The 57,671-nt window shown below is 72.9% G+C and carries 44 protein-coding genes, 1 tRNA gene and 1 pseudogene (1 of these 46 running past the window's edge); 14 read left to right on the top strand and 32 right to left on the bottom strand.

Features of this window, described 5'->3' with window-relative positions; translation table 11 throughout:
* The 13 genes from ACFVX9_RS06935 to ACFVX9_RS06875 form a co-directional block, all read right to left on the bottom strand.
* Positions 1-299, bottom strand: partial view of a protein-tyrosine-phosphatase gene (locus ACFVX9_RS06935; RefSeq protein WP_063351136.1) — the 5' portion only. The gene continues 343 nt to the left of window position 1, outside the view; the window shows 299 of its 642 coding nt (coding positions 1-299); the start codon lies at positions 297-299; the stop codon falls past the left edge of the window.
* 32 nt (positions 300-331) lie between these two features.
* Positions 332-979 carry an L-threonylcarbamoyladenylate synthase gene (locus ACFVX9_RS06930; RefSeq protein ID WP_063347809.1) on the bottom strand — a complete coding sequence of 216 codons (648 nt, stop codon included), beginning with the start codon at positions 977-979 and terminating at the stop codon, positions 332-334.
* A 94-nt stretch (positions 980-1,073) separates the two neighbouring features.
* Positions 1,074-1,940, bottom strand: coding sequence for a peptide chain release factor N(5)-glutamine methyltransferase (gene prmC, locus ACFVX9_RS06925; RefSeq protein WP_063347810.1), 867 nt, complete (start codon positions 1,938-1,940; stop codon positions 1,074-1,076).
* Between the two features lie 63 nt (positions 1,941-2,003).
* Positions 2,004-3,080: a peptide chain release factor 1 gene (gene prfA / locus ACFVX9_RS06920; protein WP_380336750.1), complete on the bottom strand. Its 1,077-nt coding sequence runs from the start codon at positions 3,078-3,080 to the stop codon at positions 2,004-2,006.
* Between the two features lie 157 nt (positions 3,081-3,237).
* On the bottom strand, positions 3,238-3,459 hold the full coding sequence (rpmE, locus tag ACFVX9_RS06915) for a 50S ribosomal protein L31 (RefSeq protein ID WP_063347812.1): 222 nt from the start codon (positions 3,457-3,459) through the stop codon (positions 3,238-3,240).
* 137 nt (positions 3,460-3,596) lie between these two features.
* Positions 3,597-4,697 (bottom strand): LCP family protein, encoded by a 1,101-nt coding sequence (locus tag ACFVX9_RS06910; protein ID WP_387980801.1) that lies wholly within the window; start codon positions 4,695-4,697, stop codon positions 3,597-3,599.
* A gap of 138 nt (positions 4,698-4,835) precedes the next feature.
* On the bottom strand, positions 4,836-6,950 hold the full coding sequence (rho, locus tag ACFVX9_RS06905) for a transcription termination factor Rho (RefSeq protein ID WP_380423240.1): 2,115 nt from the start codon (positions 6,948-6,950) through the stop codon (positions 4,836-4,838).
* Between the two features lie 597 nt (positions 6,951-7,547).
* Positions 7,548-8,486, bottom strand: a complete 939-nt coding sequence (gene thrB, locus ACFVX9_RS06900; RefSeq protein ID WP_063347815.1) for a homoserine kinase — start codon at positions 8,484-8,486, stop codon at positions 7,548-7,550.
* Between the two features lie 361 nt (positions 8,487-8,847).
* A complete protein-coding gene (gene thrC, locus ACFVX9_RS06895; protein WP_063347816.1) occupies positions 8,848-9,945 on the bottom strand; it encodes a threonine synthase in 1,098 nt (365 codons plus the stop codon).
* Positions 9,946-9,954: 9 nt separating this feature from the next.
* Positions 9,955-11,247 (bottom strand): homoserine dehydrogenase, encoded by a 1,293-nt coding sequence (locus ACFVX9_RS06890; protein ID WP_363371883.1) that lies wholly within the window; start codon positions 11,245-11,247, stop codon positions 9,955-9,957.
* A 138-nt stretch (positions 11,248-11,385) separates the two neighbouring features.
* On the bottom strand, positions 11,386-12,777 hold the full coding sequence (gene lysA / locus ACFVX9_RS06885; protein ID WP_380423241.1) for a diaminopimelate decarboxylase: 1,392 nt from the start codon (positions 12,775-12,777) through the stop codon (positions 11,386-11,388).
* Between the two features lie 85 nt (positions 12,778-12,862).
* A complete protein-coding gene (gene argS / locus ACFVX9_RS06880; protein WP_380372626.1) occupies positions 12,863-14,524 on the bottom strand; it encodes an arginine--tRNA ligase in 1,662 nt (553 codons plus the stop codon).
* 84 nt (positions 14,525-14,608) lie between these two features.
* Positions 14,609-15,028: a PleD family two-component system response regulator gene (locus ACFVX9_RS06875; RefSeq protein WP_063347820.1), complete on the bottom strand. Its 420-nt coding sequence runs from the start codon at positions 15,026-15,028 to the stop codon at positions 14,609-14,611.
* Positions 15,029-15,225: 197 nt separating this feature from the next.
* On the opposite strand from ACFVX9_RS06875, the gene ACFVX9_RS06870 reads away from it, so the two are divergent.
* Positions 15,226-15,297 (top strand) — tRNA-Arg (locus tag ACFVX9_RS06870).
* Between the two features lie 109 nt (positions 15,298-15,406).
* On the opposite strand, the gene ACFVX9_RS06865 is transcribed toward ACFVX9_RS06870, so the two are convergent.
* The 4 genes from ACFVX9_RS06865 to ACFVX9_RS06850 form a co-directional block, all read right to left on the bottom strand.
* Positions 15,407-16,459, bottom strand: a complete 1,053-nt coding sequence (locus ACFVX9_RS06865) for a trypsin-like serine protease (protein WP_387980798.1) — start codon at positions 16,457-16,459, stop codon at positions 15,407-15,409.
* Positions 16,460-16,575: 116 nt separating this feature from the next.
* Positions 16,576-17,493, bottom strand: coding sequence for a carbohydrate kinase family protein (locus tag ACFVX9_RS06860; protein WP_380336769.1), 918 nt, complete (start codon positions 17,491-17,493; stop codon positions 16,576-16,578).
* A gap of 81 nt (positions 17,494-17,574) precedes the next feature.
* Positions 17,575-19,101 (bottom strand): MFS transporter, encoded by a 1,527-nt coding sequence (locus tag ACFVX9_RS06855; protein ID WP_380372619.1) that lies wholly within the window; start codon positions 19,099-19,101, stop codon positions 17,575-17,577.
* A 179-nt stretch (positions 19,102-19,280) separates the two neighbouring features.
* Complete coding sequence (locus tag ACFVX9_RS06850) at positions 19,281-20,987, bottom strand: DUF885 domain-containing protein (protein WP_387980795.1); 1,707 nt, start codon at positions 20,985-20,987, stop codon at positions 19,281-19,283.
* A 162-nt stretch (positions 20,988-21,149) separates the two neighbouring features.
* On the opposite strand from ACFVX9_RS06850, the gene ACFVX9_RS06845 reads away from it, so the two are divergent.
* Complete coding sequence (locus ACFVX9_RS06845) at positions 21,150-21,905, top strand: TetR/AcrR family transcriptional regulator (protein WP_387980793.1); 756 nt, start codon at positions 21,150-21,152, stop codon at positions 21,903-21,905.
* 73 nt (positions 21,906-21,978) lie between these two features.
* On the opposite strand, the gene ACFVX9_RS06840 is transcribed toward ACFVX9_RS06845, so the two are convergent.
* The 8 genes from ACFVX9_RS06840 to ACFVX9_RS06805 form a co-directional block, all read right to left on the bottom strand.
* A complete protein-coding gene (locus ACFVX9_RS06840; RefSeq protein ID WP_363371865.1) occupies positions 21,979-22,830 on the bottom strand; it encodes a fumarylacetoacetate hydrolase family protein in 852 nt (283 codons plus the stop codon).
* 207 nt (positions 22,831-23,037) lie between these two features.
* Complete coding sequence (locus tag ACFVX9_RS06835) at positions 23,038-24,246, bottom strand: serine/threonine-protein kinase (RefSeq protein ID WP_363371862.1); 1,209 nt, start codon at positions 24,244-24,246, stop codon at positions 23,038-23,040.
* 98 nt (positions 24,247-24,344) lie between these two features.
* Positions 24,345-25,328: an ABC transporter substrate-binding protein gene (locus tag ACFVX9_RS06830; RefSeq protein WP_387980790.1), complete on the bottom strand. Its 984-nt coding sequence runs from the start codon at positions 25,326-25,328 to the stop codon at positions 24,345-24,347.
* A 137-nt stretch (positions 25,329-25,465) separates the two neighbouring features.
* On the bottom strand, positions 25,466-26,257 hold the full coding sequence (locus tag ACFVX9_RS06825; protein ID WP_350879624.1) for an amino acid ABC transporter ATP-binding protein: 792 nt from the start codon (positions 26,255-26,257) through the stop codon (positions 25,466-25,468).
* On the bottom strand, positions 26,254-27,366 hold the full coding sequence (locus tag ACFVX9_RS06820; protein WP_387980788.1) for an amino acid ABC transporter permease: 1,113 nt from the start codon (positions 27,364-27,366) through the stop codon (positions 26,254-26,256). The genes ACFVX9_RS06825 and ACFVX9_RS06820 overlap by 4 nt, the downstream gene beginning before the upstream one ends.
* 28 nt (positions 27,367-27,394) lie before the next feature.
* Complete coding sequence (locus ACFVX9_RS06815; protein WP_387980786.1) at positions 27,395-28,345, bottom strand: ABC transporter substrate-binding protein; 951 nt, start codon at positions 28,343-28,345, stop codon at positions 27,395-27,397.
* Between the two features lie 10 nt (positions 28,346-28,355).
* Positions 28,356-28,868, bottom strand: coding sequence for a GNAT family N-acetyltransferase (locus ACFVX9_RS06810; RefSeq protein WP_387980784.1), 513 nt, complete (start codon positions 28,866-28,868; stop codon positions 28,356-28,358).
* A complete protein-coding gene (locus tag ACFVX9_RS06805; protein ID WP_387980782.1) occupies positions 28,865-30,025 on the bottom strand; it encodes an LLM class flavin-dependent oxidoreductase in 1,161 nt (386 codons plus the stop codon). Before ACFVX9_RS06805 ends, ACFVX9_RS06810 begins: the two co-directional genes overlap by 4 nt.
* 664 nt (positions 30,026-30,689) lie before the next feature.
* Between ACFVX9_RS06805 and ACFVX9_RS06800 the strand changes: the two genes are divergently transcribed.
* The 3 genes from ACFVX9_RS06800 (at position 30,690) to ACFVX9_RS06790 (ending at position 36,194) form a co-directional block, all read left to right on the top strand.
* Positions 30,690-31,673: an amino acid ABC transporter permease gene (locus ACFVX9_RS06800; RefSeq protein ID WP_380424402.1), complete on the top strand. Its 984-nt coding sequence runs from the start codon at positions 30,690-30,692 to the stop codon at positions 31,671-31,673.
* The gene (locus ACFVX9_RS06795) at positions 31,670-33,721 is read left to right on the top strand and encodes an FAD/NAD(P)-binding protein (RefSeq protein ID WP_387980779.1); all 2,052 of its coding nucleotides are present in this window, start codon (positions 31,670-31,672) and stop codon (positions 33,719-33,721) included. Before ACFVX9_RS06800 ends, ACFVX9_RS06795 begins: the two co-directional genes overlap by 4 nt.
* A 187-nt stretch (positions 33,722-33,908) precedes the next feature.
* Positions 33,909-36,194, top strand: a complete 2,286-nt coding sequence (locus tag ACFVX9_RS06790; protein ID WP_380372586.1) for an FdhF/YdeP family oxidoreductase — start codon at positions 33,909-33,911, stop codon at positions 36,192-36,194.
* Between the two features lie 77 nt (positions 36,195-36,271).
* Here the strand turns inward: ACFVX9_RS06790 and ACFVX9_RS06785 are convergent, their stop codons facing one another.
* Positions 36,272-37,921, bottom strand: coding sequence for an NlpC/P60 family protein (locus ACFVX9_RS06785; RefSeq protein ID WP_387980777.1), 1,650 nt, complete (start codon positions 37,919-37,921; stop codon positions 36,272-36,274).
* 333 nt (positions 37,922-38,254) lie between these two features.
* On the opposite strand from ACFVX9_RS06785, the gene ACFVX9_RS06780 reads away from it, so the two are divergent.
* Positions 38,255-39,439, top strand: a complete 1,185-nt coding sequence (locus ACFVX9_RS06780) for an anion permease (RefSeq protein ID WP_380372581.1) — start codon at positions 38,255-38,257, stop codon at positions 39,437-39,439.
* A 26-nt stretch (positions 39,440-39,465) separates the two neighbouring features.
* On the top strand, positions 39,466-39,714 hold the full coding sequence (locus ACFVX9_RS06775) for a hypothetical protein (RefSeq protein ID WP_063347835.1): 249 nt from the start codon (positions 39,466-39,468) through the stop codon (positions 39,712-39,714).
* 130 nt (positions 39,715-39,844) lie between these two features.
* On the opposite strand, the gene ACFVX9_RS06770 is transcribed toward ACFVX9_RS06775, so the two are convergent.
* Together ACFVX9_RS06770 and ACFVX9_RS06765 are read right to left on the bottom strand one after the other, a co-directional pair.
* Positions 39,845-41,392, bottom strand: a complete 1,548-nt coding sequence (locus ACFVX9_RS06770; RefSeq protein ID WP_063347836.1) for an MDR family MFS transporter — start codon at positions 41,390-41,392, stop codon at positions 39,845-39,847.
* A gap of 169 nt (positions 41,393-41,561) precedes the next feature.
* Positions 41,562-42,011, bottom strand: a complete 450-nt coding sequence (locus ACFVX9_RS06765; protein ID WP_371517154.1) for a MarR family winged helix-turn-helix transcriptional regulator — start codon at positions 42,009-42,011, stop codon at positions 41,562-41,564.
* Between the two features lie 112 nt (positions 42,012-42,123).
* Between ACFVX9_RS06765 and ACFVX9_RS06760 the strand changes: the two genes are divergently transcribed.
* Positions 42,124-43,176 (top strand): ABC transporter permease, encoded by a 1,053-nt coding sequence (locus tag ACFVX9_RS06760; protein ID WP_380336811.1) that lies wholly within the window; start codon positions 42,124-42,126, stop codon positions 43,174-43,176.
* Between the two features lie 70 nt (positions 43,177-43,246).
* On the opposite strand, the gene ACFVX9_RS06755 is transcribed toward ACFVX9_RS06760, so the two are convergent.
* The 4 genes and pseudogenes from ACFVX9_RS06755 to ACFVX9_RS06740 form a co-directional block, all read right to left on the bottom strand.
* Positions 43,247-44,467 carry an ROK family transcriptional regulator gene (locus ACFVX9_RS06755; RefSeq protein WP_063347838.1) on the bottom strand — a complete coding sequence of 407 codons (1,221 nt, stop codon included), beginning with the start codon at positions 44,465-44,467 and terminating at the stop codon, positions 43,247-43,249.
* 18 nt (positions 44,468-44,485) lie between these two features.
* Positions 44,486-45,028 carry a GtrA family protein gene (locus ACFVX9_RS06750; RefSeq protein WP_387980773.1) on the bottom strand — a complete coding sequence of 181 codons (543 nt, stop codon included), beginning with the start codon at positions 45,026-45,028 and terminating at the stop codon, positions 44,486-44,488.
* A 67-nt stretch (positions 45,029-45,095) separates the two neighbouring features.
* A pseudogene (lon, locus tag ACFVX9_RS06745) lies at positions 45,096-47,492 on the bottom strand (endopeptidase La).
* A 168-nt stretch (positions 47,493-47,660) separates the two neighbouring features.
* On the bottom strand, positions 47,661-48,458 hold the full coding sequence (locus ACFVX9_RS06740; protein WP_380372567.1) for a rhomboid-like protein: 798 nt from the start codon (positions 48,456-48,458) through the stop codon (positions 47,661-47,663).
* A 562-nt stretch (positions 48,459-49,020) separates the two neighbouring features.
* Here ACFVX9_RS06740 and ACFVX9_RS06735 point away from each other — a divergent pair.
* The 6 genes from ACFVX9_RS06735 to ACFVX9_RS06710 all read left to right on the top strand — a co-directional run bounded on the left by ACFVX9_RS06735 (position 49,021) and on the right by ACFVX9_RS06710 (position 57,513).
* A complete protein-coding gene (locus ACFVX9_RS06735; RefSeq protein WP_063351140.1) occupies positions 49,021-49,758 on the top strand; it encodes a response regulator transcription factor in 738 nt (245 codons plus the stop codon).
* Between the two features lie 92 nt (positions 49,759-49,850).
* Positions 49,851-50,981 (top strand): cell wall metabolism sensor histidine kinase WalK, encoded by a 1,131-nt coding sequence (locus ACFVX9_RS06730; RefSeq protein ID WP_063347842.1) that lies wholly within the window; start codon positions 49,851-49,853, stop codon positions 50,979-50,981.
* 282 nt (positions 50,982-51,263) lie between these two features.
* Entirely contained in the window at positions 51,264-55,040 is a 3,777-nt protein-coding gene (locus ACFVX9_RS06725; RefSeq protein WP_063347843.1) for a multifunctional oxoglutarate decarboxylase/oxoglutarate dehydrogenase thiamine pyrophosphate-binding subunit/dihydrolipoyllysine-residue succinyltransferase subunit, read from the top strand.
* Between the two features lie 126 nt (positions 55,041-55,166).
* On the top strand, positions 55,167-55,346 hold the full coding sequence (locus ACFVX9_RS06720; protein ID WP_063347844.1) for a DUF6104 family protein: 180 nt from the start codon (positions 55,167-55,169) through the stop codon (positions 55,344-55,346).
* 225 nt (positions 55,347-55,571) lie between these two features.
* On the top strand, positions 55,572-56,480 hold the full coding sequence (locus tag ACFVX9_RS06715) for a DUF4097 domain-containing protein (protein ID WP_380486934.1): 909 nt from the start codon (positions 55,572-55,574) through the stop codon (positions 56,478-56,480).
* Position 56,481: 1 nt separating this feature from the next.
* A complete protein-coding gene (locus tag ACFVX9_RS06710) occupies positions 56,482-57,513 on the top strand; it encodes a PadR family transcriptional regulator (protein WP_380486936.1) in 1,032 nt (343 codons plus the stop codon).
* Positions 57,514-57,671: the final 158 nt, after the last annotated feature.

Genomic DNA, 57,671 nt, shown 5'->3' with positions numbered 1-57,671 from the left:
ACCAGGTCGGCCTCGACCACGTGCTCGTCCAGCAGCTCGCGGCCGGTGAAGCCGCCGCTGTCCGCGCCGTACTCGTCCAGGACGGTCACGGCGTGGTCCTCCATCGGCGCGCCCACGTGGCCCCAGGTGCCGGCGCTCTCCACCAGGATCCGGCCGGCCACCCGGGGGCTGAGCCGGGTGTCCAGCTCACGCCGGGTGAGCCGCTCGGCGATCGGCGAGCGGCAGATGTTGCCGGTACAGACGAACAGGATCCGGAAGTGGTCCAGCGGCCTGGGGCCCACACTCAGGTACGGCGCTATGCCGGGCCCGGCATGGAGCGAGGCGATGGGCGTCAACTGCCGGCCTCCAGGTCGGGGACGACCTCCCTCAGCTGCTCGACGCTGATCGCGCCCGCCCGCAGCAGGACCGGGACCTTGCCCGTGACGTCGACGATGGACGAGGCGGTCGCGTGGTCCGCCTGTCCGCCGTCCAGGTAGACCGAGATGGCGTCGCCGAGCTGCGCCTGCGCCTCGTCGCAGGTGGCCGGGGACGGGCCGCCGGTCTTGTTGGCGCTGGAGACGGCCAGCGGGCCGGTGGCGTTCAGCAGCTCGATGGCGACCGGGTGCAGCGGCATCCGGACGGCGACGGTGCCGCGGGTCTCGCCGAGGTCCCAGCGCAGCGAGGGCTGGTGCTTGGCGACCAGGGTGAGCCCGCCCGGCCAGAACGCGTCGACCAGCTCCCAGGCCTGCTCGGAGAAGTCGGTGACCAGGCCGTGCAGGGTGGTCGGCGAGCCGACCAGCACGGGCGAGGGCATGTTGCGGCCGCGGCCCTTGGCGGCCAGCAGGTCGCCGACGGCCTCCGGCGAGAAGGCGTCCGCGCCGACCCCGTACAGGGTGTCGGTGGGCAGCACGACGAGTTCGCCCCGGCGAATGGCCGAGGCGGCCTCGCGCAGGCCGGTGGCGCGGTCCCCGGCGTCGGCACAGTCGTAACGGCGGCTCATCGGTGCGGTCCCCTTCCGGAATGGCTCATCACAGCGTTCACAGCACGGTCTTCACGGCGCGGCCGGGCGAGCGGCGCGGCCGCGGCCCGGCTGGTCACAACGACGCCCTGCGGGCTGTCGTGAAGCGCGGTCGGTTGTTCAGGTCGCGGTGGTCGGCGGTGTCCGTCCAGCCGCGTTCCTCGTTGAAGATCCACGGGACCTGCCCGCCCTGCTGGTCGGCGTGCTCGATCACCACCGCGCCGCCGGGGCGCAGCAGCCGGGCGGCCACCCGCTCGATGCCGCGGATGGTGTCCAGGCCGTCCTCGCCGGAGAACAGCGACATCTGCGGGTCGTGGTCGCGGGCCTCCGGGGCGACGTACTCCCACTCGGTGAGCGGGATGTACGGCGGGTTGGAGATCACCAGGTCGAAGCGGCCGTCCCAGGAGCGGTCGTCGGCGAAGGCCCGGGTGGCGTCACCGGCGTGCAGGGTGACCCGGGCGCGGTCGGGGCTGGCCTCGATGTTGCGCCGGGTGTACTGCAGCGCGCCCTCGTCGAGTTCGAAGGCGTGCACGGTCGAGCGCGGCAGCTCCTGGGCCAGGGCGAGCGCGATGGCGCCGGAGCCGGAGCACAGGTCGACGACCAGCGGCTCGGCCACGTCCATGTCGCGGACGGCGTCTATGGCCCACTCGACGACCGTCTCGGTCTCCGGCCGGGGCACGAACACCCCGGGGCCGACCTCCAGTTCGAGGTAGCGGAAGAACGCCCGCCCGGTGATGTGCTGGAGCGGTTCGCGCGCCTCGCGGCGGGAGACGGCCTCCCAGTAGCGGGCGTCGAAGTCGGCGTCCTTCACCGAGTGCAGCTGGCTGCGCTTGACGTTGTGGACGTAGGCGGCGAGTTCCTCCGCGTCGAAGCGCGGCGACGGCACGCCGGCCGCGGCCAACCGCTGGGTGGCCTGGGCCACCTCGGCGAGCAGCAGGTTCATCCGTACGACCTCTTGTTTCTGCGCTCCGGCTCGCGCCGTCGCTCGGGCTGGGGCGCGCCGGTCTCAGTTCTGTTGGGCCGAGGCGAGCTTGGCCGCCGCGTCCGCGTCGACGCAGGACTGGATCACCGCGTTCAGTTCGCCGTCCAGGACCTGGTCCAGGTTGTACGACTTGAACCCCGTGCGGTGGTCCGAGATGCGGTTCTCCGGGTAGTTGTACGTCCGGATCCGCTCGGAGCGGTCCACCGTACGGACCTGGCTGCGACGCGCGTCCGAGGCCTCGCGCTCGGCCTCCTCCTGCGCGGCGGCCAACAGGCGCGACCGCAGGATGCGCATCGCCTGCTCCTTGTTCTGCAGCTGGCTCTTCTCGTTCTGGCAGGACGCCACGATACCGGTCGGCAGGTGGGTGATCCGGACCGCGGAGTCGGTGGTGTTGACCGACTGGCCGCCGGGGCCGGACGAACGGTAGACGTCGATCCGCAGGTCGTTGGCGACGATCTCGACCTCGACCTCCTCCGCCTCGGGGGTGACCAGCACGCCCGCCGCGGAGGTGTGGATGCGGCCCTGGGACTCGGTGGCGGGGACGCGCTGCACGCGGTGCACGCCGCCCTCGTACTTCAGCCGGGCCCAGACGCCCTGCCCGGGCTCGGCGTTGCCCTTGGTCTTCACGGCCACCGAGACGTCCTTGTAGCCGCCGAGGTCGGACTCGTTGGCGTCGATGATCTCGGTCTTCCAGCCGATCCGCTCGGCGAAGCGCAGGTACATCCGGAGCAGGTCGCCGGCGAACAGCGCGGACTCCTCGCCGCCCTCACCCGCCTTGATCTCCAAGATGACGTCCTTGTCGTCGCTCGGGTCGCGCGGCACGAGCAGCATCCGCAGCTCCTCGGTCAGCCCCTCGCGGCGCTGCTCGCCCTCCTTCACCTCGGCGAGGAACTCCGGTTCCTCGGCGGCGAGTTCGCGCGCGGCCTCGATGTCCTCGCCGGCCTGTCGCCACTGCCGGTAGACCCGGGTGATCGGGGTCAGCTCGGCGTACCGCTTGGCCAGCTTGCGAGCGTTGGCCTGGTCGGCGTGGACGGACGGGTCGGCCAGCCTCTTCTCGAGGTCGGCGTGCTCGACGAGGAGCTCTTCGACTGCCTCGAACATGGAGTGGGCCTTCTTCCCGTGAGAACCGTTGGGAGCCGGTGAGGACCGGCCGGTCGTGCGAACCGCTGGAGGGGGTGCTGGGGGGATGCGAACGGCGCCGGCCCCCAGCGCCCCCGGAACGAGTACGGGGGCACCGGGAACCGGCGCCGTGGGAGCGCTAGGCCTTCGCGCTGTGCTGCTTGCCGAAGCGGGCCTCGAAGCGGGCCACGCGGCCACCGGTGTCGAGGATCTTCTGCTTGCCGGTGTAGAACGGGTGGCACTGCGAGCAGACCTCGGCGCGGATCTCGCCACTGGCCTCGGTCGAGCGGGTCGTGAACTCGGCACCGCAGGTGCAGGTCACACGGGTGACCACGTACTGGGGGTGAACGTTGGGCTTCAAGGGGTTCTCCTAGGTTCGGGAGGGCACCGGGTCGGCGGCGGGAGCGCCGCACGTGAACCGGGACCGACGGACCAGTCTGCCAGGACCGGCCGCATCTTCCCAAACCGGGTCGTGTTCCGGGATATTCCGGGCGCAGCTCAGCGCCGGGCGGGAGCCTTCGCCGGGGCCGTGGGGGCGGCCGTGGGGGCGGCCCGGGCGGGGTTCTCGGGCTGCGCCGAGACGATCGCCTGCGGGACCGGCTGGTCGGCCTTGAGGGCCGCCCAGAGCTGGTCCGCCTGCGGCTGCTGCTCGACCACCCGGTTGGGGTCGCTGGGCGCGGTCACCACCGGCAGGGTCACCATGCCGAGCTGGTCCGGCCCGATCCCCTTGAGCTCCTGGACGAGCCCCACCAGGGCGTTCACCGAGCCCAGCGCGGAGTCGGTGGTGATGCTGCGGGTCATGGTGTCGCCGATCGACCAGAGCTTGACCGGGTTGGAGTAGAGCCCGATCCCGCCGGCCTGCTGGAGCAGCGACTTCACCATCTGCTTCTGGAGTTCGATCCGGCCGAGGTCGCTGCCGTCGCCGACGCCGTGCCGGGTGCGGACGAAGGCCAGCGACTGCTGTCCGTCGAGGTGGTGCTCGCCCGGTGCCAGGTCGAGCCCGCTGTCCTTGTCGTGGATGGCCACCGTGGTGCTCACGGTGGCCCCGCCTATCGCGTCCACGACGCGGGCGAAGCCGGCGAAGTCGATCTGCACGTAGTGGTCCATCCGCAGCCCGGTGAGCTGCTCGGTGGTCTTGACCGCGCAGGCCGCGCCGCCGGCCTCGAAGGCGCTGTTGTACATCGCGCGCTTGGCGCCGGCCACCGCCTTGCCGCCGGCGTCGGTGCAGTCGGGCCGGGTGACCAGGGTGTCGCGCGGGATCGAGACGACCTCGGCGTGCGAGTGGTCCTGGTTGACGTGCAGCACCATCGCGGTGTCCGAGCGGGCGGTGTCGCCGGTGTCGCCGCCGGCCAGGTCGCCGTTCTCGCCGTTGCGCGAGTCGGAGCCCAGCACCAGGACGTTGAACGAGCCGTCGGTGGCGGCCGGCGGGCGGGCGTCGCCGAGGCGGGCGTTGATGTCGACGCTCTTGATGTTGCCGTTGAGTTTGACGTACGCGTAGCCGGCCGCTCCGGCGCCGAGGACGACGAGCGCGGCGAACGCGCAGGCGGCCGCCCGCAGGATCTTGCGGCGGCGGGTCAGGACCCTCTTGTGCTCGGCCATACGGTCCAGAGTAAAACGGACAAGATGATCAAAAAGCCTCATGATGTCCCAACTCTGGAACAAAGCCGGGTGGACGCACCGAACCCCGGACCGCTCGCGCGATCCGGGGTTCGGTGGGCGACAACCGTCCGGCTACGGTCAGTCGTTGGAGCCGGGGGTGGTCTTGGCGATCTGCATCAGGAACTCGGCGTTGCTCTTGGTCTGCTTCATCTTGTCCAGGAGCAGCTCGATCGCCTGCTGCGAGTCGAGCGCGTGCAGCACCCGGCGCAGCTTCCAGACGATGGCCAACTCCTCGCTGCCGAGCAGGATCTCCTCCTTGCGGGTGCTGGAGGCGTCCACGTCGACGGCCGGGAAGATGCGCTTGTCCGAGAGCTTGCGGTCGAGCTTGAGCTCCATGTTGCCGGTGCCCTTGAACTCCTCGAAGATCACCTCGTCCATGCGCGAGCCGGTCTCGACCAGCGCGGTGGCCAGGATGGTCAGCGAGCCGCCGTTCTCGATGTTGCGCGCGGCGCCGAAGAACTTCTTCGGCGGGTACAGCGCGGTCGAGTCGACACCACCGGACAGGATGCGGCCGGAGGCCGGCGCCGCCAGGTTGTAGGCGCGGCCGAGGCGGGTGATCGAGTCCAGCAGGATGACCACGTCGTGGCCCAGCTCCACCAGGCGCTTGGCGCGCTCGATGGCCAGCTCGGCGACGGTGGTGTGGTCCTCGGCCGGGCGGTCGAAGGTCGAGGAGATGACCTCGCCCTTCACCGACCGCTGCATGTCGGTGACCTCTTCCGGACGCTCGTCGACCAGGACGACCATCAGGTGGCACTCGGGGTTGTTGTGGGTGATCGCGTTGGCGACCGCCTGCAGCACCATCGTCTTGCCGGTCTTCGGCGGCGCGACGATCAGACCGCGCTGGCCCTTGCCGATCGGCGACACCAGGTCGATGATCCGGGTGGTCAGGATGCCCGCCTCGGTCTCCAGGCGCAGCCGGTCCTGCGGGTAGAGCGGGGTGAGCTTGTTGAACTCGGGGCGGCCGCGGCCGCTCTCCGGGTCCATGCCGTTGACGGAGTCCAGCCGCACCATGGCGTTGAACTTCTCGCGGCGCTCGCCGTCCTTGGGCTGGCGCACCGCGCCGGTGATGGCATCGCCCTTGCGCAGGCCGTTCTTGCGGACCTGGGCGAGCGAGACGTAGACGTCGTTCTGGCCCGGCAGGTAGCCGGAGGTGCGCACGAACGCGTAGTTGTCGAGGATGTCGAGGATGCCCGCGACCGGGATCAGGACGTCGTCCTCGCCGACCTGCGGCTCGGCGGGGCCGGCCTCGAAGCCCTCGCGGCGGGCGCCACGGCCCCGGCGGTCGCGGTAGCGGCCACGGCGGCCGCGGCGGCCGTCACCGAACTCGTCGTCGTCGTAGCCGCCCTGCTGGACCTGCGGCTGCTGGGTCTGCTGGCCGCCCTGGCGGGCCTGCTGGCCGTCGCCCTGAGCGGCCTGCTGCTGGCCGCCGCCCTGCTGGGGCTGGCGGTCGGTGCGCTCGCGGCGGTTGCGGCGGTCGCGGCGCGACTCGCGGGAGTCGCCGTCCTGGGCCTCGCCGCCGTCCTGGCGCTCGGCGCGCTCGGGGCGCTCCGCCCGCTCCGGGCGGTCGCTGCGGTCCCGGCGGTCCCGGCGGTCGCGACGGGTCTCGGTGCGGCCCTCCTCGCGGCCCTCGAAGGCGCGGGTCTCGGCCTGGCGGGTCTCGGCCTGCTTGGGCTCGGCCACGACGACGGCGGCGTCGGCCGTGACGTCGGCGGTCGGGGCGCCGGCGGCCGAGGTGGCGCGGCGGCGGGTGCGCTCGGCACGGGCGGGCGCGGCGGTCTCGGCGGCGGCCTGGACCGGGATCTCGATCTGGGCCTGCGACTCGGCGGCGGCCGGGGCCGCGGCGGCCGCAGCGGCGGCGGCCTTGGTGCGGCGGGCCGGCTTCTCGGCCGGCGCCTCGGCGGCGTCCGCCTTGGCGGCGGTGCGCTTGGTGGCGGCGGCCGGAGCACCACCGGCGGCGAGCAGCGGGTCTCCGCCGCTCTTCTCCTTGATGGTCTCGATCAGCTGGCTCTTGCGCATGCGTCCGGTACCGGTGATGCCCAGGTCCCCGGCGAGCTTCTGCAGCTCGGCCAGGACCATGCCGTCCAGGCCAGCGGCGGCGGTACGGCGGCGCCGCGCCGGGGTCGCGGGGGCGGCGGCTGCGTCCGACGCCTCGGCGTCCTGGCGCGCGCCCATCAGATCGGTGGAGTCGCTCACTAAGGGTCCTTCCCTGGAGCGGACGTCGGCCTGTCTGGCTCGGCGACCGGTTGTGCTGTCCTGACCGACGCTCGACTGCGTCGGTCCGAGGCGGTGATCCCCCGAAAGGCGGAAGCCGGTCGAGGGAGAGCTGCGAGGTGCGGTGCGTGAAGCACGGTGGTACTGAGTGGCGCGGCGGGCCGGTCGGTCGTGTGCCGACCGGGCGTACCCCCACGCTTGCCTGCGAATCCCGGGCCCCCGTCGCGTGACGGTGGACCGCGCTCCGCCCGTCCTGGCCTCAAGGTGGGAGGCCGCGAGTGGGAGTCAGGTGCCGTCACGGCTTCGGGATGCGGCCGCGTGTCGCGCAGGCAGGCTGCGTACGCGCTGCGGTGGGCTCCCGGAGAATCGTCGCCCCGTGCATCGCCGCGACTCCACGGCAGTGGAGTGCTGGGATCGGGACGCGGCGCACCGAGCCCCGGAGGGCACCTGGTGCAGCAATGAGGTTAACACTACCGACCCCCTCAGACATTCCCCAGCCTTGCGCTTGCCAATCGTGTCCGGACGGCCCGGCTCGGCAGGTGGCCGGGCCGGGCCGGACGAGCAGCCCGGACGGGCCGTTCAGCCGTCCAGCGGGAGCACGGTGGCCCCGATCCGGTCGAGCTCCAGGCGGTGCGCGGCGAACGCCGGGTCGCCGCCGTGGCCGTGGTGCCCGGCGAAGGAGAGCACCTTGTCGGCGCCCGCCTCGTCGGTGAGCGCGAGGACGGTCGGGCCGGCCCCGGAGATCACCGCGGGGACGCCCTCCGCGCGCAGCGCGCCCACCAGGGCGGCGCTGTCGGGCATGGCGGAGGAGCGGTAGTCCTGGTGCAGGCGGTCCTCGGTGGCGGCGAGCAGCAGCTCGGGCCGCCTGGTCAGCGCCTCGACCAGCAGCGCGGCGCGGCCGGCGTTGACGGCGGCGTCGGTCAGCGGGACGGTCTTCGGCAGCAGGCCGCGGGCGGTCTCGGTGAGCACCTCGTCGGCGGGGACGAACACCACCGGGACGACCTGGTCGGAGGGCTCCAGGCTGACCGCCTTGGCCGACTCCTCGTCCGTCCAGGCGATGGTGAAGTTGCCGCGCAGGCAGGCCGCGACGTTGTCGGGGTGGCCCTCCAGCTCGGAGGCGAGGGCCAGCAGCGCGTCGTCGTCCAGCGCGGACGGGCCGCCGATGGTGACCGCGCGGGCGGCCACGATGCCGGCGCAGATCGCGGCCGAGGAGGAGCCGAGGCCACGGCCGTGCGGTATCCGGTTGGCACAGACCACTTCGAGGCCGCGCGGCTGGCCGCCGAGGCGGTCGAAGGCGGCGCGCATCGAGCGGACCAGCAGGTGGCGCTCGTCGCGGGGCAGCGTCTCGGCGCCCTCGCCGGCGATGTCGATGGAGAGCCCGGAGTCGGCGACCCGGACGACCACGTCGTCGTACAGGCCCAGCGCGAGGCCGAAGGCGTCGAAGCCCGGGCCGAGGTTGGCGCTGGTCGCGGGAACCCGGACCCGGACGGCGGCGGCACGGAACGCGGGACCGGCCATGCGGTGGACTCTCCTGGGGAAATCGGGCGGCGCGGATCGCGTCGTCGGTGCGAAGGCGGGGAATGGACCGCAGGCCCCGGCGGGGCGGGCGGTCACGGTCGTTGGCGCGGCCTGGAGAAGGCCGGACCCGGGGCATGTGCCACACGGCCGAACCCAGAGTATCGAAGAGAGGTTCCCCAGTGGTACACCCCGTGGTCCTCCGATCTGGTGTGTTGCCGCTTCTGGCCGGAATGCGTACCGGAATCGGATCGGAATGCGCGGCGTAATTGACACAAAAGTGTCACCGGAGAACATCGACGGGCCGACCCCCGAAAGGGTCGGCCCGTCGAGGCGTCGGGCGCCCGCGGGGCCCGACGGCAGGTCAGTCCAGCAGGCCCAGGCGCTGCGCCGCCGCCTCCGGGTCGATCGGGACGATCTGCGGCTGCGGTGCGCCGGCCACCGCCCAGTCCGGGTCCTTGAGGCCGTTGCCGGTCACGGTGCAGACGATGCGCTGGCCCGGGTCGACCAGGCCGGCCTCCGCCTTGGCCAGCAGGCCGGCCACCGAGGCGGCCGAGGCGGGCTCCACGAAGACGCCCTCCTGCGCGGCCAACAGCCGGTAGGCGGACAGGATCTGACGATCCGTCACCTTGTCGATGAGGCCGCCCGACTCGTCCCGCGCGGCGAGCGCGAAGTCCCAGGAGGCGGGGTTGCCGATCCGGATCGCGGTGGCGATGGTCTGCGGCTTGAGCACCGGCGCGCCGTCCACGATCGGGGCCGAGCCGGAGGCCTGGAAGCCCCACATCCGCGGGGTGCGCGTGGCCAGGCCGTCGGCGGAGTACTCGCGGTAGCCCTTCCAGTACGCGGTGATGTTGCCCGCGTTGCCGACCGGCAGGACGTGGATGTCCGGGGCGTCGCCGAGCATGTCGACGATCTCGAAGGCCGCGGTCTTCTGACCCTCGATCCGCACCGGGTTCACCGAGTTGACCAGCGCCACCGGGTACTTCTCGGACAGTTCACGCGCGAGGGTGAGGCAGTCGTCGAAGTTCCCGTCCACCTGGAGGATCTTGGCGCCGTGCACCAGCGCCTGGCCCATCTTGCCGAGGGCGATCTTGCCCTGCGGGACGAGCACCGCGCAGACCATCCCGGCCCGCACCGCGTACGCGGCGGCGGAGGCCGAGGTGTTGCCGGTGGAGGCGCAGATGACGGCCTGCGCCCCCTCCTCCTTGGCCTTGGAGATGGCCATCGTCATCCCGCGGTCCTTGAAGGAGCCCGTCGGGTTGGCGCCCTCGACCTTGAGGTAGACCTCGCAGCCGGTGCGCTCGGACAGCACCTGGGCGGGGACCAGCGGCGTGCCGCCCTCCAGCAGGGTGACCACCGGGGTGGCCGCGGTGACCGGCAGGCGGTCCCGGTACTCCTCGATCAGGCCGCGCCACTGGTGGGTGTGCGCGCCTCGGACGACGTTCTCGGCAACGGCGTTCATGGCTGTTCCTTACTCCCCTTCGACCCGCATGATGCTGGCCACGTCCCGCACGCTGTCCAGCGCGCGGAGCTTGTCGACCGTCGCCGACAGCGCGGCGTCGGTGGCACGGTGAGTGACCACGACGAGCGAGGCGTCGCCGTCGCGGCCCTGCTGGCGCACGGTGTCGATGGAGACGCCGTGCTCCGCGAAGACGGACGCGACCTGGGCGAGGACGCCCGCACGGTCGTCCACGTCCAGGCTGACGTGGTAGCGGGTGACCACCTCGTCCATCGGCTTGGCGGGCAGCTGCGTGTACACCGAGTCACCGGGACCGGTGGCGCCGGCCAGCTTGTTGCGACAGACCGCGACCAGGTCGCCGAGCACCGCGGAGGCGGTCGGCGAGCCGCCCGCGCCCGGGCCGTAGAACATCAGCCGGCCGGCCGCCTCGGCCTCGACGAACACCGCGTTGTACGCCTCGCGGACGGAGGCCAGCGGGTGCGACAGCGGGATCATCGCCGGGTGGACCCGCGCGGTGACGGACTCGCCGTCCGCCGCCCGCTCGCAGATCGCGAGCAGCTTGACCACGCAGCCCATCTCCTTGGCGGAGGCGATGTCGGCGGCGGTCACCTCGGTGATGCCCTCGCGGTAGACGTCCGCCGCGGTGACCTTGGTGTGGAAGGCGATGCCGGCCAGGATCGCGGCCTTGGCGGCGGCGTCGAAGCCCTCGACGTCGGCCGTCGGGTCGGCCTCGGCGTAGCCCAGCGCGGTGGCCTCCTCCAGCGCCTCCGAGTAGCCGGCGCCGGTGGTGTCCATCTTGTCGAGGATGAAGTTGGTGGTGCCGTTGACGATGCCCAGCACCCGGTTGACCTTGTCCCCCGCGAGGGACTCGCGCAGCGGGCGCAGCAGCGGGATCGCGCCCGCCACCGCGGCCTCGTAGTACAGGTCCACCCCGGCCCCGGCGGCCGCGGCGTGCAGCTCGGTGCCGTCCTTGGCGAGCAGCGCCTTGTTGGCGCTGACCACCGAGGCGCCCCGCTCGAACGCCGACAGGATGAGGTGTTTGGACGGCTCGATGCCGCCGACGACCTCGACCACCACGTCGATGTCGCCCCGATTGACCAGGGCCTCGGCGTCGGTGGTGATCAGGTGCTCGGGCACGCCCGGACGCACCCGGCCGGCCCGGCGGACCGCGATCCCGGCGAGCTCGACCGGGGCACCGATGCGCGCGGCGAGGTCGTCGGCCGTCGTCGTCATGATGCGCGCCACCTCGGAGCCCACCACACCACAACCCAGCAACGCCACCTTCAGCGGGCGCGTACGCATCATCCGACTCCGCTCTGCATTCTTCGTGCTTCGGTAATTCCGGCGGGATTCTGGGGGCCGCCGGGAACTTCGGTCCGTACCAGTCTCGGGGACTTCCCGCACGGATCTACGGTCGTTCCATGATCTGAGACAAGGATTTCGTCATCCGATATCGAGACGCAGGAGATCCTCCTCCGTCTCGCGCCGGACGATCACCCGCGCGGCACCGTCCTTGACGGCCAGCACGGGAGGCTTCAGGGCGTGGTTGTAATTGCTCGCCATCGAGCGGCAGTACGCGCCGGTGGCGGGCACCGCGACCAGGTCGCCCGGGGCCAGGTCGGCCGGCAGGAAGGCGTCCCGGACCACGATGTCGCCGGACTCGCAGTGCTTGCCGACCACCCGCACCAGCATCGGCTCGGCGTCGCTGCGGCGCGACACCAGGGCCACCGAGTACTCGGCGTCGTACAGCGCGGTCCGGATGTTGTCGGACATCCCGCCGTCCACGCTGACGTAGGTGCGCAGGCCCTCCAGCGGCTTGACGGTGCCGACCTCGTACAGCGTGAACGCCGTCGGGCCGACGATCGCCCGGCCCGGCTCCACGCTCAGCCGGGGGGTGTCCAGGTTCGCGGCGGCGCACTCGCGGCGCACGATGTCGGCCAGCGCGGCCGCGATCTCGGCCGGCTCGCGCGGGTCGTCCTCGCTGGTGTACGCGATGCCCAGGCCGCCGCCCAGGTCGATCTCGGGCAGCTCGACGCCGTGCTCGTCGCGGATCTCGGCCAGCAGGCCGACCACCCGGCGGGCGGCCACCTCGAAACCGGCGGTGTCGAAGATCTGCGAGCCGATGTGCGAGTGGATGCCGCGCAGCTCCAGGCCCTCGTGCCCGAGCACCCGGCGCACCGCCTCGGCCGCGGACCCGTTGCCCAGCGACAACCCGAACTTCTGGTCCTCGTGCGCCGTGGCGATGAACTCGTGGGTGTGCGCCTCGACGCCGACGGTGATCCGGATCAGCACCTGCTGGCGGACGCCCTGGCGGGCCGTGATGGCGGCCAGCCGCTCGATCTCCTCGTAGGAGTCGACCACGATGCGCCCGACGCCGGTCTTCACCGCGTGTTCGAGCTCGTCCGCCGTCTTGTTGTTGCCGTGCAGCGCGATCCGCTGCGGCGGCATCCCGGCGGCCAGCGCCACCGTCAGCTCGCCGGAGCTGCACACGTCGAGGTTCAGGCCCTCCTCGTGCAACCAGCGCACGATCGCCTTGGAGAGGAACGCCTTGCCGGCGTAGAAGACGTCCGCCTCGGTGCCGAAGGCGTCGCGCCAGGCCCGCGCCCGGGCCCGGAAGTCGTCCTCGTCGAGCACGTAGGCCGGCGTGCCGAACTCGGCCGCCAGGGACTTGACGTCGATCCCGCCGACGGTGGCCACGCCCTCGGCGTCGCGGGCGACGGTGCACGACCAGACCTTGGGGTCGAGCGCGTTCAGGTCGGCCGGCGGGGCGGAGTAGTGGCCCTCGGGCAGCACGTCACCGTGACGGGGGCCTGCGGGGTGTGCGGAGCGAGACATGTCCTGCTTCCTTGACCTATGGCGAGGGGCGGCGACGGTCTCCGTTGACCGTCAGCCGCCCCCGCTGCGCACTTGGGGGTGGTGCCTACATCCGCTCGGGCGCCGTGACGCCCAGGAGCGTCAGGCCGTTGGCCATCACCGTTCGCGTGGCCTCGACCAGCCAGAGCCGGGCGCGGTGCGTGTCCGTGAGCTCCTCGTCGCCCTTGGGCAGGAACATGCAGTTCTCGTACAGGCGGTGGTACTTGCCCGCCAGGACCTCCAGGTAGCGGGCGACCCGGTGCGGCTCGCGCAGTTCGCCGGCCGTGGCCAGGACCCGCGGGAACTCGCCGAGGGCACCGAGGATGTCGTTCTCCCACTCGGTGGCGAGCAGCTCGGGCTTGAAGTCCTGCGCCGCGCCCTTGTCGACGCCGAGCTGCGCGGCCTTGCGGGCCACGCCGCACATCCGGGTGTGCGCGTACTGGACGTAGTAGACCGGGTTCTCGTTGGACTGGCTGGTCAGCACGTTGATGTCGAGCGTGATGGTGGAGTCCGTGGGGGACCGCGTCAGGGTGTAGCGGGCGGCGTCCACGCCGATCCACTCGATCACGTCGTCGATCGTGATGATGTTGCCGGCCCGCTTGGACATGCGGACCTCTTCGCCGTCGCGAAGCATCTTCACGAACTGGCCGATCTTGACCTCGATGTTGCGGTCCATGTCGTCGCCCGCGCAGGCCACGATGGCCTTCAGCCGGTTGACGTAGCCGTGGTGGTCGGCGCCCAGCATGTAGACGGAGACCTCGGCACCGCGGTCCCGCTTCGACAGGTAGTACGCGGCGTCGGCGGCGAAGTAGGTGGTCTCGCCGTCGGCCTTGACCAGGACGCGGTCCTTGTCGTCGCCGAAGTCGGTGGTGCGCAGGAAGACCGCGCCGTCCTGCTCGAAGACGTGGCCCTGCTCGCGCAGCCGGTCCATGGCCTTCTCGACCGCGCCGGAGTCGTGCAGCGACTTCTCCGAGAACCAGACGTCGAAGTGGGTGCCGAACTCCTGCATCGAGCGCTGGATCTCGGCCACCATGAGCTTGAGGCCCTCGGTGCGGAAGGCCTCCAGCTGCTCGGCGTCGGGCAGGTCGAGCACGCCCGGGACGCCGTCGGTGATGGCCTTGGCGATGTCGCCGATGTACTCGCCCACGTAGCCGTCGGCGGGGACGGGCTGACCGTTCGCGGCGGCCTTCAGCGAGCCGGCGAACTTGGAGATCTGCACGCCGGCGTCGTTCAGGTAGTACTCGGTGGTGACGTCGGCGCCGCTGGCCCGCAGCACGCGCGCCAGCGAGTCGCCGACGGCGGCCCAGCGGACGCCGCCGATGTGGATCGGGCCGGTCGGGTTGGCGGAGACGAACTCCAGGTTGATCTTCAGACCCTTGAGCGCCTCGTTGCGTCCGTAGGCCTCGCCCGTCTCGACGATGGTGCGCGCCAGCGCGCCCTGGGTCGCGGCGTCCATGGTGATGTTCAGGAAGCCCGGCCCGGCGATGTCGACCTTGGCGACGCCGGTGATCCCTCGCAGGCGGTCGGCCAGCAGTTCCGCCACGGCTCGCGGCGGGCGGCCGGCCGCCTTGGCGAGCTGGAGGGCCACGTTGATCGCGTAGTCGCCGTGGTCCCTGTTCTTGGGTCGCTCGACCGTCACGTGCTCGGGCACGGCGACGGTCAGCTCGCCCGCCTCGACGGCGGCGCTCACTGCGGCCTGGACTGCCTGGGAAAGCTCTGCGGGTGTCACGACGCCAAGCGTAGGCGAGACGGGGTACCCGCCCGCCACCCGGTTTGCCGGTCGGGACGCCTGCGGGCGCTCCCGTCAGCGGTGTCAGCCTCGATCCGTCCGCTCTGTTCGCTCAGGGCGAAACCCGCTCGGCTGTCCGCCCAGGGTCATCAGCCGCCGCACCAGCGCCACCAGATCGGCCGGGTCGAAGGGCTTGCCGAGGTAGCCGTCCACCCCGACGGCCTCCCCCAGGTCCAGATCGGCCGGGGTGCAGGCGCTCACGATCGCGATCGGCAGCCGGCTGGTCCCCGGGGTCGCGCGCAGCCGGGCCGCCGTCCGCAGGCCGTCCAGGCGCGGCATCATCACGTCCAGCGTCACCACGTCCGGCTTCACCCGGCGGACCACCTCCAGGCACTCGGCGCCGTCGGCGGCGGTCACCACCTCGAAGCCCTCAAGCTCCAGGTTGACCCTGATCAGCTGGCGGATCACCTCGCTGTCGTCCACCACGAGGACCCGCCCGGACACTCCCGACACCTCACCGAGGGTATCGGCGCCCCCGCCGCCCCGTCCGGCCTTTGGGCACTTCCACCACCCCCGCCGCCCGCCGCCGGCGCACCCCGCACCCGCGCCGGCACCCCTGCCGCAAACCCGTGCACGGACCACGCCCCGAGCCTGGTAGTGTTCTTCACGTCGGAGGCCGAAACGCCGACGACATCGAGCAGGCCCCCGTAGCTCAGGGGATAGAGCACCGCCCTCCGGAGGCGGGTGCGTAGGTTCGAATCCTACCGGGGGCACTTCGCAAGAAGTGCAACTGAGGCCCAGATCAGTGGAGTTGATCCGCGGATCTGGGCCTTCGTCATGTCCGGACCCGGTCGGCGGCGCGCGCTGCGGGCCCGACCGGGCTCAGGACGAGGTGCCCTCGACCTGGGAGACCAGCCCGGCGATGGTGTGGTCGAAGTAGGCGCTGTAGGACACGTCGTCGCTGTCGCCGCCCTGCTGGTAGCCGCCGATGGCGCCGACCACGTCGCCGGTGGCGACGTTGATCCAGGGGCCGCCGCTGGTGCCGGACGGGTAGGCGGGGCAGTCGATGACGCGCTGGTAGGTGCTCTGCCGGCCGGTGGTGTTGGTGCACAGGATGGGCTCCTCGGCGTCGCCGGGGTAGCCGTAGAGGCGGACGGTGGCACCGAAGGGCTCGTCGGCGCCGAGCCGGTTGCCGCCGACCACGTCCTCGACGTTGCGGCCGTTGTTCGGGGCCGTCTCCAGGATGGCGAAGTCCTCGTCCTGGTCGCCCTTCTGGGACCAGCCGGTGGTGGTGTGGACCGCGGTGACCTGCCAGCTGCCGTACGGGGCGGAGCCGTCCCGGTAGCCGGGGACGAAGGTGACGCCGCCGGCGCTGCCGAGGCAGTGCGCGGCGGTCAGCAGCAGGTTGCCGCCGGGACTGTGCAGCACGCTGGCGGTGCAGAAGTGGTTGCCGGCCGCCGCGGCGCCGCTGAACAGCGCGCCCACGGTGGCCGCTTCGGGGGTGGCGGCGGCGGTGGCGGTGGTGCCGAGGACGACGCCGCGGGTATCGGGGGTGGCCGGCGCGGAGGGCGTCGGGGTGGCCGCCGGGGCGCTGCCCGGGTCGGCGCTCGCGCCGGCGCTCGCACTGCCGGTCGGGCCGTCCGTCGGGCCGTCCGTCGGGCCGTCCGTCGGGGCGGCGGAGGGGCTGTCGGTCGGAGCGGGGGCGTCGACCGGTGCGGGTGCGGCGGGCGCCTCGGACGCGGGCGCGGTCGCGGCCGGCGCGACGGCGGCCCGGGAGCTGCGGGCCGCCTTCCCGGCGGCCGTCGCGTCGGACAGGCTCAGCCCGTGCGTGCCGGTGACCACGGCGGCCACCACCACCGCCGAGAGCGCGGTGAACAGGGTCGGCCCCAGAAGGCTGCGGCGGCGGCGCGACGTCGGGCGGCTGTGCTGACCCATGTCTGTCTCTCCTGCCAGTGATCGACGGCTTCCCGGGGGCTGCGTGCGATCAACGACTATGCCGCTTCAGCCTGGAAAGGTCGTTACCGGTGGCTGGGATATCCATGAGAAAAAGCTCACCCGTCGGCGCGTAAGCGGTCCAGCGCGCTCCCCAGTTCCTCGGCCCCGATGAAGGCGGTGTGCGTCCCGGCGACGGTGCAGGTGAAGGCACCGGCGACCGAGCCGGCCCGGGCGCACTCCAGCGGCGGGCGGCCCCGGAACCAGGAGGCGAGGAAGCCCGCGACGAAGGCGTCCCCGGCGCCGTTGGTGTCCACCACCGGGCGGCCCGGGTCGACGGCCGGCAGGTGGCGCACCTCGTCGTCGTCGCGGGTGAGCAGGTAGCAGCCGTCGGCGCCCGCGGTGGCGGTGACGACACCGGCGCGGCCCTCGGCGAGGATCGCGCGCATCACCTGCTCGTGCCGGCCGCGGCAGCCGGCCACCGAGAGGAACACCAGGTCCGAGCCGAGCGCGTAGTCGCGGTGGTGCGGGTTGCTGCCGTCCCAGTCGTGCAGGTCGGTGGAGGTGGTGCGGCCGAGCCGGTGGAGGTCGGCGTACATGTCCCGGTTGACGCCGGTGATGGAGAGGTGGACGTGCCGGCTGCGCCGCGCGTACGGCAGGTAGAACTCGGGCGGCAGCCGCAGGTCGGCGGGGTGGCGGCCGTCGAAGAAGGAGAACCGGCGGCCGGCGGCGTCCACCAGGTTGACCCCGCGCGGGGTGCCGTGCGGGCTCACCAGGTGCGCGAAGTGCAGGCCGTGGTGCTCGTAGGAGGCGCGGACCAGGGCGCCCTGCGGGTCGTCGCCGAGGAAGTCGAGGAAGGCGGTGCGCAGGCCGAGGCGGTGGGCGCCGAGGGCGACGCCGTTGCCGGTGTGGCCGACGTAGTCGCGGACGGGTCCGACGAACAGCGAGTCGCCGGGCGGGACCTCCAGCCGGTCCACCCGGACGATGGTGTCGACGCCGGAGCCGCCGACGACGAGCAGGTCGAACTCGGGCAGCACGACGGCGCCTCCTCGGTCCCTGGACGGTGGCCAGGAGTCAAGCAGGCGCCGGAGGTTGACTGCAAGGTCTTGCTGAAAATTTCAGGGTTCTCGTCGGGGCTCTGCCGGGACGGCCGGGTGGGCCCCCGCCTGCGCCTCGACCGGGGCGACGGTCGTCACGGCGGGCGCCGGCCGGTGGTCGATCACCCGGAAGGCGATCAGCGCGGCCAGCAGCAGGACGCCCGTCGACACCCAGTTCGCGACCACGTAGCCGTGCACCGTGGCCTGGGCCCGCACCACCGGCGACGAGGCGATCCGGGTCGCCAGGAACGACGCGGTGGCACTGGCCGCGACCGTGTTCAGCAACGCCGTGCCGAACGAACCACCCACCTGCTGGGCCGAGTTGATGGTGGCCGAGGCCGCGCCCGCCTCGCGCGGGGAGACCCCGAGGGTGGCCAGGTTCATCGACGGCATGAAGACCAGGCCCATGCCGGAGCCGAGCAGCAGCTCGGCGGGCAGTACCGTGCCGGCCCATGGGCTGTCCACCGTCATCCGGGTCAGCCAGGCCATGCCGGCCGCGGCGAGCAGCAGCCCGGGGCAGACCAGGTTCCGGGTCGGCACCCTGGTCATCAGCCGGGCCGCGAAGCCGGTCGAGCTGAGCACGATGGCGGCCGTCATGGGCAGGAAGGAGACGCCCGACAGCACCGGCGAGAAGTGCTTGATGACCTGGAGGTAGTAGGTGAGGAAGAGGAACAGGCCGAACATGCCGATCATGGCCAGGCCGACCGAGAGGGCGGCCCCGCCGCGGTTGCGGTCGGCGACGATGTGCAGCGGCAGCAGCGGGTGCGCGGTGCGCCTCTCGACCAGGACGAACACCGCGAGCAGCACCAGGCCGAGGGCCAGCGAGCCGAGCACCAGCCCGTCGCCCCAGGTCCGGGTGACGGCCTCGGAGGTGCCGAAGACGATCGCCAGCAGGCCGCCGCAGCCGAGCAGCGCGCCGGGCAGGTCGAGCCGGACCCGGCGCCCCCCGGCGGCGTGGTCGCGCTCCAGGAGGCAGGTGGCCGCGAGGGCCGCGGCGGCGGCGATCGGGACGTTGACGAACAGGCACCAGCGCCAGTCCAGGTACTCGGTCAGCAGCCCGCCCAGGATCAGGCCGAGGGCGGAGCCGCCGGCGGCGATCGCGCCGAAGACGCCGAAGGCCGTACTGCGCTCCCTGGGGTCCGTGAAGGTGGTGGAGAGCAGTCCCAGGGCCGAGGGGGCGAGCAGGGCGCTGAACCCGCCCTGGAGGGCGCGGGCACCGAAGAGCATGGCCGGGCCGTCCGCCGAGCCGCCGAGGGCGGAGGCGGCGGCGAAACCCAGCAGGCCGACGGTGAAGACGCGTTTGCGGCCGAAGAGGTCGCCCAGCCGTCCGCCGAGCAGCAGCAGGCCGCCGAAGGCGAGCGTGTAGGCGGTGATCACCCATTGCCGGTCGGCGTCGGAGATGCCCAGGTCCCGCTGGGCCGACGGCAGCGCGATGTTCACGATGGTGACGTCGAGGACGATCATGAGCTGGGCGACGGCGATGACCGCCAGCGCCCACCAGCGGCGGCTGTCCGCGTTCTCATGACCGGTGGCGGTTCGCGCAGACACTGGTCAGCCTTCCGGAGGGGTACGGAGGGGTCACGCAGTCGGGGAAGTCACGCAGTCGCCTTCAAGCGAAGCTCCCGCACGGACGGATGGCAAGGAAAAACCTCACCAAATCGACCTTTTCGGGCCAAAGGACCAGCGGCCCCGGGACTCGCGGACGAGGCCCGGGGCCGGCGGCCGACCTACAGTGCGGACAGCTCCTCGACCAGGTCGTCCAGCCCCAGCGAGCCCTGCGAGAGCGCCGCCATGTGCCAGGCCTTGAGGTCGAACTCCTCGCCGCGCGCCTCGTGCGCCGCCCGCGCCGCCGCCCGGCCGCGCAGCCAGGCGCGCTCGCCCAGCTTGTAGCCGATCGCCTGGCCGGGCATGCCCAGGTAGCGGACCAGCTCGCTGTCCAGGTAGTCGGGGGTCAGGCCGCAGTACCGGCCGAAGAACTCCCGGGCCGCCTCCGGACTCACCGGCTCGCCCGGCAGGTACGGGGAGTCGGCCGGGAAGTCCAGGCCCGCGTGCATGCCGATGTCGACGATCACCCGCAGCGCGCGCATCATCTGCGCGTTGAGGTAGCCGAGGCGGTGGCCCGGGTCGGTGAGGTAGCCGAGCTCGTCCATCAGGCGCTCGGCGTACAGCGCCCAGCCCTCCAGGTTGGCGCTCACCCCGCCCAGGCTGACCTGGTAGGTGGAGAGCCGGTCCGCGACGTAGTTCCACTGCGCGAGCTGCAGGTGGTGGCCCGGGACGCCCTCGTGGTACCAGGTGGAGACCAGGTCCCAGACCGGGAAGCGCTCCCGGCCGAGCGCCGGCAGCCAGGTCCGCCCGGGGCGGCTGAAGTCCAGCGAGGGCGCGCTGTAGTACGGCGCGGCCGCACTGCCGGGCGGGGCGATCCTCGACTCGACCCGGGTGATCGGCTCGGCCAGGTCGAAGTGGGTGCCCTGGAGGTCCCGGACCGCCTGGTCCATCAGCTCCTGGAGGTACACCCGGGTGGCCTCGGCGCCCTCCACGGCCGGGCCGTCCGCCTCCAGCCACTTCATCGCCGCCATCGGGCCGGCGCCGGGGCGGACCTTCTCGGCCTCGGCCTCCATCTGCGCGAGCAGGTCGCGGAACTCGCCCCAGGCCCATGCGTAGGCCTCGTCCAGGTCCAGGTCGGAGCCGGTCCAGAAGCGGACGAAGCGGCGGTAGCGCTCGCGGCCGGTGGTGTCGGGGGTGTCGGCGGCGGCCGGGCCGTAGACGTCGCGCAGCCAGTCGCGCAGGGCGGCCAGCGCCTCCCCGGCGGCCAGCGCGGGCCCGGACAGCTCGGCGCGCAGGCCCTCCGGCGCGCCCTGGACGAACGCGCCGAACCAGCCGCCGGGCACGTCCCCCTCCAGCCACTCGCCGAGCTGCCCGACCACGGTGGCCACCTGGCGCGGGCCGGACAGCAGGCCGCGCTCGATGCCGGCGGCCAGCGTCTCCCTGTACTGCGCCAGCGCGAGCGGGACGCGGGCCAGCCGGCGGCCGACCACCTGCCACTCGGCCTCGGTGTCCGTCCCCATCAGGGTGAAGACGTCCCGGACCTCGTGCACCGGGGAGCCCAGGTTGCGCACCGCGCGGAAGTTCTCCCCGGCCTCGTGGACGGCGAGGGAGGCGGTCAGCCGCTCGCGCAGCAGCCGGGCGCAGCGGCGCTCCGCCTCGTCCTGCGCGGCGTCGGAGCGTTCGGCCTCGGCGAGGGCCGCCAGGGTGCGGCGGCCGAGGTCGGCGATCGCCTCGGCGCCGACCGGCGAGAGGTCGGGCAGCCGGTCGTCCTCGGGGCTGAACCCCAGGTAGACCGCGGTCAGCGGGTCGAGTTCGGCCAGGGCCCGGACGTAACCGTCGGCGACGCGGCGCGGGGTGGTGGCGTCGGAGGTGATCAGTTCTTCAACCATTCGGACATCATGGCGCGGCGAGGGCCGATTGCAAGCCTTTACCGGGCGATCGGTGACATGCACCGGCCGACCGCCGCCGGGCGGGCCCACACAAACACACGTTCGGGAAACCGCCGCGCGCGACAGGATCCGATCGGGCCCACGCCCATTACGCTGACCGCCATGGAAGCCCGCCCCGCCACGGCAACCGACCAGGTGCCCGCCCCGGCCGCACCCGGCCCCCGCCCGCGCCGCACCGGCTACCGGCGGCTGCCGGTGCAGCAGCGCCGCGAACAGCTGATCGCGGTCGCCCTGGAACTGTTCGCCGCCCGGCCGCCCGAGGAGGTGGGCCTGGACGACGTCGCCGAGGCCGCCGGGGCCTCCCGCCCGCTGGTCTACCGCTACTTCGCGGGCGGCAAGCAGCAGTTGTACGAGGCCGCGCTGCGCAGCGCGGCCGACGAGCTGACCAGCCGCTTCACCGTCCCGCTGGCCGGGACCCCGTCCGAGCAACTGGCGGCCGTCCTGGACGGCTACTTCGCCTTCGTGGCCGAGCACGACGCCGGCTACTCGGCGCTGCTGCGCGGCGGTTCGGTGGTGGAGACGGCCCGCACCTCGGCGATCGTCGACGACGTCCGGCGGGCGGCGCTCAAGCGGACCCTGCGGCACCTCGGCGTGCGGGAGGCCGGGCCCCGGCTGACACTGCTGGTGCGCTCGTGGATCGCGGTGGTCGAGGGCGCGTCGCTGACCTGGCTGGACGAGGGGCGCACGCTGCCGGTGGGCGAGCTGCGCGACTGGCTGGTGGACCAGTTCACGGCGATGGCGGCGGCGACCGCGCTGCACGACCCGCAGACCGCGCAGGTGCTGGCCCTGCTGCTCGCGCTGGAAGGGCCGCAGGCGTCGCGGGCCGAGCGGCTGCGCGAGGTGCTGGCGGCCCGGTGACCCGACCCCCGTGCCCGGGGTCGGGGCGGCCGGTGCCGCGCCGGCGGGGTTGTCAGGGAGTGTCAGGCACGCCCTACGCCTTGCCGAGGACCTGCCGCTGGCGGCCGAGGCCCTCGATCTCGATCTCGACGATGTCGCCCGGGGCCAGGAACGGCGTGCCGGGGTGGCCCAGGGTGACGCCGGCCGGGGTGCCGGTGACGATCACGTCGCCCGGCTCCAGGACCATGAACTGGCTGACGTAGCGGACCAGTTCGAGCACCGGGAAGATCATCTTGCCGGTGTTGCCGTCCTGCCGCAGGCCGCCGTTGACCCACAGCCGCAGCGGCAGTTGCTGCGGGTCGGCCACCTCGTCCGCGGTGACCAGCCAGGGCCCCAGCGGGGTGAAGGTCTCCGCCGACTTGCCCTTGTCCCACTGGCCGCCGCGCTCGAACTGGAAGGCCCGTTCGGTGACGTCGTTGGCGATCGTGTAGCCGGCGATCACCGCCGCGGCCTCCTCGTGCCCGGCCAGGTAGCGGGCGGTGCGGCCGATCACGACGGCCAGCTCGGCCTCGTAGTCGGTCTTCTCGCCGCCACGCGGCACCAGCACCTCGTCGTACGGGCCGACCACGGTGCAGCTCGGCTTGAGGAAGATCACCGGCTCGTCCGGGGGCGCGACCCCGGCCTCGGCGGCGTGGTCGCGGTAGTTGAGCCCGATGCCGACCACCTTGCCCGGGCGGGCGACCGGCGCGCCCACCCGCTGCCCGGCGAGGTCCACCCGGGGCAGCGCCCCGGCGGCCACGTCCCGCGCCAGGGCGGCGGCGTCCAGCCCGGCCAGGAAGGCCCCGTCAATGTCCCGGGCACGCCCGGAGAGGTCGTACCCGATGCCGTCCTGGCCCAGCACGACCGGGCGCTCGGCGCCCGGGGGTCCGACGCGGAGGAGCTTCATCGATCCGTCACCAGCCTTTTCGTCGCAGCTCACCGGGGCGGCCGAAGACACCGCACCCGACTCTGGCAACGAGGTATATCAACGCCGCCGGCCGTGAACCAGACCGTCCCGGTGGGCGGATTCCTCTCAATTCCCACAGTCGCCGCAGACGCCGAATCAGCGGCCCGCACGGTTGACAGCCTCCCGCCCGTACGGCGCCGAGGGCCCTCAGCCGCCCTGCGGACCGCCGCCGAGCAGGCCGGCCAGGCTCAGCGCCCGCGGCCGGCCCGGCCCGCTCCGGGCCGCCTCCCGGTGCCAGCGGTCGAGGTCGCGCAGCGCGTCGGCCCGGACGTCCGGCTCGGCGGCCGGCTCCGCGGCCAGCTCGCGCAGCAGCGCGACGGCGGCGCCCGGGCTGCCGTCCTGGGCCAGCCACAGGGCCAGGTCGTGGCAGGTGCGCAGGGTGCGCGGGTCGGCCGGGCCGCAGATCCGGGCGAGGTCGGGGATGAGCGCGGTGAGCATCTCGACGGCCTCCCCGGGGGCGCCCTGCGCGCCGCGTAGCCAGGCCTGGTCGGCCCGGCGGCGCAGCTGCTCCGGGCTGGGGTCGTCCGGGCGGAGCACCCCGGGCCGGATCCGGCGCAGCCGTTCCAGCACCTCGGCGGCGGTGGCCGGCCGGTCCGCGGGCCGTTTGGCGAGCAGCCCGGCGACCAGGTCGGCCAGCGCCGGATCGGTGCTGCGCACCCGGGGCGGGGTCTCCTCCAGGTGCTTGTACATGTACTCGGCGGCCGAGGAGGCGCGGAACGGGCGCCGCCCGGTGCAGAGTTCGTACAGCATGACGCCGAGCGCGTAGAGGTCGGCCCGACCGTCCACGGCGGCGCCGGACCAGCACTCGGGCGCCAGGTACGGGACGGTGCCGACCACGCTGCCGGTGGAGGTGAGCACCGCGGACTGGGTGAGCAGCCGGGCGATGCCGAAGTCCAGCACCTTGGCCTTGCCGCCCGCGTCGACCATCACGTTCTCGGGCTTGATGTCGCGGTGGACGACGCCCGAGCGGTGCGCGGCGTCCAGGGCCTTGCAGACCTGGCGCATCCACTTCAGCGCGGCCTCCTGATCCGGGACGCCGTCCTTGAGGATGTCGGACAGGGCCCGGCCGCGGACCAGTTCCAGCACCAGGTAGTGGGTCCCCCCGGTGGCGGTCGCGACCAGGCCGTAGTCGTACACGGTCACGATGTGCGGATTGGAGAGGCCGCCGGCCGTGCGGGCCTCGCGGACGAACCGCCCGACGGCCTCCCGGTCGGCGGCGTGCTCCGCCAGCAGCAGCTTGACCGCGACCTCGCGGTCGAGCCGCTGGTCGGTCGCCTTCCAGACCACCCCGAAGCCGCCCCTGCCCAGCCACTCGTCCAGCCGGTACCGGCCGTCGAGCACCTCCCCCTGCTGCATGTCCTCCCCCAAGTCCGCCGTGTCCGGGCGGTGTTCGCCGTCGGATCGGAGGGGTCACCATAGCGGCGGGGGGCGGCGAACGGGTGAACGGACGGGCCCTACGGCTTGGGCAACCCGGGCGGGTTGACCTCGGAGGTCGGCACCGCCTCGTTGTCCAGGCCCCAGCGCTTGAGCACCTGGCCGTAACTGCCGTTCCTGATCACCTCGTTCAGCGCCCCGTTGAGCGCCTGGACCAGCCCGTTGCCCTTGCGGGTGGTCGCGGCGATCTTGCCGAGGACGTCCGCGCCGCCGCCCGAGTAGGTGCCGACGATCTCGGTCTCGCCGGTCTGCGCGACGTGGAAGGCCAGGTTGGGATTGGGGCCGACGTAGGCGTCGATCCGGCCGGAGGAGAGCGCCAGGTAGAACTCGGCGCCCTGGAAGTACTTGATGTCGATCGGCTTGAGGCCGTTCCTGGTGTTCTCCTCGCTCCAGGAGATCAGCAGCTTCTCCTGGTTGGTGCCGGAGGAGACGCCCACCGACCTGCCCGCCAGGTCCTTGGCGCCGGTGACCTTGAGACCGCTGCCCTTCCTGGCCTCGAAGCCGAGGACGTCCAGCCGGTAGGTGGCGAAGTCGTACTTCTCCTTGCGCGCCTCGGTGACGGTGATGTTGGAGAGGCCGACGTCGTACTTGCCGCTGTCCAGGCCGACGAAGATGTTCTCCCAGGAGACCGGGTTGAACTCGACCTTGAGGCCGAGCACGTTGCCGACCAGGGCGGCGATGTCCGGCTCGACGCCGATGATGGTCCTGTCGTCGTTGGCGTAGAAGTCCAGCGGCGGGGTGGTGCCGAGGGAGTCGACGACGGCCAGGGTCCCCCTCCTCCTGATCTCCTCCGGGACGAGCGCCGCGATCGCGTCGACCTTGGCCGTGGTCACCCGCTTCTGGTCGGCCGTCAGGTTCACCACGGCGCCGTTCGGCGCGGTGCTGCCCTTGGCCGGGGCGAGTTCCGCCGTGGCCCCCGAGGACGCGCCGCCGCAGGCGGTCAGGGCGAGGGCGGCGGCGAGCGAGCCGGCGGCGGTCACGAGGGCGCGACGGGGTAGGGGCATGGCGGAACTCCTGCTCGGTGAAGGGGGTTTCGGTGCGGCGGGAAGGGCTGGAGGCCCTCGGCTCAGGGCAGATCGGCTCGGGGCAGCTCGGCTCGGAGCACCTCGGCTCAGAGCACCTCGGCTCAGAGCACCTCGGCTCAGAGCACCTTGGCGAGGAAGGCCCGGGTGCGTTCGTGCCGGGGGCGGTCCAGGACTTCGGCCGGCGGGCCCTGCTCGACCACCACGCCGCCGTCCATGAAGACGACGGTGTCGGCGACCTCGCGGGCGAAGCCGATCTCGTGGGTGACCACGATCATGGTGGTGCCGGTCCGGGCGAGGTCCTTGATGACGTCCAGCACCTCGCCGACCAGCTCCGGGTCGAGCGCCGAGGTGGGCTCGTCGAACAGCAGCACCTTCGGCTCCAGGGCCAGCGCCCGGGCGATCGCCACCCGCTGCTGCTGGCCGCCGGAGAGCTGCCGGGGGTACGCGGCGGCCTTGTCCGCCAGCCCGACCCGCTCCAGCAGCGCCAGCGCCGTAGCCCTGGCCTCGGCCCTGGGGCGGCGCAGCGCGGCGATCGGTGCCTCGACCAGGTTCTCCAGCACGGTGAGGTGCGGGAACAGGTTGAAGTTCTGGAACACGAAGCCGATGTGGGTGCGCTGGCGCAGCACCTCGCGCTCCTTGAGCTCGTACAGCCGGTCGCCGGAGCGCCGGTAGCCGATCAGCTCGCCGTCGATGGCGACGTAGCCGCCGTCGAGCTTCTCCAGGTGGTTGATCGCGCGCAGCAGCGTGGACTTGCCGGAGCCGGACGGGCCGAGCACCACGGTGACCGAGCCGGCCGGGACGTCCAGGTCGACGCCGCGCAGCACCTCCAGTGGCCCGAAGCTCTTGTGCAGGCCGCGGACCTGCACCATCGGTGCGGCCGCCGGTTCGGTCCTGGTGAGCGTGGTCATCGACGTCCTCCGGTGGTGCGGGCGGTCGCTGCGCGGGCGGTCGGCGTGCAGGTGGTCGGCGTGCGGGTGGTCGGCGTGCGGGCGGGCAGGCTCCGGACGAAGGCCCGGGCGCGCTGGAGCGGGGTGGGCGGCGGGGTGCGCTGCGCGCCGCGGGCGAAGTAGCGCTCGACGTAGTACTGGCCGATGGACAGCACCGTGGTCAGCAGCACGTACCAGACGGTGGCGACCATCAGCAGCGGCACCACCCGGCCGGTCCGGCCGTAGACCACCTGGGCCTGGTAAAAGAGCTCGCCGATGGCCATCACGTAGACCACCGAGGTGCCCTTGAGCAGCGAGATCACCTCGTTGGCGGCGGCCGGCAGGATGCCGCGCATCGCCTGCGGCAGCACGATCCGCCGGCTCTGGCGCCAGCGCGGGATGCCGAGCGCGGTGGCGGCCTCCCGCTGGCCGGCGTCCACCGCGATGACGCCGCCGCGGATGATCTCGGCGGCGAACGCGGCCTGGTGCAGCCCGAGGCCGAGCACGGCGGCGCCGAGCGCGCTCAGCACGCCGACCGTCTCGAAGTCCCCGAAGGTCGGGCCGAACGGGATGCCGATCCCGAACCGCTTGTAGAGGTACGACAGGTTGAACCAGAACACCAGCTGGACGATCAGCGGGATCGAGCGGAACACCCACACGTACGCCCAGGCGATGGACTGGAGGATCGCGCTGCGGGACAGCCGCATCGCGGCCACCACGGCGCCCAGCAGGAAGCCCAGCCCGGTGCCGTAGACGGTGAGTTCGAGGGTGCGGCCGACCGCCTGGACGATCGTGTCGGCGGTGAAGTAGAGCCGGAAGGTGGCCCAGTCCCAGCCGGGGTTGGTGGCCAGGCCGTGGGCGAACTGGGCGAGCACGACGAGGGCGGCGACCCCGATCCCCCAGCGCCAGGGGTGCCGGGCGGGGACGGCCCGCAGAGCGGCCAGTTCGTCGAGGTCCAGGCGGGGGCCGGTGCCCGGACCGGGATCGGGTCCGGTCGCCGGTGCCCGCTCGGCCCGGACCGGGGCCTGGGCTTGGGCCTGGGCCTGGGCTTGGGCTTGGGCTTGGGACGTCGCGGTGGTGCTGACAGTCATCGGGGGGCTCCTTCGGCAGACCCGGGGATCACTGGTGTTCGGGCGGGCTGATCAGGGACTCCTTGATCGCCGATTCGGCGACCCCCCACTTCTTGAGGATCCGCTCGTACGTCCCGTCCTTGATCAGCTGGTTGACCGCCGCCTGGAAGGCCGGGGTGAGCTTCGAGCCCTTCTTGAACGCGAAGCCGACGTCCAGCCGGTGGAACTCGCCGAGGAAGCGCGTCCCGGAGGCCTCCTGCGCGGCCTGGTAGCGCAGGCCGTTGATGGTGGACATCAGGACGTCGACCCGGCCCTGCTGGAGGCCGGTGAGCACGGCCCCGGGGTCGCTGAACGCCTTGACCTCGTACGGCTTCTTCCCGGCGTCGGTGCAGACGGTGCGCTTCGCGTTCAGCGTGGTCTCGAAGGTGGTGCCGGCGCCGGTGCCGATGGTCAGCCCGCAGAGCTGGAGCAGGTCGGTGACCGGCTGGACGCCCTGATTGTCCTTGCGGACCGCGAAGCCCTGGCCGTCGTCGATGTAGGTGACGAAGTCGATGGTCTTCAACCGGGCCGTGGTGACCCCGAAGTTGCCGGTGCCGACGTCGAACTTGCCGCTGTCCAGGGCGGGCAGGATGGTCTCGAAGGCGGCCTCCTGGCGCTGCACGGTCAGCCCGAGCAGCCTGGCCACCGCATCGGTGAAGTCCACGTCGATCCCGGCCGGCTTCTTGGTGGCCTGGTCGGCGTAGAAGGCGGTGGGCGGCGAGCCGAAGGACGCGCCGAAGGTCAGCGTGCCGGCCTTGCGGACCTCCTCGGGCAGCAGCGCGGCGGCGGCGTCCGACTTCGCGAGGCCGGAGACGACGTCCTGGGAGACGGCGGTGGCGGCGGGCCCGCTCGCCCCCGCCGGGCCCGCGATCTTCGGGTCCGAGCCGCACGCGGCCAGCGCCAGCACCGGCAGCAGGGCGGTGGCCGCGAGCAGGCGGCGGCGGACGGTGGTGCTTCTCACGGGGGGCCTTTCAGGAGGTCGGAGCCAGCACCGGCAGGTGCTTCTCGAAGGGGAGCGGGCCGATGGTCAGGGGATCGGCGGCGACGTCGAACAGCGGGGTGTAGCCGGACGCCAGGTAGAGGCCCCTGGCCTCGGGCTGGCGCGGACCGGTGGTGAGGTAGATCCGGGCGTAGCCGGCGGCGGCCGCCGTCCGCTCCAGCTCGGCCAGCACCCGGCGGGCCAGGCCGCGGCGGCGGTGCGCGGAGTGCGTCCACATCCGCTTCAGCTCGGCGGTGCGCTCGTCGTACCGCTTGTACGCGCCGCCGGCGACGGGCTCGCCGTCCTCCAGCAGGAGCAGCAGGACGCCGTGCGGCTCGGCGAAGGCGTCCCGGGGGTAGCGGGTCATCTCCTGGCGCGCCTCGGGGCCGTAGCGGCTGACGTACTCGTGGGTGAGCTCGCGTAGCAGCGGCTCGACCAGCGGGTCGTCGATGGTGACCCGGCGGAACCCGGCCGCCGGGCCCGCCTCCCGGTCCGGAGCGCTCACGCCTGCACCGCGATCAGCTGGTGCCGGTCCCGCTCGGCGCGCTCGGCCACCGCCGCGGCCTTGGCGGCGTCGCGCTTGGCGACCTCCTCGCGGACGATCGGGATGACGTGGCGGCCGAAGTCGATCGCGTCGTCGAGCAGGTGGTAGCCGCGGGCGGAGAGGATGTCCACGCCGAGGTCGTAGTAGTCGAGCAGCGCCTCGGCGACCGTCTCCGGGGTGCCGACCAGGGCGTTGGAGTTGCCGGCCCCGCCGGTGGCCGCGGCGGTCGGGGTCCACAGCGCGCGGTCGTAGCGCTCGCCGGCCTCGGCGATCTCGATCAGCCGCTGGGAACCAGTGTTTTCGGGCGCTGCGGCGCCGAGCGGGCGGCCCCGGCGGACGAGATCCCCGGACTCCCGGCGGGCCTTGATCGCGGCCACCGTCCGGTGCGCCTTCTCCCAGGCCAGTTCCTCGGTCGGCGCGATGATCGGCCGGAACGCCACCTGGATCCGCGGCACGTCGGTGCGCCCGGCGGCCCGGGCCGCCTCCTTCACCCGCTCGATCTGCTCGGCGGTGCGGGCCAGCGGCTCGCCCCACAGGCAGTAGACGTCCGCCTCGGCGCCGCCGGCCGCGTAGGCGGCGTCCGAGGAGCCGCCGAAGGAGACCCCGGGGCGCGGCTGCTGGACGGGGAAGACGTCGGAGACGAAGTCGTTGAAGCGGTAGTGGGCGCCCTCGTGGTCGAAGGGCTCCCGGCTGGTCCACGCCTTCTTGACGATGCCGATGTACTCACGGGTGCGCTCGTAGCGCTCGTCCTTGGACAGGAAGTCGCCCTCGCGCTGCTGCTCGTGGTCGCTGCCGCCGGTGATGAAGTGGACGGTCAGCCGCCCGTCGCTGATCTGGTCCAGGGTCGCGAAGGTCTTGGCGGCGAAGGTCGGGTAGGAGACGTTCGGCCGGTGCGCCAGCAGGATCTGCAGCCGGTCCAGGTGCGAGACGAGGAAGGCCGCCGCGGCCGCGGGTTCCGGGGAGCCGGCGCCGTACGCGAAGAGCACCCGGTCCCAGCCGTGGTCCTCGTGGGCCCGGGCCAGCCGCAGGGTGTAGTCGCGGTCGAAGGCGGCGGTGGAGCGGGGGGTGGTCTCCGAGCCGTCGCCGGTGGCGGCGATACCGAGGAATTCGACGGGCATGGCGGAACCTTTCGGGGTGAGCGGAGTCCGGTGGACTGCGGGTGGGCAGGCCGGAGCCGGCCGGGGCGGGGCGGCCGTGAGCACGGGTGCGCGGCGGCCGCGCCGACGGTGGGGTCGGCGCTCGCGCGGCGGGAGGAGGTGGGAGGCAGGCGTGGACGAGGGAGTACTGCCGGAGTTCAGTGCGCGGTCGTCGGACGGCAGCGTGCGCCTGGGACGCCGTCAGCTGCGGACGGCTGGTCCCGGCCCGCGGCGGGGCAGACCGAGGGAGGGCTCCCCGCGGGAGATCAGAGGGCCGGACGGGCGGCCCGCTGCCGGGTCAGCCGCGACACGCCGCGGACCACACCCGACCGAAGTCGATGTGGTCGCGGGTGACCAGGGGCTGCTCGGCGTACATGGCCTCAAGTTGAACAGCCTGCCAAGTGGTCCGTCAACCACCCATCATTGCCGCTCTGTTGCGATCTCCTGTCGCCCTGCGACCGGTCCGCGCCGGGCCCCGGCCAGGGCCCGGACCACCCTTGACAGCCGTCGATCGCGCATGCGTACGATCACGGCGGAGTGCAGTGCACAGCGCCGGCCGTGTTGAGGGACACGGGCCGGTGCGACGGCCGTACGTGACCACACCCGTACCTCCCGCCCGCCCGCACCTCCGCCAGGAGCCGCCGCCATGGCCAGCCCGCAGGACCTCCTCCCCGCCCGCTCCACGCCCACCCCCGCCTCCACCTCAGCCCCCGACCTCCCCGGCCCACCGCCCGACCCCGGCGCCCGGATCGTCGCCCGCCGCCGACCCGGGCAGTGGGTCTGCGCCGGGATCGCGCTGCTGCTGACCGCGATGGCCGTCAACTCCGTGGTGCGCAACAAGGCCTTCCAGTGGGACGTGGTCGCCGACTGGTTCACCGCCGGGTCGGTGCTCAACGGCCTCACCCTGACCCTCTGGCTCACCGCCGTCACCCTCGCCCTCGGCTTCGTCCTCGGCACCGGCCTCGCCGTCATGCGGATGTCCGGCAACCCGGTGCTGCGCACCCTGAGTTGGGGCTACATCTGGATCTTCCGCTCCACCCCGCCGCTGGTGCAGCTGCTGTTCTTCTTCAACATCGGCGCGCTCTACCCGACCCTCGGCCTCGGCATCCCGTTCGGCCCCGAGTTCGTCACCGTCAAGACCGTCAACCTGATCGGCCCCACCCTCACCGCCGTCATCGGCCTCACCCTGCTGGAGACCGCGTACGCCGCCGAGGTGATCCGCGGCGGCATCCTGTCCGTCGACCGCGGCCAGCTGGAGGCCGCCTCGGCGCTCGGCCTCGGCCGGTGGCGGGTGCTGCGCCGGATCGTCGTCCCGCAGGCGATGCGCTCGATCGTGCCGACCGCCGGGAACATGCTGATCAGCGCGCTCAAGGGCACCAGCATCGTCAGCGTGCTGGCCGTCTCCGACCTGCTCTACTCGGTACAGCTGGTCTACCTGCAGTCGTACCGGGTCATCCCGATGCTGGTGGTCGCCACCATCTGGTACCTGGTGGTCACCACCCTGCTGTCCGTCGGCCAGTACTACGTCGAGCGCCACTACGCCAAGGGCGCCACCCGGGACGGCCTGCCGCCCACCCCGCTCCAGCGGACCCGGGCCGCCCTGCGACGGCTGCGCGAGGTGGCGGCATGAACACCCTCGTGATCGTCGGCGCGGGCCCGCGGGGCACCGGGCTGCTGGAACGGATCGCCGCCAACGCGGCCGAACTCCTGCCCGCCGAAAGCCCGTTGCACGTCCACCTGGTCGACCCGCACCCGCCCGGCGCGGGCCGGATCTGGCGCCACGAGCAGTCCCCGCTGCTGCGGATGAACTCGATGGCCGAGGACGTCACCATGTTCACCGACGAGCGCTCGACCATCGACGGGCCGGTCCGCCCGGGCCCCTCGCTGGCCCAATGGGCGCTCCGGCGGCGGGAGTTCGCGCCCTACCGGGAGGTCGCCGACCCGGCCGTCCGGGCCGAACTGGACACCCTCGCGCCCACCGACTTCCCCACCCGCCGGGCCCAGAGCGCCTACCTGGACTGGGCGTTCCGCCGCGCCGTCGCCGACCTGCCGCCGCACGTCACGGTCACCGTGCACCGGGACACCGTCCGGCGGATCGACGGCCCGCCCGACGGCCCGCAGACCGTCCACCTCACCGGCCGGACGCTCACCGCCGACCACGTCGCCCTCACCCTCGGCCACCTCGACTCCACCCCGCACCCCCGGTACGCCGCCGACGCCGACTTCGCCGCCCGGCACGGCCGCTTCCACCTCCCGCCCGCCTACTCCGCCGACGCCGACCTGGACGGCATCGCCCCTGGCGAGCACGTCGTGCTGCGCGGCCTCGGCCTGGCCTCCGTCGACCTGGTCGCCCTGCTCACCGAAGGGCGCGGCGGCCGCTTCGAGCCCACCGGGGACGGGCTGCGCTACCGCCCGTCCGGCCGCGAACCGGTGCTGCACCTCGGCTCCCGGCGCGGCGTCCCGTACCACTCCAAGACCGACTACCGCCTCCAGGGGCCGCCCGCCCCGCTCCCCCGGTACTTCGACGCGGCCGCCGTGGACGCCGTCCTCGCCACCGACGGGCCGCTCGAACTCCGGCGCGACTTCTGGCCGTTGATGGCCAAGGAGACCGCCTTCGGGCACTACCACGAGCTGTTCCACGCCCACCCCGAACGCACCGCGCTGCCCTGGCCGGAGTTTCTGGCCCGGTTCGACCGGCACGACTGGTACTCCCCCGACCTGGCCGCCCTGGTCGCCGAGGCGGTACCCGACCCGGCCGACCGGATCGACTTCGAACGGCTCGACCACCCGCTGGCCGGCCTCGAACTCGGCTCCGCCGAGGAACTCCAGCAGCACCTGCGCGCCTACGTCACCGCCGACGCCGACCGCCGCGCCGACCCCGCGCACAGCGCCGACCTCGGCGCCTTCCTCGCCCTGCTCTCGCTGTTCGGCCAGCTCCCGCGCATCCTCGCGACCGGCCGGCTCACCGCCCGCTCGGTCGCCGAAGAGGTGGACGGGTGGTTCTTCGGCTACTTCAGCTACCTCGCCTCCGGCCCGCCCGGCTTCCGGCTGCGCCAGCTGCTCGCCCTCTCCGAGGCCGGGATCGTGCACTTCCTGGGCGCGGGCGTCCGGGTCGAACGGGACGAGACCACCGGCACCTGGCGGGCCGGCGGCGACACCGTGCCGGGCCACCGCATCACCGCCACCGCCCTGGTCGAGGCGTACCTGCCCAAGCACCAGCTGACCCGCACCCTCGACCCGGTGCTGCGCGAACTGCACCGCGCCGGGCGGCTCGTGGAGGAGGTGGTCGCCGACGAGGAGTACACCCACCGCTCCGGCCTGGTCACCATCGCCCCCGGCGACAGCCGACTGCTCGACCCGGCCCTGGGCGGCGCCCCGCACCCGCGGCGCACCGCACTCGGCCCGCACACCAGCCTGCGCGCCGCCGCCGCCTTCGCCCGGCCCCGCACCGATTCCCCGGGATTCCGACAGAACGACGCCGCCGCCCGCGCGCTGCTGCGGGCACTGGCCGCGCTCCCGGCCGCCGCCCCGGCGCCCGTCGTCGATCCCCCGCCCGCCCGCCGCCGCCAAGGCACCCGCCTCGCCGCGCGGTCGGCGGTCGCCGCCCCTGCTCCGCCGTGCGGTCAGCGCACCCCGCCACCGCCGCGCCCGCCCTCCGGCCGGACGAGGGGGGCCTGACGGCGGGCCCCGGGAGCGGCCCGGTCGCAGGTTCGGGGCCCGAAGACCCGTTCGACCCCCCTCCCCCCGTCCGTACCCGGGTGGAAGGATGGGCCCTCAGCCCCCGCGCCGAAGCGGCGGGCCCGGCGGGCCCGGTGTCACCCCGGTGTCACGGCCGCCGGACGAGCAGAGCCGAGGAGAAGCGGTCATGGCCAAGCAGGCCCCGCAGAGCGACCCGGCGCAGGACGCCCCCGAGGTGTCCGCGCCCCAGCACGCGGCGGCCGGGCTGCCCGCGGTCGGCCACAGCCTGCGGATGGCCGCCGAGCAGATGGGCCCCCTGCGCACCCTCGCCACGCTGCGCAAGGTCAACCAGCCGGACGGCTTCGACTGCCCCGGCTGCGCCTGGCCGGAGCCGGGCAAGACGCACACGGCGGAGTTCTGCGAGAACGGCGCCAAGGCCGTCGCCGAGGAGGCCACCGAGCGCCGGATCCGCGCCGAGTTCTTCGCCGCCCACCCGGTCGCCGAGCTGGCCGAGCGCTCCGGCTACTGGCTGGGCCAGCAGGGCCGCCTCACCCAGCCGATGCTGCTCGACGAGGGCGCCACCCACTACACGCCGGTCTCCTGGGACGACGCCTTCGCGCTGATCGCCGAGGAGCTGCGCGCCCTGGACACCCCGGACGGCGCCGCCTTCTACACCTCCGGGCGGACCAGCAACGAGGCCGCCTTCGCGTACCAGCTGTTCGCCCGCCGGCTGGGCACCAACAACCTGCCGGACTGCTCCAACATGTGCCACGAGTCGTCCGGCTCGGCGCTCACCGAGACGCTCGGCGTCGGCAAGGGCAGCGTCAGCCTCAAGGACCTCTACCAGGCCGACCTGATCATCGTGGCCGGCCAGAACCCGGGCACCAACCACCCCCGGATGCTCTCCGCGCTGGAGCGCGCCAAGCGGGCCGGCGCCACCATCGTGAGCGTGAACCCGCTGCCGGAGGCCGGCCTGGAGCGCTTCAAGAACCCGCAGCACGCGCGCGGCCTGGTCGGCCACGGCACCAAGCTGACCGACCTGTTCCTGCAGATCCGCCTCGGCGGGGACCTGGCGCTGTTCCGCGCGCTCAACCGGATGATCCTGGAGCAGGACGGCGTCGACCGCGCCTTCGTCACCGAACACTGCCACGGCTTCGAGGAGTTCGAGGCGCAGGCGGGCACGACCGACCGCGCCGAGGTGCTCGCCGCGACCGGCCTGCCGTGGGAGCAGATCGAGGAGCTCGGCCGGCTGGTGCTGGGCTCCCGGAAGATCATCGTCTGCTGGGCGATGGGCCTCACCCAGCACAAGCACGCCGTCCCGACCATCCGCGAGGTGGTCAACTTCCTGCTGCTGCGCGGCAACGTCGGCCGCCCGGGCGCCGGGGTCTGCCCGGTACGCGGGCACAGCAACGTCCAGGGCGACCGGACGATGGGCATCTTCGAGCGGCCCTCGACGGCCTTCCTGGACGCGCTCGGCAAGGAGTTCGGCTTCGAGCCGCCGCGCGCGCACGGCCTCGACTCGGTGGACACCATCCGGGCGATGCGCGACGGCCGGGTCGGGGTGTTCTTCGCGATGGGCGGCAACTTCGTCGCGGCCACCCCGGACACCGACGTCACCGAGGCGGCGATGCGCCGCTGCCGGCTGACCGTGCACGTCTCCACCAAGCTCAACCGCTCGCACGTGGTCACCGGCGCCCGCGCACTGATCCTGCCCACCCTGGGCCGCACCGACCGGGACGTCAGCGGCGCCGGCGCCCAGTTCGTCAGCGTCGAGGACTCGATGGGCCAGGTGCACTCCTCGCGCGGCGGCCTGCGCCCGCCCGCCCCGGGCCTGCTCTCCGAGACCGCGATCGTCTGCCGACTCGCCCGCAGCGTCCTCGGCCCCGGGGACACCGTGCCGTGGGAGGACTTCGCCGCCGACTACGACACCCTGCGGGACCGGATCGCCCGGGTCGTCCCCGGCTTCGAGGACTACAACGAGAAGGTCCGCCGCCCCGGCGGCTTCACCCTGCCGCACGGCCCGCGCGACTCCCGGACCTTCCCCACCGCGACCGGGAAGGCCAACTTCACCGTCAACCCGCTCACCGCCCCCGAGGTCCCGCCGGGCCGCCTGCTGTTGCAGACGCTGCGCTCGCACGACCAGTACAACACCACCATCTACGGCCTGGACGACCGCTACCGGGGCATCAAGGGCGGCCGCCGGGTCGTCCTGGTCAACCCGGCCGACGCCGCCGAACTGGGCCTGGCCGAGGGCGCCTTCGTCGACCTGGTGAGCGAGTGGCGGGACGGCGTCGAGCGGCGCGCCCCGCACTTCCGGGTGGTCCACTACCCGGTGGCCCGCGGCGGCGCGGCGGCCTACTACCCGGAGACCAACGTGCTCGTCCCGCTGGACTCCACCGCCGACATCAGCAACACGCCGACCTCCAAGGCCGTGGTCGTCCGCTTCGAGCCGGACACCGGCGCCCCGGCGTGACGCACGCGAAGGCCGCCCGGTGTCCGTGGACGCCGGGCGGCCTTCGTCATGGCTCAGGCCCTGTCCGGACCTAGGGCCTAGTTGCTGCCGAGCGGCAGTGTCGCGGTGGCGCTGCCCGGGGCCCCGGCGCTCGCCGAGCCGGTGGTGGTGGAGGCCGCGGTGCCGGTGGAACCCGGGGTGCCGGTGCCGGTGCCGGTGCCGGTCGGGGCGGGCGTCGCCGGGCCAGTGCCGGTCGGCGCCGGGGTGCCCGTCCCGGTCGGGGTGGGCGTGCCCGTCCCGGTCGGGGTGGGCGTGCCCGTCCCGGTCGGGGTCGGCGTGGGCGTGGGCGTGCCGGGGGCGGTGGTGCCGGTGCCGGACGGCGTCCCCGGGTCGGCGGGCGTTCCGCTCCCGGTGCCGGACGGCGTACCGGTGCCGGTGTCCGCGGGCGTGCCCGGGGTGGTGGACGGCGTGCCCGGGGTGGCCGGCGGGTTGGCGGGTGTGCCGGGGGCCGGGGCGGCCGGGACCTGGTTGGCCGGGCTGGGCGCGATCGGGGTGACGGTGTCCCAGCCGGCGGGCAGGTCGGGCACCTTCCAGCTGCCGCCGGCCTCGTCCGCCGCGCCGGACGGGTCGGGCCGCACCGCCCCGAGGATCGGCATCGAGCCGATCGGCGACACCTTGATGACGGCGCCCGGCCGGGGTGCCTGGACGACCAGCCCGCCGCCGATGTACATCGCGACGTGCGTGGCGCCCTCGAAGTAGATGACCAGGTCGCCGGGGCGGAGCTGGTTCAGCGCGATGTGCGGGAGCTGGGCCCACTGCTCCTGGCTGGTGCGCGGGATCGGCAGCCCGGCGTGCAGCCAGGCCTGCGAGGTGAGGCCCGAGCAGTCGTAGGAGTCCGGCCCCGCGCCGCCCCACAGGTACGGCTTGTTGAGCTGGGCGAGCGCGAAGGCGATGGCGGTGCGGCCGGCCGCCGACGGGGTGCGCTCGCCCTTGCCGAGGGCGCCGGAGGCGAGGAAGGCGAGCTGGGCCTCGTCGGCCTTGGCCTTCTCCAGCTTCTCCAGTTCGGTGCGCTGGGCGCCGGTGAGCGAGGAGACCAGCTGCTCGACGGAGGCGAGGTCGGTGGCGACCTTGGCCTTGGCGGCGTCCTGCTGGGTGACCAGCGTCTGGGAGGTCTTGAGCGCGTCCTCGGTCTGCTTCGTCAGGCCGGCGAGGGCCTCGCGGTCGGTCTTCAGCCGGTCCAGGAACTCGGACTGCGAGCGGCTGGCGGCGGTGAGCAGTTCCGCGATGGTGACGGCCTCGTACGGGTCCTTGGAGAGCAGCAGTTCGGCGTAGGCGGAGGCGGCGCCGTTGCGATACTGGGCGGCGGCGAGCTGGGAGGCGATGTCGGTGCCGGCGTCGACCTGCTTCTGCTGGCGGTCCATCCGGCCCTGGAGGTCGGTGAGCGCGGCCTGCTGCTCGGCGACCTTGGCGACGGCGCCGTTGTACTGCTCGGTGGCGGTCTCGGCGCTCTGGTAGAGCGCGTGCAGCTGGTCGAGCAGCGGGCCGAGGGTGGCCTTGGCGGCGGCGAGCGGGTCGTCGCCCGGACTGGCCGCGGTGATCGAGGCGCCCGGGTCGGGGGCGGCGTACGCGGCCTGCGCGGCGAGCGGGAGGGCGAGCGCGGCGGCCGCGAGGGCGGCTCCGCAGCGCAGTGCCGCCCGCAGCCAGGGCCGTACGACTGCCGTTTCAGTGCGCTGTGCAGCCCCGCCCATGGGTTGGTCCTCCCCGCCCCAGCCTGTCACCGGCGTCCCCGGATCCCGCAGATCCTCCCACGGGTTACTCACCGGAAACAGGGCGCATCCGGACTGGGAGGTTAATTCTCGGTTGATCTGTGAGACAGCTCTCAGCAAACCGGAGCGAACCGGGGCGAACTTCGCTAATGTCCAGCTCAGCGCGACCGCCGACACCCTTCCGAAAGCTTCCGGACACCACCGGGACACCAGCGGAACCACGATTCCCGGCTCAGTTCACCTTCCGTTTACCAAACAGACCTACGGTCGCGACGACACCAACGTCCGTGCGACAACTACGACGATTGTTTGGGTATGGAACACATCTCGTTCCTGGTAGCCGTTGTGATCATCACGGCGCTCGCCTTCGACTTCACCAACGGGTTCCACGACACCGCCAATGCGATGGCCACCTCCATCGCGACGGGAGCCCTCCGGCCGAAGGTCGCGGTCACCATCGCGGCCGTCCTCAACTTCGCGGGCGCGTTCCTGTCCGTGAAGGTCGCCACCACCATCTCCGGCGGCATCGTCAACGAGAAGAGCGGCATCCACCCCGAGATCATCTTCGCCGCACTGGCGGGCGCGATCCTCTGGAACCTGCTGACCTGGCTGCGCGGCCTGCCGTCCAGTTCCTCGCACGCGCTGTACGGCGGCCTGATCGGCGCCACCGTCGTCGGTGTCGGCATGAACGGCGTCAACTTCGACACCGTCCTCTCCAAGATCCTGATCCCCGCGATCGCCTCCCCGCTGGTCGCCGGCCTGGCCTCCTGGGGCGCCACCAAGCTGGCCTACGCGATCACCCGCAAGGGCAACGAGACCACCGCCACCAAGGGCTTCAAGACCGGCCAGATCTTCTCGTCCTCGCTGATCTCGCTCGCGCACGGCACCAACGACGCCCAGAAGACGATGGGCATCATCACCCTGACCCTGGTGTCGGTCGGCGCCCTGCCGCACGGCGCGCTGCCGCCCACCTGGGTGATCATCTCCGCGGGCGCCGCGATCGCGCTCGGCACCTACATGGGCGGCTGGCGGATCATCCGCTCGATGGGCAAGGGCCTCGCCGACATCAAGGCGCCGCAGGGCTTCGCCTCCGAGTCGGCCGCCGCGACCGTCATCCTGACCTCCTCGCACATGGGCTTCGGCCTCTCCACCACCCAGGTCTGCTCCGGCGGCATCATGGGCGCCGGCCTCGGCGGCCCGAAGGCCGAGCTGCGCTGGAGCCTGGTGCGCCGCATGGTCTACACCTGGGCGCTGACCCTGCCGGCCGCCGCGCTGGTCTCGGGCGGCGCGGCGCTGCTGGTCCGCCAGGGCACCTGGGGCATCGTCCTGGTGGGCGCCGTGCTGGTGGCCGGCTCCGGCGCGATGTGGCTGATCTCCCGCCGCCAGCCGATCAGCGCGGACAACGTCAACGACGTCAACGACGTCACCCCGGTGGAGGTCCCCACCACCGCCGCCCCCGCGAACGCCCCCACCCCCGCCTCGACCACGGTCGCGGCCTGAGCGCCGCAGGCTGAGGAGCACCCGCCATGCACATCAAGTGGAACGCCCTGGCCCAGACCGCCGGTGCCAGCTTCGGCATCACCGTCGCCGTGGTCTCCGTCTTCGCACTCGGCATCCTGGCCCTGTCCCGCCGCGAGGCCGCGCTGAGCGCCCGCGAGGGCGAGGCCGCCCAGGAGCCGGGCGGCGGCCGGCTGGCCCTGGCCGGCGCCTACGCCTGCTTCGGCCTCTGCGCCGCGGCCGTCGTCTACGGCCTGGTCCTGATCGCCGCACCGTAGCGCGTGGTCCTGGTCGCCGCGCCGTAGCGCGTGGCCGACGGTTCCCGCCGTCCGCGCGCGCGGGACGAACCGAACGGGCCGGGGAGTGTGATCCACACTCCCCGGCCCGTTCGCGCATCCCCGCCCGGAGTCAGCCCTGCTGGCTGGTCTTCAGCGCGGTCTCCCGGATGAACAGCACCGTGACGAAGGCCAGCGCCGCGAACGGCGCGGCCCACAGGAAGACGGTGCCGACGCCGTGCCCGAACGCGTCCGTCACCAGCGGGACGATCGGGGCGGGCAGCTTGTGCAGGTCCGGGATGCCCCCGCCGCCGGCCGCGCTCGCGGCCGGGATGTGCGCGGCGGCCAGGTTCTCCGCGAGGTAGTGGGTCACCTTGCTGTTCATCAGCGCGCCGAGCGCGGAGACGCCCATCGCGCCGCCCATGGTGCGGAAGAACGTCACCACGGAGCTGGCCGCGCCGAGCTCGTGGCGCGGCACCGTGTTCTGCACCGCGAGCACCAGGTTCTGGCTGGTCAGGCCGAGGCCGATGCCGGTGATCGCCATGTAGACGCAGAGCAGCTTGTAGTCGGTGTCGGCGCGGGCGGTGGCGAGCAGGCCGAAGCCGATCGCGAGCAGCGCCGTGCCGGCGACCAGGTAGGCCTTCCACTTGCCGTACTTGGTGATCAGCCGGCCGGCGACGGTGGAGGCGAGCGCCAGGCCGAGGATCATCGGCAGGGTCATCAGGCCGGCCATGGTCGGGGACTTGGCGCGGGCCAGCTGGAAGTACTGGCTGAGGAAGGTGGTCGCGCCGTACATCCCGACGCCGACCAGCACGCTGGCCACCGCGGCCAGGGTGACGGTGCGGTACTTGAAGAGGTCCGGCGGGATGATCGGCTCGGCGGCGCGGCGTTCGATCACCACGGCGAGGGCGCCCAGCAGCAGGCCGCCGCCGACCATCGCGGCGGTCTGCCAGGACAGCCAGTCGTAGTTCGTGCCGGCCAGCGTGATCCAGATCATCAGCAGGCTGACGGCGCCGGTGATGACCAGCGCGCCCAGGTAGTCGATCTTCGCCTTGCGCTTGACCACCGGCAGCTTGAGGGTGCGCTGCACCACCAGGATCGCGGCCAGCGCGAACGGGATGCCGACGTAGAAGCACCAGCGCCAGCCCAGCCACGAGGTGTCCACGATGACGCCGCCGATCAGCGGTCCGCCGATGGTGGCCAGCGCGAAGACCGCGCCGAAGTAGCCGCTGTAACGGCCGCGCTCGCGCGGCGGGACCATCGCGGCCAGGCAGATCTGGCCCAGCGCGACCACACCGCCGGCGCCGATGCCCTGGAGGGCGCGGCAGGCGATCAGCTCGGCGGTGTTCTGGGAGAGGCCGGCCAGGGCGGAGGTGGCGATGTAGATCAGCAGGGCTATCTGGAGCAGCAGCTTCTTGCTGACGAGGTCGGAGAGCTTGCCCCAGATCGGGGTGGAGGCGGTCAGGGTCAGCAGGGCCGCGGTGATCACCCAGGTGTAGGCGGACTGGCCGCCGTGCAGGTCGGTGAGGATGTGCGGCAGGGCGTTGGAGACGACGGTCGAGGAGAGCACGGCCACGAAGAGGCCGAGCAGCAGGCCGGACAGCGCCTCCATCACCTGCCGGTGGGTCATCGGTTGATCGTCGACGGCGGCTCCGACGGTCGCCTCGGCTGTGACGGTCATCTGGGTCCTTCGGCGGGAGGAGTGAGCGGGGAGTGGGGGTGCGCGGGCAGGGGAATTTCGTTGCCTTACGCAACCATAGGCCCGATGGTTGACTAAGGCAACTTTCTTCAAGCCCAAGTAAAGGCCTCGCCCCCAGGCCTGGATCCAGCCGCCGCGACCCGCCCCCCGGTCACTCCGCCGGCGGCTCCCCGATCACGTCGTTGAAGCGGTGCAGCAGCACCGCGAAGCGGTCCACGTCCTCCGGCGACCAGCTGCCCAGCAGCTCCCGCACCCGCCGCATCCGGACGTCCCGGGCCGCCAGGTAGCGCCGCCGCCCGTCCTCGGTCAGCGAGACCAGCGCGGCCCGGCGGTCCAGCGGATCCGTCTCCCGGGCCACCAGGCCCAGCTCCTCCAGCGCCCGGATCTGCCGGCTCACCGTGGCCTTGCCGACCGCGAAGTGCACGCCGACGTCCGTCACCCGCACCCGCCCGGCCTGCTCGATGTAGCCGAGCATGCTGTACGCCATCCCCTCCAGCTCGGGGTGCACCCGGCGTGAGAGCTCCGCCACTCGGGCCCGGCCCCGCCGGAACATCAGCGCGACCTCGCGCTCCACCGCCAGCAGGGATTCCTCGTCACTCACCGCGCCAGTATCCCGCAGCCGCACTGGCTGGAAGGCGGCGCGTGGGGTGCGACAAGCTAACTAGTTCATGGTATGAAGTATCCGTTTTCCCCCAATACACAAGGAGATGTGGATGGCCGCCCCGGGGCAGGGTTTCGTCGCTGAACTGAAGGGCGCGGTCACACCGCGTGCGGCACTGCTCGTGATCGGCGTGCTGCTGCTGCAGCTCGGCTTCATCACCTCGTACGTCGGGGCGCTGCACCACCCGGCCCCGCACGAGCTGTCGATCGCGGTGGTCGCCCCGCCGCAGGTCGCCCCCAAGCTGGTCCAGGCGCTGGAATCCGTGCCGGACGACGCCGTCAAGGCCGTCACCGCCCCGGACGCCGAGACGGCCACCCAGCAGATCAAGGACCAGAAGATCTACGCCGCGCTGGTCGTGAACCCGACCGGCACCGAGGACACCCTGCTGGTCGGCGGCGCCCGCGGCACCTCCGCCGCCAAGGCCGCCGAGTCCATCACCACCGCGCTGGACAAGGCCCAGGGCCGCACCGTCAAGGTCGAGGACGTCGTGCCGCTCGCCAAGGGCGACACCAACGGCCTCTCCGCGTTCTACCTGGTCATCGGCTGGTGCGTCGGCGGCTACCTGGTCGCCTCGATCCTCGGCATCAGCGCCGGCTCCAAGCCCGCCAACGTCCACCGCCTGCTGATCCGCCTCGGTGTGCTGGCGCTGTACTCGGTCGGCGCCGGCCTCGGCGGCACGATCATCGCCGGACCGGTGCTGGACGCGCTGCCCGGCTCGATCCTGGCCCTGACCGGCATCGGCGCCCTGGTGGTGTTCACGGTCGGCGCGTTCACCATGGCGCTGCAGTGCCTGTTCGACGTCATCGGCATCGGCGTCGCGGTGCTGATCTTCGTGGTGCTGGGCAACCCGAGCGCCGGCGGCGTCTACCCGGCACCGATGATGCCGCCGTTCTGGCGGGCCATCGGCTCGCTGATCCCGAACGGCGCCGGGACCAGTGCCACCAAGTCGATCGCCTACTTCGGCTCCACCAACCTGGGCATGCCGATCGTGGTCCTGGTGGTCTGGGCGCTGATCGGCATCGGCGTCGCCTACCTGGCCGTACTGCGCGGCCCGCGCTCCGGCGGCCGCGAGATCGTCGCCGCCGAGGCGCCCTCCGAGGCCTGATCCCCCGCGTTCCTGCGCCCGAGCCCCCGGCCGCCCGGCCGGGGGCTCGGGCGCGCCCCGGGCCGGGAGGTCAGCCGCCGGCGAGCCGGCCCGGGTCCGCGACGACGGCCCGCACCACGCCCACCGCGGCGCCCAGCAGCGGCCCGCGCCGGCCCAGCCGGGACACCGTCAGCCGCTCGTCCGACCAGGGCCGCACCGTCACCCGGGCGGCCAGCTCGGCCCGCATCGCCGGCAGCAGCCAGGGCGCCAGCCGGGCGTAGCCGCCGCCCAGCACCACCTCGGCCGGGTCCAGCAGGTTGACCGCCCCGGCGGCCGCGATGCCCAGCGCCGAACCGGCCCCGGCCAGCACCGCGAGGGCCGGCTCGTCCCCGGCCCCGGCCCGCCCGGCGAGCAGCGTCACCCAGTCGCCCCGCGCGCCCGCCGGCCCGGCCGCCCGCAGCACGGCCGCCTCCCCCGCGTACTGCTCCAGGCAGCCGTGCGCGCCGCAGGCGCAGCGGTGGCCGTCCGGGTGGACCGGTACGTGGCCGAACTCGCCCGCGTAGCCGCGCGCCCCGCGCAGCAGCCGCCCGCCGACCACGATCGCCGCGCCGACGCCGGCCTCGGCCGAGACGTACAGGAAGTCCTCCGGCCCGCCGCCCAGCCACCGTTCGGCCAGCCCGCCCAGGTTGGCCTCGTTGTCCGCCTCGACCGGCAGCTCGGCCAGTTCGGCCGCGCCGGCCGCGCGCAGCGCCGGGCGCAGTTCGGCCGCCAGCGGGACATCCCGCCAGCCCAGGTTGGCGGCCCGCTGGAGCACCCCGCCGGAGGTGCCGACCAGCCCGGGGACGGCCAGGGTCAGCCCGGCCGGGCGCAGGCCCGCCTCGGCGACGGCCGCGTGCAGCAGTTCGGCGAGGTCGGCCATGACCGCGGCGGGCCGGCGGCCCCGGTTGCGGACCTCGCGGCGGCGCCAGGTCCGGACCTCCCCGCTCAGGTCGACCACGCAGGCGCCGAGGTGCTCCACGCCGATCTCGGCGCCGAGGCCGCCGGGCCCGAGCGGGTTGAGCCCGAGCGCGGTGCCGGGGCGGCCGACCTTGCCGCTGGGCGCGGCCGGGCCCTCCTCGACGACCAGGCCGCCGGCGATCAGCTGCTCGGCGAGCGAGGAGACGGCGGCCCTGGTCAGCCCGGTCTCGGCGGCCACCTCGGCCCGGGAGCGCGGGGCGCGCGCGATCACCCCGAGCACCAGGGCCAGGTTGGCCCGGCGCATCCCCTGCTGGCTGGCGGGCCCGCTCCGAACCGCGTCCGGTTCCCCGCGCATAACCCTCACCTCACGGCCTTATGGGGCATCCCGTGGCATCTCGGGTGCAGCGTAACCGGGTTCGTACCTCGGGTGCGCCCGTTCGGCGGGCCGGGTGAAGACCCACCGCTGCATCGCCCAGAAGCGGAACAGCATCGCGACGAAGGTGCCGACGACCATCCCGCTGAGGAAGTCCGCGGTCTCCTGGACGAACGGGCCGACGTACGGCTCGCGCAGGTCCAGGGCGTAGCGGGAGAGTGCCAGCGGCAGGTCGTTGACGGCGATCGCCATGGCGCTGACCAGGAAGAACAGCAGTGCCTCGCGCGGGTGCCCGGCCGTCCGGAAGGCCCAGCGACGGTTGAGCACGTAGGAGACGACGGTCGAGATCACGGTCGCGACCGTCAGCGCGACCACCGGCTTGTGCTCCAGCACGGTGAACTTCAGCTCGAAGTCGGTCACCGTGGTGAGCACGAAGCAGGCGCCGCCGACCAGCAGGAACTTCACCAGCCGGCGGTGCCGCAGCAGGAACGGACGCAGCCGGGCCGGCACCCGGGCCAGGGCGCGCTGCGTGGGGGACGGCATCTCCGCAGTGTGGCACGCGCAGACGCCGTCCTCCCGTCGATCCTCCCGCCGACCCGGCGCGGCCGGGTCAGGCCGCCGCGGCCAGGACCTTGGCCGGCTCCAGGGCCAGCTCCAGCACCTCCCGCACGTCCGCCACCGGGTGCACGGTGAGCCGCTCCAGCACCTCGGCCGGGACGTCGTCCAGGTCGGCCTCGTTGCGCTTGGGGATGATCACCGTGGTGACGCCGGCCCGGTCGGCGGCGAGCAGCTTCTGCTTCACCCCACCGATCGGCAGCACCCGCCCGGTCAGCGACACCTCCCCGGTCATCGCCAGGTCGGTGCGCACCTTGCGGCCGGACAGCAGCGAGGCGAGCGCCGTGGTCATGGTGATGCCGGCGCTCGGCCCGTCCTTGGGGACGGCCCCGGCGGGGACGTGCAGGTGCACGCCGCGGTCGCGCAGCGAGGTGACCGGCAGCTCCAGTTCGGCGCCGCGCGAGCGCAGGTAGGAGAGCGCGATGTGCGCGGACTCCTTCATCACGTCGCCCAGCTGCCCGGTGAGGGTGAGCCCGGTGCCGCCGGTCTCGGCGTCGGCGAGCGAGGCCTCGATGTAGAGGACGTCGCCGCCGGCGCCGGTCACGGCGAGGCCGGTGGCCACGCCGGGGACGGCGGTGCGCCGCTCGGCCGGCGCCTGGGCGGCCTCCGGCACGTGGTGGGGCCGACCGATCAGGGCGCGCAGCTCGTCCGGGCCGATCGCGGCGGGCAGTTCGCGCTCGCCGAGCTCGGCCTGGGCGGCGATCCTGCGCAGCACCCGGGCGATCGAGCGCTCCAGGTTCCGTACGCCGGCCTCCCGGGTGTACTCCCCGGCCAGCCGGCGCAGCACCGCCTCGTCGACGCTGACCTGCTCGCCGCCCAGTCCGGCCTTCTCGCGCTGGCGCGGGAGCAGGTGGTCGCGGGCGATGACGACCTTCTCGTCCTCGGTGTAGCCGTCGAGGCGGACGAGCTCCATCCGGTCGAGCAGCGCCTCGGGGATGGCCTCCAGCACGTTGGCGGTGGCGAGGAAGACGACGTCCGAGAGGTCGAGCTCGACCTCCAGGTAGTGGTCCCGGAAGGTGTGGTTCTGCGCCGGGTCCAGCACCTCCAGGAGGGCGGCGGCCGGGTCGCCCCGGTAGTCGGAGCCGACCTTGTCGATCTCGTCGAGCAGGACGACCGGGTTCATCGAGCCGGCCTCCTTGATCGCCCGCACGAGCCGGCCGGGCTGCGCGCCGACGTAGGTGCGCCGGTGGCCGCGGATCTCGGCCTCGTCCCGGACGCCGCCGAGCGCGACCCGGACGAAGGTGCGGCCCATGGCGCGGGCCACGCTCTCGCCGAGCGAGGTCTTGCCGACGCCGGGCGGGCCGACGAGTGCCAGCACCGCGCCTCCGCGCCGGCCGCCGACCAGTCCGAGCCCCTGGTCGGCCCGGCGCTTGCGCACCGCGAGGTACTCGACGATGCGGTCCTTCACGTCGGCGAGGCCGGCGTGGTCGGCGTCCAGCACGGCGCGGGCACCGGCGATGTCGTACGCGTCCTCGGTGCGCTCGTTCCAGGGCAGCTCCAGGACGGTGTCCAGTCAGGTGCGGATCCAGGGGCCCTCGGGGGACTGCTCGGAGGCCCGCTCCAGCTTGTCGACCTCCTTGAGGGCCGCGTCGCGGACCTTCTCGGGCAGGTCGGCGGCCTCGACCCGGGCACGGTAGTCGCCCTCCTCGTCGGCCGGGTCGCCGTTGAGCTCGGCCAGTTCCTTGCGGACGGCCTCCAGCTGGCGGCGGAGCAGGAACTCCTTCTGCTGCTTGGCCACGCCCTCCTCGACGTCCTTGCGGATGGTGTCGTTGACCTCCTCCTCGGCGAGGTGGTCGCGCAGCAGGGTCAGCGCGTACTCCAGGCGGGCGACCTGGTCGGCCTCCAGCAGCACCTTGAGCTTCTGCTCGGCGGTGGCGAAGGGCGCGTAGCCGATGTTGTCGGCGAGCTCGCCGACGCCCTCGATCTGGGCCACCCGGTCGACGATCTGCCAGGCGCCGCGCCTGCGCAGCCACTGGGTGGACAGCGCCTTGTACTCCTTGACCAGCTCGGCGGCCCGGCCGGCCACCGGGGTGTCCACCGAGGACTCCCGGAAGGGCGTGGTCTCCACCCAGAGGGCGGCGCCGGGGCCGGTGGTGCCGACCCCGATGCGGACCCGGCGCACGGCGCGCACCAGCGCGGCCGGCTCCCCGTCGGCCAGCCGGCCGACCTGCTCGACGGCGGCCAGGGTGCCGACCGCCGCGTACGAGCCGTCCACCCGCGGGACCAGCAGGACCTGCGGCTTGCCGGTGCCGGTGGCCGCCGCGCGGGCGGCCTCGACCGCGGCGCGCACCTCGGTGTCCTTCAGGTCCAGCGGGACGACCATGCCCGGCAGGACGACCTCGTCGTCGAGCGGCAGCACGGGCAGGGTGAGCGGTGTGGACGTCGATGCCATGATCTCTCCCCAGTCAGTGAAGTTGAGTCGACCTGACTAAGGCCTGGCGTGCGCCGGATGTTCCCGGGGCGGTGTTCGCCATGAGCGAACAGGAGGAGGGTGTGGAGCGAACGGGGGGAGGGTGCGGGAAGCGCCGTCAAAAGCACGCGGGAGCGGCACCCGGAAGGGTCAGCGCGCGTCCAGGACCGGAGCGCCGCCCGGCGCGGGCGAGGAGCCCGCGGCCGGCGCCTCGACCCGGCGCGTCCGCGGCTTCGGCCGCGGCCGGCGGGCCTGGGCCCGGCGCAGCCAGCGCCACAGCGCCACCCCGGTGAGCACCGCGGCGGGGTGCCCCACGGCGGTGACCAGGTCCCGCTCGGTGAGGATCTGCTCGGCGATCAGCAGCCCGGCGCCGCCGAGCGCGACCAGCCGACCGCGCCACGGCAGCAGCCCGGCCACCGCACCCAGGCAGGTGAGCACGCCGTAGCTGACGCCGATGTCCAGGTAGTCCAGCGCCGCGGTCTCCATCCGCCCGGTCTCCACCGCGGTGATCACCACGCCCTGGGACAGCAGCGTGGCCGTGACGTGCCCGATCGCGAAGACCGCCGCCGCCCGGGCGGGGCCGATCCGGCGCTCCAGCGGCGCGAGGGTGACGGCGAATCCCCACAGGTAGGGCATCCACACCTCGCCGGCCACCCAGAAACCGCTGAGCAGCAGCGCACGCAGGGGGTGCTGCAGGAGGTTGTGGCCGTCGGAACTGGAGGCCTCCTGCAGCCGCTGCACGAGTTCCGGATCGGCGAGTTTGGCAAAGGTCGTGGTGGCGCCCACCACGGCGAGATAGCCGAGGGTGAAGGGGTTTCGCCGGGGTGTCGGCACCCGCGCCAGCAGCCACTCGACGACGCCGGTGCGCAGACCGTGCCGGAGCATGCCGTACGGCGGGCCGGCGGGCGACGCCCCGACCCGTCCGGCACCTCGCCGCAGTCCAGCCATGCCGCCCTCCGCTCCACGCCGGCAGCCACCGGCCCCTCACCAGGTGCCCAACGTACCGGCGCGCGCCGCGGATCCCGCCCTGCGGGGCGTTGTCGTGGCCACGTTACGTCGAGGTTCTGAGAGGCATCTGAGAAAAGCCGGTGAAGACCGTCAGGAAACCGGTCGACCGGATTCCCGATATTGGTCCAGACCTTCTTCCGGCGGGCGCGCCGGCAGGGGCTCTGACCGGCGACTTGGCGTCAACTCGACTGCATACGTACCGTTACGCAGAGAAAAATCGCCGGGTAAGGTATCGGCCCGTGCCCACTCGTGCAGTGGGCTCCGAGGGCGGCCCGACAGCCGGCCCACGGGCCGGAAACGTCCGGTCCACCTGCCGGGAGGCATCCGCTGTCCGTACGCTGCGAAGTGCGCGGGAGAAGTGGGCGGGCGACAATCCGCCCGCCGACCCGCACGCACGACGGGACGGCGGACCCGGCACAGTCCACGACGGAACAAGACTACGAGCGGAGCCCGCCATCCCCACAGGTGGCCGGCCCGCAGCCCTGGGGGCGGTGGCGTGACCGTGACAGAACTTCAGCAGGACAACAACCACAGCGGCGGCACGGTGAGCAGCCAACGCAGAGTGCTGGTGGTGGAGGACGAGCCGACGATCGCGGAGTCGATCGCGGCCCGGCTGGGCGCGGAGGGCTTCAAGGTCGCCGTGGCCCACGACGGGCCGGGCGCGGTCGACGGCTTCCACACCTGGCAGCCGGACCTGGTGGTCCTCGACATCATGCTGCCCGGCTTCGACGGCCTTGAGGTGTGCCGCCGGATCCAGGCGCAGCGCCCGGTGCCGGTGCTGATGCTGACCGCGCGCGACGACGAGACGGACCTGCTGGTCGGCCTCGGCGTGGGCGCCGACGACTACATGACCAAACCGTTCTCGATGCGCGAACTGGCCGCCCGGGTCAACGTGCTGCTGCGCCGCGTCGAGCGCGCCCAGCAGGCGGCCCGCACGCCCGCGCTCGGCTCGCTGCGCTTCGGCGAGCTGGAGATCGACCACGTGCAGCGCCGGGTCCGGCTCGCCTCGGGCGACGTCCACCTGACGCCCACCGAGTTCGACCTGCTCGCCTGCCTGGCCGCGCAGCCGCGCGCCGTGCTGACCCGCGAGCAGCTGCTGGCCGAGGTCTGGGACTGGACGGACGCGTCCGGCACCCGCACCGTGGACAGCCACGTCAAGGCGCTGCGCCGCAAGATCGGCGCGAGCTGGATCCGTACCGTCCACGGCGTCGGGTACGCGCTGGAGGCCCCGCTCTCCTAGCGGCGAGCCTCGGGCGACGGGCCTCCGGGGGGCCCGTGTCCCGAACTGCCGCGCACCACGCGGGGGACGTACGCGGGGATCACAGGGGACCAATGACCTTTCCACAGCAACGCAACGGGGACACCGGCGGCACGCGGTCGCAGACGTTGGCCGCCCGCGCCGCCCGCCGGGTCTGGGCCGACATCAGGCCGCTCGACCCGGTCCGCTCGATCAAGGGCAAGCTCGCCCTGCTGGTGATCGTCTCCGTCTTCCTGGCCACCGGCATGGTCGTCGTGGCGATCCGGTCCGAGACCCAGATCCGGATCATCATGGTCTTCTCCATGATCGCCTCGCTGCTCTTCATGCAGTTCCTCGCGCACGGGCTGACCGCCCCCCTGCGCGAGATGACGGCCGCCGCCCGCGCGATGGCCTCCGGCGACTACAGCCGCCGGGTCGAGGTGAACTCGCGCGACGAGATCGGCGAGCTGGCGACCACCTTCAACCAGATGGCCGCCGACCTGGGGGCCGCCGACCGGCACCGCCGCGAGCTGGTCGCCAACGTCTCGCACGAGCTGCGCACGCCCATCGCCGCGCTGCGCGCCGTGCTGGAGAACGTGGTGGACGGCGTCGTCCAGCCCAATCCGGCGACCCTGGGGGCCGCCCTGGAGCAGACCGAGCGGCTCGGCCGCCTGGTCACCCACCTGCTGGACCTCTCCAAGATCGACGACGGCGTGGTCGACCTGGACGCCCGCCCCTTCGAGGTGCGCGAGTTCCTGGACGGCGTGCTGCGCGGGGTCACCGTGGACGGCGCGACGGCCGGCGGGGCGTTCTCCCGGCGCGGCGACGTCCGGCTGGCGCTGGAGGTCAGCCCGACCGGTCTGACCGGCGTGGCGGACCCGGAACGGCTCCACCAGGTGGTCGCCAACCTGGTCGACAACGCCTGCAAGCACTCCCCGCCCGGCGGCACCGTGACGGTGCGCGCGCGGCCCGACGGCGGGCCCGGCGGCCTGCTGCTGGAGGTCGAGGACGAGGGCCCGGGCATCCCGCCGGCCGACCGCGGCCGGGTGTTCGAGCGGTTCAGCCGCAGCGGCACCGCGACCGCCCAGGGGCCCGGCTCGGACGGCGGCACCGGCCTCGGCCTGGCCATCGCCCGCTGGGCGGTGGACCTGCACGGAGGTCGGATCGCGGTCGCCGAGTCGCCGCGCGGCTGCCGGATCGAGGTCCGGCTGCCGGGGCAGCGCTGAGGGTCGGATGTGTCACAGAAGCGACACAGACGTACACGAAGATCATTGGATGATCTACATGCGCCTTTGTCCGGTTTTGCCCGGATATGCCCTATGGGTGGGCGTGATCACTTCCCCTCAGATACGGCTTTCTAACGCACATTTTCAGCCAAACTGCAGGTCAGGACTGTGATCTGGGCGACGCCTGGGGCCCGGGGACTGCGCGATCACTGGTCAGGGGCGTAGCCTTAATCCCCGCTGTCCAAACATCCCAAAAGGAAGCGGAAGAGGGCGGTTGCCGCCGTGTCGCCACAGTCCCCTGAAACCCCCAATAGCTCGGCTAGCTCCACTGGCTTCGGTCCCAATGAGTGGCTCGTCGATGAGATCTACCAGCAGTACCTCCAGGACCCGAACTCGGTCGACCGAGCCTGGTGGGACTTTTTCGCCGACTACAAGCCCGGTACCGAGGTGACCCCAGTGACCCAGGCCGCGACCCAGGCCGGCCCCACGCCGACCCCTGCCGCTGCCCCCGCGCCCGCTGCTGCTGCTCCGGCCGCGACCGCCCCCGCCGCACCGGCCGCCCCGGCCGCTCCGGCGCCGGCGCCCGCGCCGCTCGCCGCAGCTCCCGTCGCGCCCCCGGCTCCGGCCCCGGCCCCCAAGGCCGCCGCCCCGGCCCCTGCGGCCGCTCCGGCCGCCGCCGCGGCGGACGCGCCCGCCGGCCCCGAGCTGATCCAGCTGCGCGGCCCGGCCAAGGCCGTCGCCACCAACATGGACGCCTCGCTGGAGGTGCCGACCGCGACCTCGGTCCGCGCGGTGCCCGCGAAGCTGTTGATCGACAACCGCATCGTCATCAACAACCACCTGCAGCGCGCCCGCGGCGGCAAGGTCTCCTTCACCCACCTGATCGGCTACGCCCTGGTCCAGGCCATCAAGGCCGCCCCGGGCATGAACTACAGCTACAAGGTGGAGAACGGCAAGGCCTTCCTGGTCAAGCCCGAGCACGTCAACCTCGGCCTGGCCATCGACCTGGTCAAGCCGAACGGCGACCGCCAGCTCGTCGTCGCGGCCATCAAGAAGGCCGAGACCCTCGACTTCTTCGGCTTCTGGCAGGCCTACGAGGACATCGTCCGCCGGGCCCGCGCCAACAAGCTGACCATGGACGACTTCACCGGCGTCACGGTCTCGCTGACCAACCCCGGCGGCATCGGCACCGTGCACTCCGTGCCGCGCCTGATGCAGAACCAGGGCACCATCGTCGGCGTCGGCGCCATGGAGTACCCGGCCGAGTTCCAGGGCTCCGCCCCGGAGACCCTGTCCCGGCTGGGCGTCTCCAAGATCATGACGCTGACCTCGACCTACGACCACCGCGTCATCCAGGGCGCGGCGTCCGGCGAGTTCCTGCGCGAGATCCACCGCCTCCTCCTCGGCGAGAAGGGCTTCTACGACGAGATCTTCGAGTCGCTGCGGATCCCGTACGAGCCGGTCCGCTGGGCCACCGACGTCGCCACCACCCACGACGACGAGGTCAACAAGACCGCCCGCGTCATGGAGCTGATCCACGCGTACCGTGTGCGCGGCCACCTGATGGCCGACACGGACCCGCTGGAGTACAAGCAGCGCAAGCACCCCGACCTGGACGTCACCACCCACGGCCTCACCCTGTGGGACCTGGAGCGCGAGTTCGCGGTCGGCGGCTTCGGCGGCCAGAAGATGATGAAGCTCCGCGACATCCTCGGCCTGCTGCGCAACACGTACTGCCGCACCGTCGGCGTCGAGTACATGCACATCCAGGACCCGAAGCAGCGCAAGTGGCTGCAGGAGCGCCTGGAGAAGCCGTACTCCAAGCCCGAGCGCGAGGAGCAGCTGCGCATCCTGCGCCGGCTGAACTCGGCCGAGGCCTTCGAGACCTTCCTGCAGACCAAGTACGTCGGGCAGAAGCGCTTCTCGCTGGAGGGCGGCGAGTCGCTCATCCCGCTGCTGGACGCCACCATCGACGCCGCCGCCGAGCACCGCCTCGACGAGGCCGTCATCGGCATGGCCCACCGCGGCCGTCTGAACGTGCTGGCCAACATCGTCGGCAAGCCGTACGGCAAGATCTTCGGCGAGTTCGAGGGCAACCTCGACCCGAAGTCGATGCACGGCTCCGGCGACGTGAAGTACCACCTCGGCTCCGAGGGCACCTTCACCGGCCTGGACGGCGAGACCATCAAGGTCTCGCTCGCCGCGAACCCCTCCCACCTGGAGACGGTCGACCCGGTCGTCGAGGGCATCGCCCGCGCCAAGCAGGACATCCTGGACCAGGGCGGCACCACCTTCCCGGTGCTGCCGATCCAGATCCACGGCGACGCGGCCTTCGCCGGCCAGGGCGTCGTCGCGGAGACCCTGAACATGTCGCAGCTGCGCGGCTACCGCACCGGCGGCACGATCCACCTGGTGGTCAACAACCAGGTCGGCTTCACCGCCGCCCCGGCGTCCTCGCGCTCCTCGATGTACTGCACCGACGTGGCCCGGATGATCGAGGCCCCGATCTTCCACGTGAACGGCGACGACCCGGAGGCCGTGGTCCGCGTCGCGCGGCTCGCCTTCGAGTTCCGCCAGGCGTTCCACAAGGACGTCGTGATCGACCTCATCTGCTACCGCCGCCGCGGTCACAACGAGGCCGACAACCCGTCGTTCACCCAGCCGCTGATGTACGACCTGATCGACAAGAAGCGCTCGGTGCGCAAGCTGTACACCGAGGGCCTGATCGGTCGCGGCGACATCACCATGGAAGAGGCGGAGCAGGCGCTCCAGGACTTCCAGGGCCAGCTGGAGAAGGTCTTCGCCGAGGTCCGCGACGCCGCCCAGACCCCCGCCCCGGCCATCGCCGGCAAGCCGGTCGCCGACTTCCCGGTCAACATCCAGACCGGCATCTCCCAGGAGATGGTCAAGCGGATCGCCGCCTCGCAGGTCAACCTGCCGGACTGGCTGACCGTCCACCCGCGCCTGCTGCCGCAGCTCCAGCGCCGCGCCGCCTCCGTCGAGGACAACACCATCGACTGGGCGACGGGCGAGACCCTCGCCATCGGCTCGCTGCTCATGGAGGGCCACCCGGTCCGCCTGGCCGGCCAGGACAGCCGCCGCGGCACCTTCGGCCAGCGGCACGCCGTCCTGATCGACCGCAACACCGGCGAGGACTACACCCCGCTGCAGTACCTCACCGAGGACCAGGCCCGCTACACCGTCTACGACAGCCTGCTGTCGGAGTACGCGGCGATGGGCTTCGAGTACGGCTACTCGCTGACCCGCCCGAACTCGCTGGTCATGTGGGAGGCGCAGTTCGGCGACTTCGTCAACGGCGCGCAGACCGTGGTGGACGAGTACATCGCCTCCGCCGAGCAGAAGTGGGGCCAGCACTCGGGCGTCACCCTGCTGCTGCCGCACGGCTACGAGGGCCAGGGCCCGGACCACTCGTCCGCCCGCCCGGAGCGCTTCCTGCAGCTGTGCGCGCAGAACAACATGACGGTCGCCATGCCGACCCTGCCGTCGAACTACTTCCACCTGCTGCGCTGGCAGGCGCACAACCCGCACCACAAGCCGCTGGTCGTCTTCACCCCGAAGTCGATGCTGCGTCTCAAGGCCGCGGCGAGTGCGACCGAGGAGTTCCTGTCCGGCTCCTTCCGCCCGGTCATCGGCGACAACACCGTCGACCCGGCACAGGTGCGCAAGGTCGTCATCACCGCCGGCAAGTTCTACTACGACCTGGCGGCGGCCCGCACCGAGCGCGGCGTCACCGACACCGCGATCGTCCGGGTCGAGCGGCTCTACCCGCTGCCGGTGGCCGAGCTCCAGGAGGAGCTCGCCCGCTACGGCGACGACGTCCAGTTCGTCTGGGCGCAGGAGGAGCCGGACAACCAGGGCGCCTGGCCGTTCATCGCGATGAACCTGGTCGACCACCTCCAGGTCGTCGTCGGCCGCAGCGCCAACGGCTCGCGGCTGCGCCGCGTCGCCCGCACGACGGCCTCGTCCCCGGCGGTCGGCTCGGCCAAGCGGCACGCCGCCGAGCAGCAGGCGCTGATCGAAGAGGTCTACTCGCTCTGAGGCCCTGAGGCCCCGAAGCGCTGGAGCACCGAAGCCCGCGGCCCCCGTCCTCCCCTGGGAGACGGGGGCCGCGGGCGTCCCCGACTATCCTGACCAGGTCAATCCCCATCGGACCGGAGTGAACCCGTGTACTTCACCGACCGCGGCATCGAGGAGCTGCAGAACCGGCGCGGCGACGAGGAGGTCACCTTCGAGTGGCTGGCCGAGCGACTGCGCGAGTTCGTCGACCTCAACCCGGACTTCGAGATCCCCGTCGAGCGGCTGGCCACCTGGCTGGCCCGGCTCGACGACGAGGACGACGAGTGACCGGTGCGGTGCCGTTGCACTGAACCGCTGATGAGGGGCCCGGGAGGCGATCGCCTGCCGGGCCCCTCACGTATCCGCGCCCGCCCGTAGGGGGCGCCTCGGGGGCCGCTCCGGGGCGGCTCAGGGGCGGGATCCGGGACGGCACGCTTGACTTGCGCGTCACGCGATATATCGTCTTTAAAAGAGAACGCGATACATCGCGATCGGCAACGGGAGGCGGCAGAGATGAGCCAGTGGACGGTCGAGGGACCCGAGAGGATCACCATCGACGAGACGGTCCGGGCGCTGCACGTGCGGATCATCGAGGGCACGGTGAACGTGGTGGCGGCCGAGGGCCCGGCCCGCCTGGAGGTCACCGAGCTCCAGGGCGAGCCGCTGCACGTGACCCTGGTGGACGGCGTCCTGACGGTCACCTACAAGGACATCAACAGCTGGGGCGAGTTCGGCGACCGGCTCAAGTCGGTCGACGCGGTCAAGGGCTTCTTCAGCTCCTTCAAGCGCAAGCGGGTCGCCGGCGTCACCCTGACCGTCCCGGCCGACGCCGAGGTCAAGGTCGGCACCGTCTCGGCCGACGCCACCGTCTCCGGGATCACCGGGCACGTCTCGGTGCAGAGCGCCAGCGGCGACGCCACCCTGGTCGGCCTGACCGGCCGCACCGAGGCCAACACCGTCACCGGCGACGTCGACGCCCAGTCGGTGGCCGGCCAGCTCAAGGTCAACACCGTCTCCGGCCAGCTCACCGTCGTCGCCGGCACCGCCGACCGGATCCAGGCCAACGCCGTCACCGGCGCCGTCACCCTGGACCTCGACGTCGCCAACCCGGCCGACATCAAGGTCACCACCGTCAGCGGCCCGGTCGTCATCCGGATCCCCTCGCTGGCCGACGCCAAGGTCGAGGCCGGCTCCACCAGCGGCGACATCTCCAGCACCTTCGACGGCCTCAAGCTCAGCGGCAGCTGGGGCGCCAAGCGCCTGTCCGGCCAGCTCGGCGACGGCCGGGGCAGCCTCGCCGTGACCACCGTCTCCGGCGGCGTCACCGTGCTGCGCCGCCCCGACCCCGAGGACGAGTCGCCGGTGGTCGTCAAGGAGCTCCCGGCCGGACTCGGCAAGCCCGACCTCACCAAGGAGGCGTGAGATGACGCCCGTGTTCGGCCACGGCCGGCTCCGGCTCTACCTGCTGAAGCTGCTCGACGAGGCCCCGCGGCACGGCTACGAGGTGATCCGCCTGCTGGAGGAGCGCTTCCAGGGCCTGTACGCGCCCTCCGCCGGGACGGTCTACCCCCGGCTCGCCAAGCTGGAGCAGGAGGGCCTGGTCGCCCACAACACCGAGGGCGGCCGCAAGGTCTACCGGCTGACCGACGCAGGGCGTGCCGAACTGGAAGCCCGCCAGGGCGAGTTGGACGACCTGGAAGTGGAGATCCACGACTCCGTGGCGCAGTTGGCCGGGGCGATCCGCGAGGACGTCCGGGACAGCGCCAAGGACCTGCGCGAGGAGCTGTGGCAGGCCGCCCGGCAGGCCCCCCGACCGGACCGCGCCGAGGGCGGGGACCCGTGGTCCGGCCCGTGGGGCGACAACGAGTCCTGGCAGCGCGCCAAGGAGGAGTTCGCCCAGTTCAAGCGGCAGGCCAAGGACCAGGCCAAGCGCGCCCGGGAGCAGGAGAAGGCCGCCAAGGCCAAGGCGAAGGCCGCCGAGGAGGAGGCCCGCAGGCTCCGCGAGCAGGCCAAGGCCTCGCGGACGGCCGCGCAGCAGGAGGCGCTGCGGATCAAGCGCCGGGTCGAGCAGCAGGTGCGCGAGCACGCCGCGAAGGGCGACTGGCCGACCGGCCTCGCCGAGGGCCTGGCCGAGCTGACCAAGGGCCTGTCCGGGCTGGCCGACGCGGCCCGCTGGGGCCAGCCGGCCGACGGGTCGGCCGAGGAGGTCACCGTCACCCGGATCGACCTGGACAAGGACGAGCCGACCACCCCGACCGCCCCGGCCGACCTGCCGCCGTGGGCGCGGACCGACCCGGCCGGCGACCCGGCCCGCGAACTGGAGCGGCTGCTCGACCGCTTCCGCGACCAGGTCCGCGACGCGGCCCGGGACGGCGGCGTGAGCACCGACAAGCTGGCCGAGGCCCGCTCGGTGCTGGGCGCGGCCGGCGAGCGGCTGAAGCGCCTGCTCGGCTGACCGACAGGCCGCCGGACCACCACCGGCCCGGGGAGGTCGGGGGGGGGGGGCGGGGGGGGTTTTCTTCGGGGCGAACAGAAGCAAGAGTCAAAAAAAGCACAGGGTTAAGGGGGCCCAATGTTCCAGGTGCAACACAACCTTTTCTCAAAAAACGCCCC

The sequence above is a fragment of the Kitasatospora sp. NPDC058243 genome (genome assembly GCF_042882025.1).
Taxonomy (GTDB): Bacteria; Actinomycetota; Actinomycetes; order Streptomycetales; family Streptomycetaceae; genus Kitasatospora.
Note: the sequence above shows the minus strand (reverse complement) of the source record. Positions and strands in the feature narration are given on the sequence as shown.

Bases quoted from the DNA above. Each gene is read 5' to 3' on its own strand.
- ACFVX9_RS06750 (WP_387980773.1), bottom strand. From the start codon at position 45,028: ATGCCGTCCCCCACGCAGCGCGCCCTGGCCCGGGTGCCGGCCCGGCTG.
- ACFVX9_RS06800 (WP_380424402.1), top strand. From the start codon at position 30,690: ATGGCCAGCCCGCAGGACCTCCTCCCCGCCCGCTCCACGCCCACCCCC.
- ACFVX9_RS06930 (WP_063347809.1), bottom strand. From the start codon at position 979: ATGAGCCGCCGTTACGACTGTGCCGACGCCGGGGACCGCGCCACCGGC.
- ACFVX9_RS06865 (WP_387980798.1), bottom strand. From the start codon at position 16,459: ATGGGTCAGCACAGCCGCCCGACGTCGCGCCGCCGCCGCAGCCTTCTG.
- ACFVX9_RS06850 (WP_387980795.1), bottom strand. From the start codon at position 20,987: ATGGTTGAAGAACTGATCACCTCCGACGCCACCACCCCGCGCCGCGTC.
- prfA (WP_380336750.1), bottom strand. From the start codon at position 3,080: ATGTTCGAGGCAGTCGAAGAGCTCCTCGTCGAGCACGCCGACCTCGAG.
- thrC (WP_063347816.1), bottom strand. From the start codon at position 9,945: ATGAACGCCGTTGCCGAGAACGTCGTCCGAGGCGCGCACACCCACCAG.
- ACFVX9_RS06830 (WP_387980790.1), bottom strand. From the start codon at position 25,328: ATGCCCCTACCCCGTCGCGCCCTCGTGACCGCCGCCGGCTCGCTCGCC.
- prmC (WP_063347810.1), bottom strand. From the start codon at position 1,940: ATGAACCTGCTGCTCGCCGAGGTGGCCCAGGCCACCCAGCGGTTGGCC.
- ACFVX9_RS06760 (WP_380336811.1), top strand. From the start codon at position 42,124: ATGGCCGCCCCGGGGCAGGGTTTCGTCGCTGAACTGAAGGGCGCGGTC.
- ACFVX9_RS06805 (WP_387980782.1), bottom strand. From the start codon at position 30,025: ATGCCCGTCGAATTCCTCGGTATCGCCGCCACCGGCGACGGCTCGGAG.
- ACFVX9_RS06715 (WP_380486934.1), top strand. From the start codon at position 55,572: ATGAGCCAGTGGACGGTCGAGGGACCCGAGAGGATCACCATCGACGAG.
- lysA (WP_380423241.1), bottom strand. From the start codon at position 12,777: ATGTCTCGCTCCGCACACCCCGCAGGCCCCCGTCACGGTGACGTGCTG.
- ACFVX9_RS06910 (WP_387980801.1), bottom strand. From the start codon at position 4,697: ATGGCCGAGCACAAGAGGGTCCTGACCCGCCGCCGCAAGATCCTGCGG.
- ACFVX9_RS06845 (WP_387980793.1), top strand. From the start codon at position 21,150: ATGGAAGCCCGCCCCGCCACGGCAACCGACCAGGTGCCCGCCCCGGCC.
- ACFVX9_RS06795 (WP_387980779.1), top strand. From the start codon at position 31,670: ATGAACACCCTCGTGATCGTCGGCGCGGGCCCGCGGGGCACCGGGCTG.
- ACFVX9_RS06825 (WP_350879624.1), bottom strand. From the start codon at position 26,257: ATGACCACGCTCACCAGGACCGAACCGGCGGCCGCACCGATGGTGCAG.
- ACFVX9_RS06790 (WP_380372586.1), top strand. From the start codon at position 33,909: ATGGCCAAGCAGGCCCCGCAGAGCGACCCGGCGCAGGACGCCCCCGAG.
- ACFVX9_RS06770 (WP_063347836.1), bottom strand. From the start codon at position 41,392: ATGACCGTCACAGCCGAGGCGACCGTCGGAGCCGCCGTCGACGATCAA.
- ACFVX9_RS06780 (WP_380372581.1), top strand. From the start codon at position 38,255: ATGGAACACATCTCGTTCCTGGTAGCCGTTGTGATCATCACGGCGCTC.
- ACFVX9_RS06730 (WP_063347842.1), top strand. From the start codon at position 49,851: ATGACCTTTCCACAGCAACGCAACGGGGACACCGGCGGCACGCGGTCG.
- thrB (WP_063347815.1), bottom strand. From the start codon at position 8,486: ATGGCCGGTCCCGCGTTCCGTGCCGCCGCCGTCCGGGTCCGGGTTCCC.
- ACFVX9_RS06835 (WP_363371862.1), bottom strand. From the start codon at position 24,246: ATGCAGCAGGGGGAGGTGCTCGACGGCCGGTACCGGCTGGACGAGTGG.
- ACFVX9_RS06820 (WP_387980788.1), bottom strand. From the start codon at position 27,366: ATGACTGTCAGCACCACCGCGACGTCCCAAGCCCAAGCCCAAGCCCAG.
- ACFVX9_RS06775 (WP_063347835.1), top strand. From the start codon at position 39,466: ATGCACATCAAGTGGAACGCCCTGGCCCAGACCGCCGGTGCCAGCTTC.
- ACFVX9_RS06710 (WP_380486936.1), top strand. From the start codon at position 56,482: ATGACGCCCGTGTTCGGCCACGGCCGGCTCCGGCTCTACCTGCTGAAG.
- ACFVX9_RS06840 (WP_363371865.1), bottom strand. From the start codon at position 22,830: ATGAAGCTCCTCCGCGTCGGACCCCCGGGCGCCGAGCGCCCGGTCGTG.
- ACFVX9_RS06890 (WP_363371883.1), bottom strand. From the start codon at position 11,247: ATGATGCGTACGCGCCCGCTGAAGGTGGCGTTGCTGGGTTGTGGTGTG.
- ACFVX9_RS06755 (WP_063347838.1), bottom strand. From the start codon at position 44,467: ATGCGCGGGGAACCGGACGCGGTTCGGAGCGGGCCCGCCAGCCAGCAG.
- ACFVX9_RS06740 (WP_380372567.1), bottom strand. From the start codon at position 48,458: ATGGCTGGACTGCGGCGAGGTGCCGGACGGGTCGGGGCGTCGCCCGCC.
- ACFVX9_RS06785 (WP_387980777.1), bottom strand. From the start codon at position 37,921: ATGGGCGGGGCTGCACAGCGCACTGAAACGGCAGTCGTACGGCCCTGG.